This window comes from Streptomyces hygroscopicus subsp. hygroscopicus (genome assembly GCF_030269125.1).
Lineage (GTDB): Bacteria > Actinomycetota > Actinomycetes > Streptomycetales > Streptomycetaceae > Streptomyces > Streptomyces hygroscopicus_C.
The window spans coordinates 401,751-459,260 of the sequence record NZ_BSSM01000004.1 but is presented as its reverse complement, the minus strand read 5'-3'; the positions used below and the strand labels follow the sequence as shown (position 1 = coordinate 459,260).

General features: G+C 71.5%; 44 protein-coding genes and 4 pseudogenes (2 of these 48 running past the window's edge). 21 read left to right on the top strand and 27 right to left on the bottom strand.

All coding sequences use genetic code 11. The annotated features are described in order from the left end of the window. The 3 genes in view from dmpG to QSK45_RS12825 are tightly spaced (each overlapping or abutting the next) and all read right to left on the bottom strand, a layout consistent with a single transcriptional unit that may run on beyond the window. On the bottom strand, positions 1–301 hold the 5' portion of the coding sequence (gene dmpG, locus QSK45_RS12835) for a 4-hydroxy-2-oxovalerate aldolase (RefSeq protein ID WP_285556239.1). It extends 713 nt beyond the left edge of the window; the window shows 301 of its 1,014 coding nt (coding positions 1–301); it begins with the start codon at positions 299–301; the stop codon falls past the left edge of the window. Continuing rightward, positions 298–1,260, bottom strand: a complete 963-nt coding sequence (locus QSK45_RS12830; RefSeq protein ID WP_285556238.1) for an acetaldehyde dehydrogenase (acetylating) — start codon at positions 1,258–1,260, stop codon at positions 298–300. The genes dmpG and QSK45_RS12830 overlap by 4 nt, the downstream gene beginning before the upstream one ends. Further along, entirely contained in the window at positions 1,257–2,081 is an 825-nt protein-coding gene (locus QSK45_RS12825) for a 2-keto-4-pentenoate hydratase (RefSeq protein WP_285556236.1), read from the bottom strand. The genes QSK45_RS12830 and QSK45_RS12825 overlap by 4 nt, the downstream gene beginning before the upstream one ends. Positions 2,082–2,152: 71 nt before the next feature. Between QSK45_RS12825 and QSK45_RS12820 the strand changes: the two genes are divergently transcribed. The 4 genes and pseudogenes from QSK45_RS12820 to QSK45_RS12805 form a co-directional block, all read left to right on the top strand. Then, a complete protein-coding gene (locus QSK45_RS12820; RefSeq protein WP_285556234.1) occupies positions 2,153–2,902 on the top strand; it encodes an IclR family transcriptional regulator in 750 nt (249 codons plus the stop codon). A gap of 127 nt (positions 2,903–3,029) precedes the next feature. Continuing rightward, on the top strand, positions 3,030–3,710 hold the full coding sequence (locus QSK45_RS12815) for an IclR family transcriptional regulator (protein WP_285556233.1): 681 nt from the start codon (positions 3,030–3,032) through the stop codon (positions 3,708–3,710). A 111-nt stretch (positions 3,711–3,821) separates the two neighbouring features. After that, positions 3,822–4,682 (top strand): alpha/beta fold hydrolase, encoded by an 861-nt coding sequence (locus QSK45_RS12810; RefSeq protein WP_285556232.1) that lies wholly within the window; start codon positions 3,822–3,824, stop codon positions 4,680–4,682. Positions 4,683–4,994: 312 nt separating this feature from the next. Next, a pseudogene (locus tag QSK45_RS12805) lies at positions 4,995–5,270 on the top strand (hypothetical protein); the annotation flags it as partial. A gap of 42 nt (positions 5,271–5,312) precedes the next feature. Here the strand turns inward: QSK45_RS12805 and QSK45_RS12800 are convergent. From QSK45_RS12800 to QSK45_RS12790, 3 genes are all read right to left on the bottom strand, one after another. Beyond that, entirely contained in the window at positions 5,313–5,765 is a 453-nt protein-coding gene (locus QSK45_RS12800) for a DUF1330 domain-containing protein (protein WP_285556230.1), read from the bottom strand. A 771-nt stretch (positions 5,766–6,536) separates the two neighbouring features. Beyond that, a complete protein-coding gene (locus QSK45_RS12795; protein WP_285556228.1) occupies positions 6,537–6,668 on the bottom strand; it encodes a hypothetical protein in 132 nt (43 codons plus the stop codon). 412 nt (positions 6,669–7,080) lie between these two features. Further along, a complete protein-coding gene (locus QSK45_RS12790; RefSeq protein WP_285556224.1) occupies positions 7,081–7,404 on the bottom strand; it encodes a putative quinol monooxygenase in 324 nt (107 codons plus the stop codon). Between the two features lie 658 nt (positions 7,405–8,062). Here QSK45_RS12790 and QSK45_RS12785 point away from each other — a divergent pair. Further along, the gene (locus QSK45_RS12785; RefSeq protein ID WP_285556223.1) at positions 8,063–8,620 is read left to right on the top strand and encodes an SMI1/KNR4 family protein; all 558 of its coding nucleotides are present in this window, start codon (positions 8,063–8,065) and stop codon (positions 8,618–8,620) included. A gap of 199 nt (positions 8,621–8,819) precedes the next feature. Here QSK45_RS12785 and QSK45_RS12780 read toward each other — a convergent pair whose 3' ends face one another. After that, positions 8,820–9,872: a protein kinase family protein gene (locus tag QSK45_RS12780; RefSeq protein WP_285556222.1), complete on the bottom strand. Its 1,053-nt coding sequence runs from the start codon at positions 9,870–9,872 to the stop codon at positions 8,820–8,822. A gap of 268 nt (positions 9,873–10,140) precedes the next feature. On the opposite strand from QSK45_RS12780, the gene QSK45_RS12775 reads away from it, so the two are divergent. From QSK45_RS12775 to QSK45_RS12765, 3 genes are read left to right on the top strand one after another with little or no spacing between them, the layout of a single operon-like run. Further along, positions 10,141–10,476 carry an ArsR/SmtB family transcription factor gene (locus QSK45_RS12775; protein WP_285556221.1) on the top strand — a complete coding sequence of 112 codons (336 nt, stop codon included), beginning with the start codon at positions 10,141–10,143 and terminating at the stop codon, positions 10,474–10,476. After that, positions 10,473–10,787, top strand: a complete 315-nt coding sequence (locus tag QSK45_RS12770; protein ID WP_285556220.1) for a hypothetical protein — start codon at positions 10,473–10,475, stop codon at positions 10,785–10,787. The genes QSK45_RS12775 and QSK45_RS12770 overlap by 4 nt, the downstream gene beginning before the upstream one ends. Before the next feature lie 18 nt (positions 10,788–10,805). Beyond that, positions 10,806–11,474 (top strand): class I SAM-dependent methyltransferase, encoded by a 669-nt coding sequence (locus tag QSK45_RS12765; protein WP_285556219.1) that lies wholly within the window; start codon positions 10,806–10,808, stop codon positions 11,472–11,474. A gap of 45 nt (positions 11,475–11,519) precedes the next feature. Here the strand turns inward: QSK45_RS12765 and QSK45_RS12760 are convergent, their stop codons facing one another. After that, complete coding sequence (locus QSK45_RS12760) at positions 11,520–11,708, bottom strand: hypothetical protein (RefSeq protein ID WP_285556217.1); 189 nt, start codon at positions 11,706–11,708, stop codon at positions 11,520–11,522. 203 nt (positions 11,709–11,911) lie between these two features. Here QSK45_RS12760 and QSK45_RS12755 point away from each other — a divergent pair, with 203 nt between their 5' ends. Beyond that, a complete protein-coding gene (locus QSK45_RS12755; protein WP_285556216.1) occupies positions 11,912–12,682 on the top strand; it encodes an SDR family NAD(P)-dependent oxidoreductase in 771 nt (256 codons plus the stop codon). Between the two features lie 363 nt (positions 12,683–13,045). On the opposite strand, the gene QSK45_RS12750 is transcribed toward QSK45_RS12755, so the two are convergent. The 7 genes from QSK45_RS12750 to QSK45_RS12720 all read right to left on the bottom strand — a co-directional run bounded on the left by QSK45_RS12750 (position 13,046) and on the right by QSK45_RS12720 (position 22,530). Then, the gene (locus QSK45_RS12750) at positions 13,046–14,212 is read right to left on the bottom strand and encodes a M20 metallopeptidase family protein (protein WP_285556214.1); all 1,167 of its coding nucleotides are present in this window, start codon (positions 14,210–14,212) and stop codon (positions 13,046–13,048) included. Then, entirely contained in the window at positions 14,209–15,357 is a 1,149-nt protein-coding gene (locus QSK45_RS12745; RefSeq protein WP_285556213.1) for an amidohydrolase family protein, read from the bottom strand. The genes QSK45_RS12750 and QSK45_RS12745 overlap by 4 nt, the downstream gene beginning before the upstream one ends. Further along, positions 15,347–16,642 carry a glutamine synthetase family protein gene (locus QSK45_RS12740; RefSeq protein WP_285556211.1) on the bottom strand — a complete coding sequence of 432 codons (1,296 nt, stop codon included), beginning with the start codon at positions 16,640–16,642 and terminating at the stop codon, positions 15,347–15,349. Before QSK45_RS12740 ends, QSK45_RS12745 begins: the two co-directional genes overlap by 11 nt. A 70-nt stretch (positions 16,643–16,712) precedes the next feature. Next, positions 16,713–18,164, bottom strand: a complete 1,452-nt coding sequence (locus QSK45_RS12735; RefSeq protein ID WP_285556209.1) for an APC family permease — start codon at positions 18,162–18,164, stop codon at positions 16,713–16,715. Positions 18,165–18,274: 110 nt separating this feature from the next. Continuing rightward, positions 18,275–19,189: a MurR/RpiR family transcriptional regulator gene (locus tag QSK45_RS12730; RefSeq protein WP_285556208.1), complete on the bottom strand. Its 915-nt coding sequence runs from the start codon at positions 19,187–19,189 to the stop codon at positions 18,275–18,277. Positions 19,190–20,105: 916 nt separating this feature from the next. Continuing rightward, positions 20,106–20,537 (bottom strand): DUF8189 domain-containing protein, encoded by a 432-nt coding sequence (locus tag QSK45_RS12725; protein ID WP_285556207.1) that lies wholly within the window; start codon positions 20,535–20,537, stop codon positions 20,106–20,108. 358 nt (positions 20,538–20,895) lie between these two features. Then, entirely contained in the window at positions 20,896–22,530 is a 1,635-nt protein-coding gene (locus QSK45_RS12720) for a hypothetical protein (protein WP_285556205.1), read from the bottom strand. Between the two features lie 424 nt (positions 22,531–22,954). On the opposite strand from QSK45_RS12720, the gene QSK45_RS12715 reads away from it, so the two are divergent. From QSK45_RS12715 to QSK45_RS12695, 4 genes are all read left to right on the top strand, one after another. Beyond that, positions 22,955–23,842: a universal stress protein gene (locus tag QSK45_RS12715; protein ID WP_285556204.1), complete on the top strand. Its 888-nt coding sequence runs from the start codon at positions 22,955–22,957 to the stop codon at positions 23,840–23,842. Between the two features lie 680 nt (positions 23,843–24,522). Next, on the top strand, positions 24,523–25,371 hold the full coding sequence (locus QSK45_RS12710; protein WP_285556203.1) for a DMT family transporter: 849 nt from the start codon (positions 24,523–24,525) through the stop codon (positions 25,369–25,371). A 701-nt stretch (positions 25,372–26,072) separates the two neighbouring features. Continuing rightward, positions 26,073–29,507 carry a phosphocholine-specific phospholipase C gene (locus QSK45_RS38480; RefSeq protein WP_490993553.1) on the top strand — a complete coding sequence of 1,145 codons (3,435 nt, stop codon included), beginning with the start codon at positions 26,073–26,075 and terminating at the stop codon, positions 29,505–29,507. Positions 29,508–29,876: 369 nt separating this feature from the next. Continuing rightward, entirely contained in the window at positions 29,877–30,062 is a 186-nt protein-coding gene (locus QSK45_RS12695; protein ID WP_285556202.1) for a hypothetical protein, read from the top strand. Positions 30,063–30,134: 72 nt separating this feature from the next. Here QSK45_RS12695 and QSK45_RS12690 read toward each other — a convergent pair whose 3' ends face one another. Further along, positions 30,135–30,950, bottom strand: a complete 816-nt coding sequence (locus tag QSK45_RS12690; RefSeq protein ID WP_285556201.1) for a helix-turn-helix transcriptional regulator — start codon at positions 30,948–30,950, stop codon at positions 30,135–30,137. Between the two features lie 74 nt (positions 30,951–31,024). On the opposite strand from QSK45_RS12690, the gene QSK45_RS12685 reads away from it, so the two are divergent. Then, a complete protein-coding gene (locus tag QSK45_RS12685; RefSeq protein ID WP_285556199.1) occupies positions 31,025–31,738 on the top strand; it encodes an SDR family oxidoreductase in 714 nt (237 codons plus the stop codon). A gap of 7 nt (positions 31,739–31,745) precedes the next feature. Here QSK45_RS12685 and QSK45_RS12680 read toward each other — a convergent pair. The 5 genes and pseudogenes from QSK45_RS12680 to QSK45_RS38475 form a co-directional block, all read right to left on the bottom strand. Then, positions 31,746–32,397 (bottom strand): annotated as a pseudogene (locus QSK45_RS12680) (IS5/IS1182 family transposase); the annotation flags it as partial. Positions 32,398–32,448: 51 nt separating this feature from the next. Beyond that, the gene (locus tag QSK45_RS12675; RefSeq protein ID WP_285556197.1) at positions 32,449–35,601 is read right to left on the bottom strand and encodes an FAD-binding and (Fe-S)-binding domain-containing protein; all 3,153 of its coding nucleotides are present in this window, start codon (positions 35,599–35,601) and stop codon (positions 32,449–32,451) included. Between the two features lie 29 nt (positions 35,602–35,630). Next, positions 35,631–36,785 carry an enolase C-terminal domain-like protein gene (locus tag QSK45_RS12670; protein WP_285556195.1) on the bottom strand — a complete coding sequence of 385 codons (1,155 nt, stop codon included), beginning with the start codon at positions 36,783–36,785 and terminating at the stop codon, positions 35,631–35,633. Beyond that, positions 36,782–38,581, bottom strand: a complete 1,800-nt coding sequence (locus QSK45_RS12665; RefSeq protein WP_285556193.1) for a thiamine pyrophosphate-requiring protein — start codon at positions 38,579–38,581, stop codon at positions 36,782–36,784. The genes QSK45_RS12670 and QSK45_RS12665 overlap by 4 nt, the downstream gene beginning before the upstream one ends. 421 nt (positions 38,582–39,002) lie before the next feature. Then, positions 39,003–39,677, bottom strand: a pseudogene (locus QSK45_RS38475) (sigma-70 family RNA polymerase sigma factor); the annotation flags it as partial. Between the two features lie 315 nt (positions 39,678–39,992). Here QSK45_RS38475 and QSK45_RS12655 point away from each other — a divergent pair. After that, positions 39,993–41,774 (top strand): glycoside hydrolase family 15 protein, encoded by a 1,782-nt coding sequence (locus QSK45_RS12655; protein ID WP_285556189.1) that lies wholly within the window; start codon positions 39,993–39,995, stop codon positions 41,772–41,774. A gap of 666 nt (positions 41,775–42,440) precedes the next feature. On the opposite strand, the gene QSK45_RS12650 is transcribed toward QSK45_RS12655, so the two are convergent. From QSK45_RS12650 to QSK45_RS12640, 3 genes are all read right to left on the bottom strand, one after another. Then, a complete protein-coding gene (locus QSK45_RS12650; protein ID WP_285556187.1) occupies positions 42,441–44,243 on the bottom strand; it encodes a thiamine pyrophosphate-requiring protein in 1,803 nt (600 codons plus the stop codon). Positions 44,244–44,379: 136 nt separating this feature from the next. Further along, complete coding sequence (locus tag QSK45_RS12645; protein ID WP_285556185.1) at positions 44,380–45,180, bottom strand: aminoglycoside phosphotransferase family protein; 801 nt, start codon at positions 45,178–45,180, stop codon at positions 44,380–44,382. A gap of 129 nt (positions 45,181–45,309) precedes the next feature. Continuing rightward, a complete protein-coding gene (locus tag QSK45_RS12640) occupies positions 45,310–46,104 on the bottom strand; it encodes a uracil-DNA glycosylase (RefSeq protein ID WP_285556183.1) in 795 nt (264 codons plus the stop codon). Between the two features lie 183 nt (positions 46,105–46,287). Between QSK45_RS12640 and QSK45_RS12635 the strand changes: the two genes are divergently transcribed. Both QSK45_RS12635 and QSK45_RS12630 read left to right on the top strand, forming a co-directional pair. Next, on the top strand, positions 46,288–46,650 hold the full coding sequence (locus QSK45_RS12635) for a DUF488 domain-containing protein (protein WP_285556181.1): 363 nt from the start codon (positions 46,288–46,290) through the stop codon (positions 46,648–46,650). A 247-nt stretch (positions 46,651–46,897) separates the two neighbouring features. Beyond that, positions 46,898–47,149, top strand: coding sequence for a hypothetical protein (locus QSK45_RS12630; protein ID WP_285556180.1), 252 nt, complete (start codon positions 46,898–46,900; stop codon positions 47,147–47,149). Positions 47,150–47,463: 314 nt separating this feature from the next. Here QSK45_RS12630 and QSK45_RS12625 read toward each other — a convergent pair whose 3' ends face one another. The 3 genes from QSK45_RS12625 to QSK45_RS12615 all read right to left on the bottom strand — a co-directional run bounded on the left by QSK45_RS12625 (position 47,464) and on the right by QSK45_RS12615 (position 53,428). Continuing rightward, positions 47,464–51,276 carry an amino acid adenylation domain-containing protein gene (locus QSK45_RS12625; protein ID WP_285556337.1) on the bottom strand — a complete coding sequence of 1,271 codons (3,813 nt, stop codon included), beginning with the start codon at positions 51,274–51,276 and terminating at the stop codon, positions 47,464–47,466. Between the two features lie 26 nt (positions 51,277–51,302). Further along, the gene (locus QSK45_RS12620) at positions 51,303–52,268 is read right to left on the bottom strand and encodes an EamA family transporter (protein ID WP_285556178.1); all 966 of its coding nucleotides are present in this window, start codon (positions 52,266–52,268) and stop codon (positions 51,303–51,305) included. Positions 52,269–52,393: 125 nt separating this feature from the next. Continuing rightward, positions 52,394–53,428, bottom strand: coding sequence for a PrpF domain-containing protein (locus QSK45_RS12615; protein ID WP_285556176.1), 1,035 nt, complete (start codon positions 53,426–53,428; stop codon positions 52,394–52,396). 440 nt (positions 53,429–53,868) lie between these two features. On the opposite strand from QSK45_RS12615, the pseudogene QSK45_RS12610 reads away from it, so the two are divergent. The 4 genes and pseudogenes from QSK45_RS12610 to QSK45_RS12595 all read left to right on the top strand — a co-directional run. Next, positions 53,869–54,345, top strand: a pseudogene (locus QSK45_RS12610) (DoxX family protein). Between the two features lie 481 nt (positions 54,346–54,826). After that, complete coding sequence (locus QSK45_RS12605) at positions 54,827–55,858, top strand: 3-oxoacyl-ACP synthase III family protein (RefSeq protein WP_285556175.1); 1,032 nt, start codon at positions 54,827–54,829, stop codon at positions 55,856–55,858. Then, on the top strand, positions 55,855–56,595 hold the full coding sequence (locus QSK45_RS12600; protein WP_285556173.1) for a glycosyltransferase family 2 protein: 741 nt from the start codon (positions 55,855–55,857) through the stop codon (positions 56,593–56,595). Before QSK45_RS12605 ends, QSK45_RS12600 begins: the two co-directional genes overlap by 4 nt. Next, positions 56,595–57,510, top strand: partial view of a class I adenylate-forming enzyme family protein gene (locus QSK45_RS12595; protein ID WP_285556171.1) — the 5' portion only. It continues 578 nt past the right edge of the window; 916 of the gene's 1,494 nt are visible here — the first part of the coding sequence; it begins with the start codon at positions 56,595–56,597; its stop codon lies off the right edge, out of view. The genes QSK45_RS12600 and QSK45_RS12595 overlap by 1 nt, the downstream gene beginning before the upstream one ends.

Genomic DNA, 57,510 nt, shown 5'->3' with positions numbered 1-57,510 from the left:
GGTCGTAGGCGTGCCGGAGTTCGTGGAGGGTGCCGACGCCGGGCAGCAGGAGGGTGGTCAGGCGGGCCCGGTTCAAGGCGGAGGCGGCGGCCTCGATCCATTCCCAGTCGGTGTGGGAGCCGGGGCCGTAGTTGAGGGAGCCGCCGGCGAGTCCGTCACCGTGGGCGACCTCGATGGCATCGACGCCGGCGTCCTCGAGGGCGACGACGATACGGATGACGTCGTCGGGGGCGATGCGGTGCCGGACGGCGTGCATACCGTCGCGCAGGGTGACGTCCTGGACGAAGACCGGGGTGCTCACTTGGCGGCCTCCTTGGCAGCGGCGATCTCCTCGGCCATCCGCACCGCGGCCGAGGTCATGATGTCGAGGTTCCCCGCATACGCCGGGAGGTACATGCCCGCGCCCTCGACCTCGAGGAACACCGACACCTGGTGGGTGGGGCGGGCGGCGGAGCCGTCGGCCAGCAGGGTGGCGACGGGCTGGCCGGCCGGGATCTCACTGATCTGGACGTCCTGGACCAGCTGGTAGCCGGGCACGTAGGCGGCGACCTCCGCGGCCATCGCGCGGACGGACTCGGTGATCCGCGCCTTGGCACGCTCGCCGTCCTCGCCGCCGGGCAGGGTCGCGAGCGCGAAGACCGTGTCGCGCATCATCAGCGGCGGCTCGGCAGGATTCAGGATGATGATCGCCTTGCCCCGCTCGGCGCCGCCGACCCGCACGATCGCCGCGGAGGTGGTCTCGGTGAACTCGTCGATGTTGGCACGGGTGCCGGGGCCGGCCGACCGGGAAGCGATCGAGGCGACGATCTCGGCGTAGGCGACCGGAACGACACGGCTGATCGCGGCGACGACGGGGATCGTGGCCTGGCCGCCGCAGGTGACCATGTTGACGTTGGGGGCGTCGAGGTGCTCCCCCAGGTTGACCGCCGGCACGACGTAGGGGCCGATCGCGGCCGGCGTCAGGTCGATCACACGGATGCCGAGCGGGCGCAGCGCCGCGTCGTTGCGGTGGTGGGCGCCGGCCGAGGTGGCGTCGAAGACGATGCCGATCTCGTCGATCTGCGGTGACCTCAGCAGTCCGTCGACGCCTTCGGCGGTGGTCTCGAAGCCGAGACGCCGGGCACGGGCGAGGCCGTCCGAGGCGGGGTCGATGCCGGCCATGACCGCCATCTCGAGGTGCTCCGCACCCCTCATGATCTTGATCATCAGATCGGTGCCGATATTGCCCGATCCGATGATGGCGACCTTGGTCCTGCTCATCGTGCTCCCTTGGCGGAGAAGGTGACCGACACCGTGCCGAGACCGGTGACGGTGGCGTGTACGGCGGCGCCGGGCGTCACAGGACGCATCGGGCCCAGAGCGCCGGAAAGGACGACCTGCCCGGCGCGCAGCGGATCGCCGAGATCACGGGCCGTGCGGGCGAGCCAGGCGACAGCGGCGACGGGATCGCCCAGACAGGCGGCGCCGGTACCGGTGGAAACGGTCTCGCCGTCCACGGTCATGGTCATCCCGGCGGTCACGGGGTCGAAACCGGCGAGCGGCACACGGCGGCCGCCCAGGACGTAGGCGCCGGCCGAGGCGTTGTCGGCGACGGTGTCGGCGAAGCTGATGTCCCAGCCGGCGACACGGCTGCCGCAGATCTCGATCGCGGCGACGGCATGACCGATGGCGTCCCGTACCTGGGCGTCGTCGAGCGGACCCTCGGCGAGATCGGCACCGAGAACGAAAGCGATCTCCGCCTCCACCCGCGGCTGCAGCACGGCGCCGGCCGGGACGCACGCACCATCGGGGTAGGCCATGTCGTCGAAGAGGACACCGAAGTCGGGCCGGTCCACGCCGAGCTGCCGCTGCACAGCGGTGGAAGTCAGGCCGATCTTGCGGCCGACGACCCGGGCACCGGCAGCGATCCGCTCGGCCGTCAGACACCGCTGCACGGCATAAGCCATGCCGACGTCGTCCCGGCCGATCAGATCGCGCACAGGCGCGGCAGGGGTACCGGTGGCGGCGGCTTCACGCAGGCGGGCCGCCGCGGCAAGGACAAGACCGGCGCCGGCGCCGGAGGTGGGCTGGTTGGGGGGCATGGACTCCAATCTGGCCCCGATCCACGGCGCACTCCACGGCGGCGTTCCACTCAGCGGTACGCTCTTTCCTCATGGAAGACCGCGACACCGTCCTGGGCAAGGCACTGATGATCCTGCGGGCGTTCGGTCCGGCCGACTCGGTGCTGCCGCTGGCAGAACTGGTACGGCGAACCGGTCTGGCCAAGGGCAGCGTCCACCGCGTCGCCGCGGACCTGGCACGCCACCGGCTGCTCGACAAAGGCGAACACGGCTACCGGCTTTCCGGCGGCCTGTTCGAGCTGGGTCTGCGGGCCTCCGCCGAGCGGACACTGGTGGAACTGGCCACACCGTTCCTGCAGGACCTCTACGAACGCACCCACGAAACGGTGCACCTGGGCATACGCGAGGGCCACGAAGTCGTCTACCTCGCCAAGATCGGCGGACACCGGCAGGCCAGAACCCCCTCCCGCACCGGCGGACGGATGCCGGTCCACTGCACCGCGATCGGCAAAGTCCTCCTCGCCCACGCCACCCGGGAAGAACGGACCGCGGTCCTGGCCGGCCCCCTGGAACGGCGCACCCCCCACACAGTCATCGCCCCGGGCATGCTACGCCGGCAACTGTCACGCGCACTGGAAACGGGAATAGCGTACGAACGGGAAGAATCCACACCCGGCCTGCTCTGCATAGCAGCACCCATCCTGGGAAACAACGGACAGACCGCCACGGCCGCACTCAGCGTGACCGGCCCCACAGGACGATTCAAACCCGAAACACACGCGAACACAGTACGCGCCACCGCAGCAGCACTGACCTCCACACTGACACACCGCCACCACTGAACCCACACACCGACCCCCGCACCCGGCCAGGACAAGTCCCGTACTGACACACCGCCACCACTGAGACCGCACACCGATCCCCGTACCGGGCCAGGACAAGTCCCGCGACCGATCTAGGCTTCCTGTCATGGTGGATCCCTCTCGCGCTCCCGGCACCCAGACGCTGGCCCGTGGTCTGCGCGCCCTGCAACTGGTCAGTACGGCGGCTGACGGTCTCAGCGTCCAGGAGGTCGCCGGCGCGCTGGACGTCCACCGGTCGATCGCCTCGCGGCTGCTGTCGACGCTCGCGGACTTCCACCTCGTCACGCGCGGCGGTGACGGCCGCTACCGCACGGGCACCGGGCTGGCCGCGCTCGCCGCGGGTATCCACGCGACGCTGCGGGCGGCCGCGGATCCGGTGCTGCACGAGCTGGCCGCCGAGCTGGGTGCGACGGTGTCGCTGCTGGTGGTCGAGGGCGGCCAGGCGGTGGCCCTGTCGGTGGTGGAGCCGCCGGGCGGGGTGTACCGGCTGAGTTTCCGTACGGGCAGCCGGCATCCGCTGGGGCGGGGGTCGGCGGGGGTGGCGCTGCTCGCGGCGCAGGCGCCCTCCCCCGGTGAGGCCGCGAGCGTCACGGAGGCGCGGGAGCGCGGCTTCGCGGCGACGTTCGGCGAGGTGGAGCCGGGGGCGTACGGGGTGGCGGTGCCGCTGGTGGTGGAGGGGCTGCCGGTCGCCTGTCTCAACCTGATCACCTCGCGTGCCGAGATCGCCGGGCATGCGGCGCCGGCGCTGGTGGCGGCGGCCGAGCGGCTGCGCGCGGGACTGGCCTGAGGCGGGCGCGGGGCGGGCGGCTCTTGACTTTTGTTCCGTCGGGGGCGTTCCATGAGCGCGCTCGTGCACATAGCGATCTGCAGTGTGCATATAACGCACGGAAGGTAGGCCATGTCCCTCACCCAGGAGTCCGCGGCGCGCGACCTCACCCTCCCCTCGGGCCTGCGCATGCGGTACTACGAGGCCGGAGCGGCCGGTGCACCGCCCATCGTCCTGCTGCACGGCTCGGGCCCCGGCGCGACCGGCTGGTCGAACTTCTCCGGCAACATCGCCGAGCTCGCGGCCGCCGGATTCCACGTCCTCGCCCCCGACATGCCGGGCTGGGGCGACTCGGACGCGCAGGCGGTGCGGGACATGGACCACGACGCGGCGCTCGTGGAGTTCCTCGACGCGCTCGGTCTCGCGCAAGCCGCCCTCGTCGGCAACTCGATGGGCGCGCACACCGCGATCCGCTTCGCGACGCTGCACCCCGGGCGCCTCACCCACCTGGTGACCATGGGCGCCTCGCTCGGCCGCGGCCCGGCCACCCTCTTCGGGGCGGGCGACGGCCCGAGCGAGGGGCTGAAGGTGCTCGTGCGTGCCTACCGGGACCCGAGTGTCGAGAACATGAAGGCGCTCGTCGAGATCATGACGTACGACAAGGAGCGCTTCGCGACGCCGGAGCTGGTCCGGGCCCGTTCGCAGGCCGCGCTCGCCCACCCCGACCACCTGAGGAACTACGTCGAGGGCCTCGCCGACGGCGCGCCGATCCCGGTCCGGGTCGACCGCGACAAGATCCCCGGCATCCGGGTTCCGACCCTGCTGATCCACGGCAAGGACGACCGGGTCCTGCCCTACGAGATCAGCCTGTGGCTGCTGGCGAACATCCCGGACTCGCGGCTGGTGCTGCTCAACCGCTGCGGCCACTGGGCGATGATCGAGCACGCCGCCGAGTTCAACCGCCTCGTCACCGGCTTCCTGTCGCACAACTGAACCGATCGGACCGTACTTCCATGACCACCTACGACACCGACGTCGTTGTCGTCGCGGCCGCTGCCGAACGGCCCGAACGGTCGGGTCGGAGAGACGATCACAGCACAGCGACCGTGAAAGTCCCGTCCGGCGCCCTGGCGGTGTCGGGGGCCCGGGTGTCGCGCCCCGCCCGGGGCATTGCGTGGCCCAGGCCGAGGCGACAAAGGTGATCGGCGGGATGTCCCGCAGCACCCCGGCCGACCCTGTCCTGTCCTGTCTCGTCTTGTCCTGTCCTGCTGGACCGAGACGACGAACGAAGCGGAAGCGACGGCCATGGCGCAGACAGCGGTGACTGTATTGGCGTCCATCCCGAAGTCCCTCCTCCTGGAGAGGACTTGTTCCCACCCGGCGCGGCTACTCAGCCTGGCGTGCCCGGGACTGAGCCCACGCCAATTCGCCCGGCCGCCCACCACGTTGCGACGGGAGGGCGCGGACCCGGTCCGCAAGGACCGGCCGTGGAGCCTGTCGTTGGAGGACCGGGTCCTGCTGGTAGTCGCGTACTTGCGGAGAACCTCCTCCTGCGGCAGCCCCCCGCTGTTCGGCGTCTCTTGAGGGAGCACACCAGCTACGGCACACGCCGCTCGTGCCCGGTCAGCTCTTGGCGGTTCCAGGGGCGCCTGCCAGTACTCCCCGGCGCATCGCGGCCGCCGCACCTGTGGCGTCGTAGCCCGGAGGGTTGCCCTCGACCACGATCAGTTCGCCGTCGACATGGCGGCGTCGCATCTGAATGATCTCCTGGTACTCCGCCGAGTTGTACCAGCCGTGGGCACTGGTCACGTCCGGGAAGCCCAGGAGGACGGCGTAGCCGTGCCACACTCCTTCGAGGGTCTGGACCTCCTTGCCGTGGGAGAGGATGTGGCCTCCGAAGGGCGTCATCGTCGACAACAGCCGTTCCATGTATTGGGCCAAGTCCTCTTGGGGCTGTGCGGGATACGTCAGCCGGGCGATGACGTAGGCGTTCAGATCGCCTCCCACCGCGCCTGGTGAGGCCTCGCGCGGCCGTACGCCCGACGGGGTACCTGATGTGTTGTCCTGGGTCGTCATGACGTCACTTTCCGCCCATCTCTTGTATCAGTGCCAGTGCCGCTCACGCTGCGGCAGGGTGCGGGTGCGGTGGGGTCCAAGTCGGTCGGTAAAGGGGTCGGGTTCGGCCGGCGTGAGTGCCCCCCGTTCTTCGTCTGTCTCTACCTCCCAGCGGGCCAGTGCGGCGACCTCGCCGGTTCTCGCCACGGCCCACGTCGAACTGCCCAGGGCTGAGGAAGGCTCACTCGTCGCGGTTGGGAGGGAATGTCCACCTGGACGCGCGGACACGGCCCTTGATGCGGCGCGCGGTGCATTCCCCTCGGCACCAGATGGCGGTGTCTGCCGTGCTCCGGCTCGCCCGTTCCCCACGGGTCAGGCCTCGGTCGGCGGGCAACCGGGTGCCGGTGCGCCCCGTCTTGTCGTCGTCGGAGCCGACCCGCGGGTCGTTCATGCCGGTACGGACTCGTCGTCACCGGCGACCATGGAGATGACGCACCCGTCGGGCAGGTCCACCCTGACCATGGCTTCTCCCGCAGCTCGGCACACTCGCCGGGCTCGGCTATCAGGCACTGGCAGGCCATAAGCCAGGCATGATTCGCCAACATCGCACGTCCTTGGATTACGTAACCGGTCCTGGGGCAGCCGACCGTACAAATCTGCCGTGACACGCCGCTGACCAGTCACTGACGTCGTCCTGGGTTCCGGAGGCAGCCGGTGATCACCTGGGTCACCGATCTCGATGAGAAACGACGGCACTGACGTGTCCACGAGCGCAGGACGGCCGGCCGCTCGTCAGAGCGGCCGGCCGTCGAGGGGGTCACCGGAGCCGGGCTTGAACGTCGCGCCGAGGTCGTACTGCGCGATCCCGAAAGGTTGAACATCGGCATCGGCAAGGACCCGGCAGAGGAACTCTGAGGTGGACATGTCGTACCGATGCCATCCGCCGACGTCATTGGACCGAGGAGGGAGGGGGTAATCGCTCGGCCGGTCGGCATCGATCAGCCAGAAGTACTCATCGGCCCGTTCGGTGGAACCCCACTCAACCAGCCCCTTGCCGCCCGGCGCGTAGATCGCACAGGGCTCGACGGCGGAGACGTCTCCGAGCTTGCCGCAGCACCGGCGCCGGGCGCGTGGCGCCGGGGAGCATCGCCTTGGCCGACACCGCGGAGGCGCATGTCCGCAAGTTCGTCGTCGACGACCACAACGCCATCGCCACCGCTGTAGAAGCCCCTCCAGGGACCCCGTACACGGCCCCGGCATACGCGGTTCACATGACACGCGAGAACGAGGCCGCACAGCAGGCCGTCCGTGTCGGACGGCTCAGTCGGCTCGTACGTCAGTCGATGGTCAGTTCGCCCATCGCGCCCCAGCCGTCCGCTCCCGCGATGGTGGTGCTCACGATGTCGGGGGTGCGGCGCAGCAGGGGGCGCATCGCTTCGAGGCCGGCGCGGAAGTGATCGGAATTGACGTGCGCCTCGCCGGTGCCGTCTTGGAAGGCCTCGACGAGAACGTAGGTGTTGGGGTCCTCCAGGCTGCGGGACCACTCGAACCACAGGTTGCCGGCTTCGGCGCGGGTGGCCTGGGTGAAGGCTTCGACGTGCTTCGGCCACTCGTCGGCGTGCTCGGGCTTTACGGGGAACTTGACGACGATGAAGATCATCCGTCGATGATAGGTCATCCCGCCCGATTCGCTGTGAGGCAGGGCATTGCCTGAGCGACGGCTGACAGCGATCGCGGCCGCCTATCTCGCCGGTGAGGTCGACCCCGGCCAGGGAGGCGTTGACCAGCGCGGCCGCGGTGAAGGCCAGGCCAGCCGCACAAACGTCGCCGTGTCGCAGGACGGTCGCACCAGGCGTCGAACCGGTTCCAGGCCGATCCGTACGCACCCTGGACGACGCCGAACGCCTGCGGCCCGTGCTCGCCCGGCCGTCGTGGACGTGTTGTGCGTCGGCGGGCCGTCGAGCAGATCGCCGGCTCATGTTCCTCCACGGCAAGGCCGTGCCCGCGGCCGTCGCGACGGGCCTGGTGACCGCTGGAGGCGGCGTTCCCGTGCCGCACGAGCTGATCGGCTGACCGGCGCCGCGCCGGGTACACCCGCTGCTCCCGACCCCGCAGCCTCTCTCGGACGTCAGGCGGCGTGGAACTCGTGGGCGGGGCTGCCGCGTCCCTCCACCCACTCCCGGCCGTCGGCAAAGCGCGCCTGTCCCTACGGATCAGGCAGCACGAACACGCCTGCTTCTCTGGACTTCTGTAGCCCGACAGTCCGCCCGGCGGCCCTGGCCGTCGGCATGTCGGTGGGCTCTGACAGCATCACGCTCATGACCGACATCGATGACCTCGTACAACGCGTTGCCCTCCGGGCCGCATCGGACGGTGAGGACCTTCCCGCGCCTGTCGGCGATGCCCAGATCGCGGAGGCCGAGGAGCAACTGGGCTTCGCCCTGCATCCCCTGCTCGCGCGCCTGTATCGCGAGGTCGCCGACGGCGGCTTCGGCCCTGACTACCGACTGCTGCCGCTGCTTGGTCCAGGCTCCAGCGTCGCCGGCGAGTACCTGACGCGACGTGAGGCGTCCGTTGGAGTGGAGCACCCGGAGTGGCCCGAAGGCGTCGTACCCATCCTGACATGGGGCTGTGGTATGTACGCAGGCGTCGATTGTCTCAGCGAGGACGGTCAGGTCCTGCTCTTCGAGCCGAACCCGTACAGCGGCGGATCGTGGGATCAGTGCTGGTTCCTCGACTCCGCCGGCCTCGCAACGTGGCTGGAGACATGGCTCTCGGGGACCGGCTGGTTCGAGGAGGACGCCGTCGACGGGGGCGACCTGGCCGAGCCTCAGCCATGGGACCAGGCCGCAATCCGACTGTCCTCCGGAGGATAGCGGAACACCGACGCCGAGGCGGGGCGCGGCGACGCCCGTGACCGCTTCTTCTCGTCCGTGACCGCTTCGTCTCGTTGAAGTCCACCTGCCTGACTGCGGCGCCTCCTCGGTCCCTGCCACGCCACCCATCCCGAGGCATCCTGACGACGGCGTCCACCGTAGTCCGGCCTCAGGGGGGCGCCACGACTGTAGTGGGGCATCAGGCCCGCGTGATCTCGGCGGTCGGAAATGGCGTCCGCTTGCTCTCGGTGAGCAGACGGCGGGCGAACTCGCCGAAGATCACGGCAGTTCGGGAATGCCGGTCCATGATCGCGGCGATCTCGCGTGGGACGCCGTCGGGCAGGTGGCCGGCGATCCACTCGCGCAGGAACGTCTCGTGTTCCATACCACCGCGCAGCCCATCGGGCAGATGGTGGCGGAGCAGATGACTTGTGGCATGGCAGAGGTCGTACGAGAGGTGATCGGAGAGGAACTCGGCCTCCGTCGCTGACAGTTCGAAGCCGGAGCTCAAGGCAAGTCCAAAGTCCGCGAAGTACAGCAGCCGACCGTCGGTCAGGACATTGGCGAAGTGGGCGTCGAAGTGGACGAGTCCGTGCGAGCTCATGAAGGCGGTCCCCCGCGAAAGGGCCTCCTCCACCCACGGGTACGGCGACCCCTCCCCGCTCTCCGGCGCGGCGGACCGGTAGTCGTGCAGCCAGTCGGCGAGTGTCTGCGGGACGTGCTCCAGGAAGAGAACCAGGCTGGCCGAAGACCGGCCGATGGCCTCCAGACGTTCACGCACGGCTGATGAGCCCTCCCAGTGCGCGACCGCCCCGTCGACGCCCCCGAAGTCATCGGCGAACCCTTCGGGCGGGGAGTCGGGCAGGACGCGCCAGTGGTACATCAGCGGAAAGCCGTCGTACTCGTTCCCGAGGACCCAGTTGGTGGTCATGACGTGCACCGCCAGCTCCCGCCAGGCCCCGAACCCCGCTGAGCCCACCCCGTAGTGATAGAACATCGGAAGTCCGAAGAGGTTCGCGGTCGACCGCACGTTCTCCGGTCGCAACTCGGTCTCCGTCAGGGGAACCCTCTTGACGAACACCCGCGTGCCATCGATGTCCAGCTCCGCCGACCTGCCGCCGATGCCGGAACCGAACGGGGCCGCGGCGGCCACGACCTCGCTGAGCCGACGGTCGCTCAGAAGGGACAGGCGCGTGCCGACGGTCCCATACGTGGCGAGCCGCGCGGCATATCGCGGGTCCGGATGGTGCATCAACGACTCCTCGGCGCCCCGAACCAGGGCCTCGGTGATCTCGCGGGACGTGATCGACCCTATCCGCCAGGGCCGCAAAAGGAGCAGGTGCCCGAAGCCGCCCGGCGCGACAACGCGTCAAGGACCGGCACATCGACTTCCCGGGCCGCTGCCCCACGCCCCCGCGCATGCGCGGGGGCGTGGGGTGCTCCAGTCGCCGCCGAGCCCCCCAGCAGGGAATATCTAGACAGCTAGATATATTGATCCGGTGCGGGAGGAGGCGCAGAACATGACGACGGCAGGGACCACGACCAGCACTGGTGAACCGATGCCGACCGGAGAGGCACAGGTGCTCGCCACGCTGCTGCAGACGCTGGGCGACCCGACGCGGCTGCGCATCCTGACCGCGCTGGACATGGCGTGCGTGCCGGTGAGCGCGATCGTCGAGGCGACCGGCGTGCGCCAGCCCACCGTCTCCCACCACCTGCGGATCCTGCGGGATCGCGGCCTGGTGCGCGGCGAGCGGCGCGGCGGCTATGTGTTCTACTGCCTGGCCAGGGACGGGCTGCGGGCGGCGCTGGACGGACTGCGGCCGCTGGCATGGCCCTCGGACGACGCGCGATGACCTGCGCAGCGGTCGAGGTGTTCCGCCGGACGGGATGGGGCCGGTGCGCCGGGGTGCGGTGCTGGCCGGCCGGCCTCCGTCTGCCCTTCGTCGTCCACGAGGTGGTCGACGATCCGGTGGCCGCGCAGCGCCCGGCCGGCCTCGGCGTCGCCACCCTGCCCGTCGTGCCCACCGCCGCCCATGTCGCCCGCCGAGCCGAGGGGAGGGATCCCGGTGACGGAGCCGCGTTACCGGCACCGGTGCCGATCTTCCCGCCAGTGGTGCTCGCCGCCGCGCACCACCCCGGCCCACCCCCGCCCCCTCCCCCATAGCCCATACCGGAGGCCCCCATGACGACCGGAGATGACCTGCGCGACGCGCAGCGCGCCCACTGGCAGGCTGCTTTTCAGGCAAACCCCGAGATGTACGGCACCGAGCCGAGCGAGCCTGGCGCTTACGCCGCAGACCTGTTCGGCCACGCCCACGTCCGCGACGTGCTCGAACTCGGCGCCGGACAGGGCCGCGACACCCACGCGTTCCTGCGCGCCGGGATGGCCGTGACCGCCCTGGACTACTCGTCGAACGCGCTCGCCGACCTGGAGAAGGAAGCCGAGGTGGCCGGGACCGCCTCGCGGCTGACCACACTGGCCCACGACGTGCGCGAGCCGATTCCGCTGCCCGACGCCAGCGTCGACGCCGTCTACAGCCACATGCTGTTCAACATGGCGCTGACGACCTTGGAACTCGAAGCCCTCACCGCCGAGGTTCACCGCGTCCTGCGCCCCGGCGGACTGCACGTCTACACCGTGCGGCACACCGGCGACGCCCACTACGGCGCAGGCGTCAGCCATGGCGACGACATGTTCGAAAACGGCGGGTTCATCGTCCACTTCGTCGACCAGGCACTCGTCGACCGTCTGGCGACTGGTTTCACCGCGCTCGACCAGGCCACCTTCGAAGAAGGCGGCCTGCCTCGGCGCCTGTGGCGCATCACGCTGCGCCGCGACGAAACGGAGTAAGCCGCCTGACGCGGGCTGTTCCTGCGCATGTCGCCATCCGCGGACCTACCGGCGGTCGCCGCCAGGCAACCAGCCGACTGGTGCCCTGGTGACGGCCGCCGGGTGCAGCGGCAGGTGCCCATCCGATGCCTCGTACGGGGAGCGGTCCACCGGGTCCTCGCCCAGCGAGCCGGGGTCGTACTCGAAGTACACCTTGCCATCGGCCCCTCGGCCCCGGAATGACGATTTCGGCATCACTGCGTCGTATGAGGTACGAAATCAGTGGCGATCTGGCCGTCGTAACACCGATATCACCAATCTGGTCTTGTCCAAGCAGTGGTGTGCAGTGCACAGTTGGGCCCGGTGATCGGCGCGTTCAGGCCCGATCCGGCCGCGGAGAAGAAGCATGCGCTCGGGAAGGCAGCGGTGAACAGGGACGGCACAGAGAGGTTGCGGCCATGACGCGCTTTTACGATCGAGTGGCGATCGTCACGGGCGCCGGCGCCCCGGACGGCATCGGCATGGCTGTCGCCCGTGCGCTGGTGGCAGAGGGCTGCCGGGTGGTGCTGGGCGCGACGTCCGAACGCGTACACCGGCGTGCGGCGGAGATCGGCGAGGCCGCCGTCGGTGTGGTGGCCGACCTGACCGTCGAGGAGGGTGCGGACGCCCTGGTCCAGGCCGCGCTGCGACGATGGGGCCGGCTGGACGTTCTGGTGAACAATGCCGGCATGACATCGGTGAGCTCGGGGTGGGACGCCGAGGAGGATGTGGCCGCTCTGTCGCTGGCCGAATGGAACGCGGCGCTGGCCCGTAACCTCACTACCGCCTTCCTGATGTCCCGAGCGGTCGTTCCGGCGATGCGGACGGCCGGTTACGGCCGGATCGTCTCCGTCGGCTCCACCACCGGCACGGTCAATGCCATGCCGGGACAGGCCACTTACACCGCGGCGAAGGCGGGGCTGGTGGGACTGTCCCAGGCGCTCGCTCTGGAGGTGATCGGGGACGGCATCACCGTGAACGTCGTGGCGCCCGGCTATGTGGCGACCGGCTCCCAGTTGCCGTTCGAAGGGGAGGCCGCCGCAGCAGGCCCCATCGGGCGCAGCGGGACGCCGGAGGAGATCGCCGCCTGCGTGTCGTTCCTGGCACACGAATCCGCTTCGTTCGTCACCGGATCGGTCCTCGTGGCTGACGGCGGCCACAATCTCCCGGAGACCTGGCCCCGGGCCTGAGAGGCGGGCTCGGGGCCCGAGACGCCCGGTGAAGACCGCCGGAGACGTCGCATCGCCCGAGAAGACGGCCCGTCGCGCGGTTGGTCGTCGAGCATGGCCGACCCGCGTCCGTCGTCGAGGACGGCGCCCGGAGGGCACTGCCTCCGCACCCGAGGGCGGTGCCACGAGCGACGGTGCGTCCGATGGCGGTTCCTGATCCCCGGGCGAGCGCGGCCCCCTGGCCGGGATCGACGCCTACGCCCACCGCGGCACCACCCTCACCGCCAGGGGTACCGCCGAGGCCGCCGTCCACCCCGACGGCCGGCCTGGCGGCCCGACCGATGCCCGCCGACGCGCCGGCACCACAACCGCGGTGCCGGTTCGTCAGACCGGCAGTGCGGCGGCGAGGTAGCCCGCGAGCAGGGCCTCGGCCACGTCGCGGACCCGGTCGTCGGAAGGCAGGAAGGACGAGGAATGCAGCCGGGCCGCACCCCCGTGCGTGCCGACGAACAGCATCAACGACGGGAAACGCTCCGAGAAGTACGAGAAGTCGTCGGAGCCGGCCGACCTCAGGGAGTGCGACACCTCGAGACCGGCCTGGCGCAGCAGCGGAGCGGCCGCTGCCGCCAGCGCCACGTCGTTGTCCAGGGCAGGCTCCCCGTGCACGATCTCCACCTCGGCCTCGCAGCCCTGCGAACGCGCCACCAGGGAGGCGACCTCCGCCATCCGCGCGTGGATGGTCTCCCGGTCGGCGGTGCGCATCGCGCGCACGGTGCCGCGAGCCGTCGCGGTTCCGGGGACGACGTTGGCGGCCTCGCCGGCGCTGAGCACCGTGACGCTCAGCACGACGGAGGTCATGGGATCGATCGCCCGGCTGACCAGACTCTGCAGTGCCACGACCACGTGCGCCAGTGCGAGCACGGGGTCGCTGGTGAGGTGCGGGTACGCCGCATGTCCACCCGATCCCCGCACGGTGACCGTGAACTCGTCCGAGGAGGCGTTCACGACACCAGGCGTGCAGGAAACCTCCCCGGCCGGCAGCAGGGGTTGCACATGGGCGCCGACGACGGCCCGGCACTGCTCCCGCTCCAGGACGCCTTCCTCGATGATCTCCCTGGCACCGGAGGGGTAGGTCTCCTCGCGTGGTTGCAGCACCACGAGCAGTGGTCTCGGTCCGCCGACCCGGTCGACGGCGCGAGCCAGGGCGACGACGGCGGCCAGGTGTACGTCGTGCCCGCAGGCGTGCATGAGACCAGGCCGGCGGGAACTCCAGGAAACGCCGGTCTCCTCGGGGACCGCCAGGGCGTCCATCTCGCCGCGGACGGCGACGGCCGGACCCGGTCCCCCGACGCGGACCACCGCACCGGTGTCGGCGGTCTTGGTCACGCCGTGCGGCGTGGGCAGGGCGGCCAGGACCGCGTCCCGGGTCTCAGCCTCGTCCCCGGAGGGGCACGGGTGGGCGTGCAGCCGGTGGCGCAGCTCGACGGCGGCCGGGATCTGCCTTTCCAGTTCGGCCCGCAGCAGCGCGGCCGAGTCGGTGGGGGAACTCATTCTCCACCAGCCAGACCGTAGACCCGCCGGGCATTGTCCCGTCCGATCATGCGGGCGATCCGCACCGCGTCGTCCACGCTCCAGTCGCCGTCCGCCACCCAGCCGGACAGCGCCCGCGACATGCCCCGCCGCCACAGCAAGGCGCCAAGATGATGCAGCTCCGGGGGTCCCCAGGCGTCGGAGGAGAAGAGGATCTTGGCGAAGGGAGCGAGTTCCAGCGACTCGGCGACCACGGCGTCGGAGCGGGCGCCGGTGTAGTTGACGCCGAGACCCACGTCGAAATAGACGTGGGGGAAGACCTGGGCGAGGTAACCGGCATTGCGCTGGAACGGATAGCAGTGCAACAGCAGCAGGTCCACGCCATGGGGTTCGACGTTCTTGATGAACCGGGTGAGCAGCAGCGGATCGCAACGGTGCAACTCGACGTCCGGATCCCCGTACCCGGCGTGCAGCTGAATCGGCAGGTCGCGGTCGACGCCGGCCCACAGGGCGAAGCGCAGCAGCACCGGGTCGGACACCCGGTACGAGTTCTCGCTCCTCGACCTGGCCAGCCATGCGCCGGCCGCTCTCGTCACCTCCTGGTCGGTGGGCCGCTCCGGGTCGAAGTCGAAGCCGTACCGGTAGGCGACGATGCTCTTCAGCCCGACCGCGTGGGCGGTCCGCTCGGCCAGCGCTTCACGGAACCGCGTCGGCAGGTCGGCGGCGGAGACCCCGGTCCGGGCCACGTCCTCCAGGACGGTCTCCAGCCTCACCACCTCGTCCACGGGCCGGCCGGACGCAGCGGCCATCCCCTGCACATCGAGGATCTCGTCGCCCTTGTAACCGGTCTCGAGCAGATAGTGCCCGATGCCGCCGGCGGCCAGCAGCCGGCGCGTGACCTCCACGACACCGAGGTCCTGCCGGGCCGCCATGTAGTCCTCGGGCGAGGCGTGCGGCCTCAGGCCCAGGACCGGTGCGCACCAGCGGCGTACGGCGAGGCCGACCTGTGAGTCGAACTGGGTCATCCACGGTGGGATGGGGCGGTCGGACTCGGTGAGCATCTGCTCCAGGGAGTTCCGGTCGACCTCATGGTGCAGAGCGCCGTGAACGTGGTGGTCCACCAGTTCGATGCCGTCGATCGCGGCGGACAGGGTGTCAGTAGACATCGGAGACCTTCCGGGTGCGGGCCGCGTCGTCGAGGCCCTCCAGCAGTGCGAGTTCGTGCCGCTTGACGGAGAGTTGCGTGGCCGGCAACCGCGGGTCGAACCAGGATCGGACGACCTCGTCCTCCTCCAGGGCGGCGAGCGCCTCCTGAAGGGAGCCAGGAAGCGCCGGGACGTTGCTGAGGTCCGTCTCCTCGGCGTCCTCGGGCCACACCGTCGGCTCCCCGTAGTCGCGGGTCAGGCCCTCCAGTCCGGCCCGGACCAAGGCGCCCAGCGCCAGCCACGGGTTGGCGGTGGCATCCGCGGCGCGGTACTCCAGGTTGAACTGCGTGGCCGGATCCGCGCCGGCGATCCTCGTGGTCGGGCAGATCCGCAGCAGCGCCTCGCGGTTGCGTTCGGCGAGAAAGACACCGCCGGCGCTCCATCGGTGGGGGGCGAGCCTCAGGAAGGACACCGGGCTGGGAGCCGTCCACGCGGTGAGGGCCGCCGCGTGCCGCAGGATTCCGGCGGCGAACCGGGCGCCGCACTCGGACAGGGCCCCGGGCCGCCCGGGGTCATGGAGGACCGGGCGTCCGTCGGCGTCCCTCAGGCTCAGATGGATGTGAACGCCGTTGCCGGCCCCCTCGGGGTCGGTCATCGGAGCGAACGTGGCCCTCAGCCCGCGACGGCGTGCCAGGTCACGCACGAGTTCGCGGAGGAGTACGGCTCGGTCGGCGGCCACGAGGGCGTCGCTGGGCCGCAGGGTGATCTCGAACTGGCCGTCGCCGAACTCCGGCAGCCAGGTCTCCGGTTCCAGCCCGGCCTGATCGAGAAGGTGGACCAGGTCCGAACCGAACGGCTCCGCATCGCGCAGTCGCTGCAATGAGAACGGGGGACCAGAAGGCAGGCCCTCCAGGGTGAACTCGTGCTCCACCGAGGCGGTGACCACGAGTCCGGTGCGCTCACGCAGCTCACGCAGTGCGTCGCGCAGGAAGGTACGCGGACAGCACGGCCAGGGCTCGCCGTCCGGCGTCGTCTGGTCGGCGAGGTAGAGACGGAGGCCGGGGCGGCCCTCGTCGGCGGGGATGTCCACCCGGGTCGCCGCGTCCGGGATCAGCCGCAGATCGCCCACGGAGCCGAAGACGTTGTCGGGGGCGATCGGACCGAACGACGTGATGGCAAGGTCGGCAGGGACCCATCCCGTTCCGGTCCGCAGCGCGGACGGCTCGTCCGGGGAGGGCACCGCCCGGCCTCTGACCTGGCCGGCCAGGTCACAGGTGGCGACGAAGACGAGGGCACTGCTGTCCACTGGGTTCTCCTGGACTGTGGAAGGGGCGGTACGAGATGCCGTGAGGCGGGCGACGCACGTGCCGTGGGAACTAAGAGGCGGCCGCTGCGACATCGGGAACCGGGTCGGCGGTGGCCTGCGTCTCCTTGACGAGACGATCACCGATCCGCCGGGTGAGCGCCGGGGCGAGCAGCACGACAAGGCCGCCGGCCAGACACCAGGCCCCCGCTATCCAGGGGAAGTACGTGTAGGGCGCGGTCTGGCCGGTGGACTGCTTGAAGAAGACGAAGGCCAGGTAGCAGATGCCCGTGAGCGGGAGTACCAGCTCCCATCGGCGTATGCGGCCGCCGCCGGACAGGATGAAGGCGATGACCCCGCCGCCTGCGACGGCGTACACCACGAGCACGCAGAGCACTCCGAGGGTGGCGTACCAGTAGTAGATGTCGAAGGCGGCGGTGCCGACGGCGAACATCACGGTGCACAGCACCGCGGACACCGCCCCGGTGAAACGCAGCGCGGTGGTCGGAGCACCGGTGCGCGGATGGGTGTGTGCGAGGGCCTTCGGCCCGAAGCCGTCCCTGGCCAGGGCGTACACCATGCGCGCGGCCCCGGCGGAGGACGACAGCGCGGAGGCGAACGCCGACGCGACCGCGGTGAAGGCCACGACGAGACCGAACCAGGTTCCGATGTACTGCCCCGACAGCGTGGACAGGGCGGACTCGGACCGACCGAACGCGGTGACACCCTGCTTGTCCGTGCCGAAACCGACGGTCTGGGCGTACATGACGAGTACGTACAGGAACCCGGTGAGTATCACGCTTCCGGCCAATGCTCTCGGGATGTTGCGCCGGGGGTTGTCCGTCTCCTCTCCGAGTGAGGCGCATGCCTCGAAGCCGGCCCAGGACAGGAAGGCGAAGACGGTGGCGGCCATGATCGTGCCGAAACCGGCGCCGTGCGGCGAGAAGGCCGACAGGTCGAGGGTCTGGTGCCGGGGCGCCGTTCCGGTGGCGGTGCGCCCCAGGATGACGAGGGTGAGCAGCAGCATCGCGAGGATGCCGACGCCCTCCACGACAAGCAGTGTGCGTGCGGTCAGCCGGGTGTCGCGTGAGTTGAGGGCGGTCACACCGAAGGCGGCGACCAGTGCGGTGACGACCCACGGGCCGGTCGAGTGCAGACCGAGCGACCGCAGGAAAGCGTGCAGGAAGACGCTGGTGGCCGCGAGGGTGCAGGTGAGGAACGAAATATAGGTCCCCAGCAGGGCGAATCCACCGAAGAACCCCGCCCGCAGTCCGATCGTGATTCCGGCGAGCGCGTACACCGAGCCGGCGTGGTTGAAGTAGCGGGTGAGCCGCCAGAAGCCGTAGCCGACCAGCGCGACCCCGAGCAGGCCGAGCAGGAAGACGAGCGGCACGGCGGGCCCCACTGCGCTGGCGACCCCGGCTCCGTTGAGGCCCATGGCGAGAGTGGGGCCCATCATGCCGACGGAAAGGGCGACGGCCTCCCACAGACGTAGTTTGCGCGGGGTGCGGTGGTGATCTGCCACGAGGCGCTCCGAAGGGGACTGGGCTGCTGTGTGCATCCCGGACCCCGGTATGAAATAACCGTTCCATCATCCGCGTCAACGCCTGGGAAAGACGAAACAAGCATTTCACATCAGTCGGTGGTCAGGCCCTCCGCCGCTTCGTCGGCCTCTCGCATCCGGCGGTCGGCCGCCGGGCCCAGCCGAGCGTGGACCGCGGCGACCAGCGCCTCGACCAACGCCGTGTGAGCCACGATGCTGTCCCAGGAGCCGGGGGCCTCGACCCGCGCTGTGAGCACCACGTCCGCGAACTCGGCGATCGGCGACAGCCAGGGGTCGGTGAACAAGACGATCCGGGCCCCGCGCTCATGGGCGAGCCTGGCCAGCTCCACGGTGTCGCGCTGATAGCGCCGCAGGTCGAACACCACGCACACATACTGCGGCCCCACGTCCACCAGGAATCCGGCATCGCGGTGCGGCGGCTGGGCGTACATGTCGACGCCGGGACGCATCAGCCGGAGGTGGAGGATGAAGTACTGCACCAGCGTGTGGGTGAACCGGCCGCCGAAACCGGTGATCCTGAGGGTGGGATCGCCCAGCAGAGCAGCGGCCTGCTCGAAGTCCTTCTCGGGCAGGGCCGCGAACGTCTGGTGCAGCGCGACGCGGCCCACCTCGGCGGCCGCCTCGGACAGTTCACCGGTGTGGGACGCGTCGGTTATCACCGGCGCCAAGGTCAGCGGTGACGCCCGGCGGGCCTGTACCTCGTCCCGCAAGGCCTGCTGGAACTCCCCGTACCCGCTGAACCCCAGCCTGCTCACGAAGCGCACCACCGTCGGCGCGCTCACCCCTGCCCGTGCCGCCAGGCCGTGCGTCGACTCCAGCCCGGCCGCAGGATAACGGGCCATCAGCGCCCGTGCGATCTTTCGCTCGGCCGGGGACAGGACGCGCTGGGCGCTGCGCAGCCGATCGGCAACGGTCTCCCCGGCCCCTTTTCCGTGCTCGTGCCCCGTGGTGGAAACCTTGCCGTCAGCATCTCGTCGCCCGCTCATGCAGTCCTTCTCCCCTGTGGACACCTGTCGTCACCGATCGTTCCACAGCGGGACGGCACCCGGCCCGGCGCCGCTGCACCGTCCGGCGGCGTGGCATCGTCGCGTCGCGTACCGCAGCCGGCCCCGGCACCCTCCGCCGGGACATGCCACGCCAGTGGGGACGGCCGCGCCACGGACCCGTCACGCCCGCCGACAGGCCGAGACTCCCGCGGCAGCAGGTGCTTCATGCCTGACCTGCGAATACGTCACAGGGGGTGGGAACGAGAACGGCCTCTGAGGGGCGGTTCGCGTACACAGGAGTGCCGTCCGCCTCCCCGGTCGGGGCCAGTCCCAGGGAGGCCAAGGCCGCGGGCCGACCGCGATCGGGTTCGGGCCGATCTCGCGCACCTGCGTGCAGCGCATGCTCCTGGCCTGCCGCGAGCAGGGCTGTGGGGCCTGGTCGACTCCCGCACCACCCGCCGTCCCGGCCCCGGCGGGCGCGCCGATGAACGTGCTCGCCCGGCCCCGCCGACCACCCCCACCGCCCCGCCGGCACTGCGACACCAAGGCCGTGGATGCGGTCCCGCTGCCGGCGGAGAGGGCCGTCCCCGTACCCGGGCCGCCCCACCTGCCATACGCCCAACTCCCAGCGCCGCGGCGGCTGCTGACCCTTGGACGAACGACTCGGGGGCGCGGCGGCCCGGCCAGTGGTGGTGCCCGAGACGATCGTCGTGGACCGGGGCGAGGTCTGTCCGTCCGCGGCGTTCACCCCGCCTGCGAGACCCTCGGCATCGGCGTCCAGCCCACTCCGCCCCACCGCCCCGCAACCGAAGGCATCGTGGAGCGCGCCTTCGGCACCGTCAACGCGCCGCTGTGCCGGCACCTGCCCGGTCACCGGGCGCAGGGCGCCAGGACTTCGGACACAGGCAACGTGCCGTCACGGGCAGTAGGGGCCGTTGGGGTCGACGGTGCAGCTGACCTGCCAGTTGGTCCACTGGCCGTTGTCCCAGCGCATACGGAACCAGTAGTTGCCGTCCTTACCGATGGCCGCGATGGCGAAGTGCGTGAGGCTGCCGCCCAGATATTCGACTTTGACCTGGCTCTGGACCCAGCCCTCCATGGACAGCCAGCCGTTCCAGGACCCGTCGGTGTGGCTCCAGTTCGTCCACACGGCGTGGTCGGTGCCGACGACGAACTCCTGCTTCGTCCCGTCGGCGAAACGCGTCACCGTCACGCCGTACTCGCAGATGTACTGGTGGCCCTTGTCCTTGCAGGTGGACAGCGCCTGGGCCGGCGCGGCCGCGGCACCCACCCCCGCGAAGGCCGCCAGGGCGGTGACGGTCGTGACGACGCTCTTGAGTGTGCGCATCCGCTTGCTCCTTTGCCGCGTGATCCCATCGGTGAGGAGAGAGGACCGGCCTCCTCACCGCCTCGGCAAGCTGATCACGGACACGGAGGGGCAGACCATGCAGAAACACCGGCAGAAGTACGTACTCGTTCCCTCGGCGCCCCCAGTCGGCGGGTCCCGAACAGGACGGAAAGCGAGGCGCACAACGTCGAAGGGCCACTGCGGTGGCGGCGGGCAGGCCGCCTTCGAGCGCCTCTCCCGCCACCCTCACCCTCGACCCCACCGACCCGCGGGCAGCCGCCGGTCTCCGGCCGAAGCCCCATGTCCTGCCGGGGTGTTGCGGATCGACGGCAGCCTCAGCAGGCGGAATCTCGGCGGGCTACTTCGCCGACTGGGTGAACGTGAGGATCCTCGGTGTCAGGAGCTTGGTGGAGTCGGGTCCGCGTTCCGTTCCCGGCTTGACGTAGTCACGCAGCGAGGCCATGAACATGCCGTGCAGAGCGGGGTCGCCCTCCGCGGCGCTGCTCGCGCGTGACGGCAGCATGCCGGTGGTGATCTCGGTGCAGTTCCTCGCCCGGTCGGGCAGGCCCCGCAGCACCGAACAGTCCCGGCTGAAATAGTGCACGAAGAACTTGTCGCTGTGCGCGACCGTTTTCGCGTAGCCCTCCGCGGAACCCTTGAGACCGACGTCCAGGACGTTCGCCACGCCGGCCATCAGCGAGGCGTCGTTGACGGACAGGGCGGTGTACGTGGCGTTGCCGGTCTCGGTGGCGAGGGTGTCGACCACCGCGTAGACCTGCCCGGAGTCGAGCGGCAGCGGCCGGGAGAGGAAGTAGGCCGCGTCCTGCTGGTCGCCCAGGCAGTTCATATTGATCTTGCGGCAGTACGGTCCGGTCCACCCGAAGTCACGTACCAGGTCGGGGAGCAGGGTGGATGCCGACAGGCGCTGCCCGCAGTCGCGGGTGTGCAGGTGTGCCGCGGTGCTGACACGGTCGCATACCGCCGCGACCAGGTTGCGCATGTCATCCGCGAGGTGCGCCTCGTTGTTCGCGGTTCGCTTCGCGAAGGTCAGTGACGCGTAGCGCTGGACGGGGCCCAGGGAGGCGGGGGCACGTACGCGCATCACCGTCAGTGGAGGATCACTCCGCCAGTTGTCCGCGGCCCGCTGCTGGTCCGAGTCGGGGACGGCGTACCGGAGCGTGGTGAGGAAGTCGATGGCGTTCTTGCCCATGCCGAGCGGGCCGATCGGGCCGAGGTCGTCGCGGGCGGGGATCCGCTCGGTGAAGATGTCCTTGTCGGGAACGCCTTGCGCTCGCAGGGCCCGGCGTACGGCGCGGTCGGTGGTGGCGCTGGGGGTGATGACGAAGTACCGGTTCTTGTCGAAGGAGTAACCGGACTGCCGTTCCATGACGACGTTGTTGACGATGTCTCCGAGCGCGGACGCGCTCTGGGTCCGCTCCGACCGCGGGTCGTCGGGTGGGATGGTGTCGAAGAGGTACTGCAGGGGCACGGGCAGATCGGGCTTCTGCTCCCACTTGCGGTGGTCACTGGTCTTCCAGTGACCGTGCTGGCTGAATTCCCACGTCTGCAGCCCCATGTAGCGACCAGGCGGGGGCATCTTGCCGTACATCACCACCGCGTCCCGCGGATCGAGTCGGTAGGTGGAGGTGTAGCCGGGCCGCAGGGAGCCGAAGGCGTTCACCATGGCGGGATCCACGTACTCGTCCGGCCAGGTCTTGACGACGGGCGTCACGTACGGGGCCGCGGGGTTGTTCGCGTAGCAGTTCCTCATCCGCGGGTACGTGAAGTCCTTGCAGTCCTGCTGGGTGTACAGCCTCGCGTATCCGGGATTGACCTGGAACCCGCTCTTTCGCAGGTCGGCGACCAGCCCGGTGGTGACCGCGTCACGGGACGCGCCCTCCCCCGCACCGGGCCGGTACTGGCCACACCCGGTCGTGGCGAGCAGCATCCCGCACATCAGCGAATACCAGACCCTCGGCGCGACGTGGCCCATGATCATCCCTTCTGGCAGTTCGATGCCTCGGGTGCTGCCGCAGCCAGGTTCGTACCATCATCGGCATCCTCGATCACGGTCGCTCGCTGCACCAAGAGTGTCACCGTGGGTGTTCGTCCGACGCAAACACAGCGGGCGATCGGGCGAGGGCCGGCGTGCGGCACAGTCCTCGATCGCGCGCTCCGTGAACAGGGCTTGCACGCCATGCCGTCGCCCGCACACCCCGTACCCGTTCCCCGTGCGCAGGACCGTCGCCGGATCCTGGGAGACAGTGGGATGTGAGGAGGGCTCTGCCGATGATGAGTACCAAGCCCCGGGCCGTGCGGCCTCGGTGTCTCCTTTCCGACGGGCTCAGGGGCCCCGCACGGGCCGACCGTCGCCGATGTCCGGCGCGCGCGACGCGCCGGTGGCCGAGGACCTGGCCATGAGTCCGCCCGTCGTGGTCGGGGTCGACGGATCGCCGTCGAGCCTGGAGGCCGTGGCGGTAGCGGCGCGTGAGGCGCGGCTTCGCGGGTGCGGGTTGAAGGTGGTGCACGCGTTCTTCTGGCCCGCCGTGCACGCGCCGCTCGGTCCCTGGTCGGCGGCGACGGCCGAGGAGGCGTTGCGGGAGGTGGCCGCACGTGTGGTGACCGAGGCGGTGGAGCACGCCCGTTCTGTGGCCCCTGGCGTCGAGGTCGGTGACTCGGTGGTGGCGGGTGGGCCGCTGACGGTCCTGGAGGCCCAGTCGCGCACGGCGGCGCTGGTGGTGGTCGGCAGTCGGGGGCTGGGAGGCTTCGCGGGGGTGATGCTGGGGTCGACTGCGGTCCATCTGGCCGCACACGGGCGCTGCCCGGTTCTGGTGGTGCGTGACCGTGCCGACGGCACGGGCCCGGTCCTGCTCGGCGTCGACGGCTCACCGGCCGCTGACGCCGCCGTGGAGTTCGCGTTCGCGGAGGCCGCCCTGCGCGGCACCGGCGTCGAGGCCCTGCACGCGTGGACGCCGTGGAGCGTGCCGGTTCCCCCGTCACCCGATCCGTCGGAGCCCTACGCACTGGCTCCGGGCATGCTGGCTGACGGCGAAAGGCGCCTGCTGGCGGAAGCGGTCGCCGGCCGGCGGGAGCGGTACCCGGATGTCCCGGTCGTGGAAACGGTGGTGAGGGGTGGCGCCCGCGAGGCGCTGATCGGGGCGAGTGCGAAAGCCGGAGTGCTTGTCGTCGGGGCGCGGGGGCGCGGCGGGTTCACCGGCCTGCTCCTCGGCTCGGTCAGTCAGGCGGTTCTGCACCACGCGCACTGTCCGGTCACGGTCGTCCGGGGTTCCGGGGACCGGCGATGAGACTGCCAGGGCGCCTGGACAGACCTCCGGCGGTACGGCGAACGCGCACCACGCGCCGGCGGCCCGTGAGGGAGCACCGCTGCGGGCCGCCGGCGCCGAGGTCGGCCGAGCCCGCCGGAGACGGCGCCGCGGCTTGAGCGGTTCGGGCCGATGCGCTTCCCCTGGCGGCCGGTGGTGGCCTGCTGTGGCGGGTTCCGCGTCAGTTCCGCCATCCGCTGATCCACGTCCTGCCGGCCGCGGGTGCCGTCACGGGCGGTGCCGGCGGTCCATCCCGCCCCCGGCGCACTGCCGCCCTCGCCCTGCGCCTCCCGCTCGTCCCGGTGCCGCTCGTCGCGGGCTCCGCTCCGGCCGGCTGTTCACCCGGGAACGCTGCACGGGCGCGAGCCTGCCCGAGCCACGCACGGCAGCGGTGAACCTGGTCGCGTCACCGTCGCGGCTTCCTGCCTGTCAGGCGGCTCCCCGCGCCACTCCGCACGGCACCTCGGCACGGTCACCAACCGGGGGCCACCGGCGGCGTCTTCGCCCATGCAGCCGGACAACCCGCCCTCGTCTCCCTCCCGGCCATGAACCGCCTGCTCCACACCACACCGATCACCGGCCCGGCACGGTTGCGGGACGCTCGCCCGCATGTCCGCTCCCGCTGGTGTGCGGCTTCGTCGGTCGGCGAGCATCCTGTGATCATGGCCATCGCCGTTGCCGTACCGGCCGCACTCCTGGCGGCCTGCTGTTTCGCCGTGGCGGCCGTACTGCAGCAGGAGGCCGCCGCGACCGTACCCGAGAAGGAGTCCCTTCGACCGGAGCTGATCCGGACTCTGGCCCGCCGGCCGCGGTGGCTGGCCGGCATCGCCCTGTCGGCCTTCTCCTTCGTCGTCCAGGGCGCGGCACTCGCCTTCGGCCCCCTGGTGCTGGTACTGCCGTTGGCCTCGACGGATCTCCTCTTCGCCCTGCCGCTGATCGCCCGGCGCCGCCGCAGGACTCTCACCCGGAGGGACGTGACGGGCGCGGTGTGCACCGCCGGCGGCGTGGCCGCCTTCCTCGCCGTGCTGCCCTACTCCGCGGGCGAAGGCCGGCCCGGCTTGGGGGACTGGCTGCCGCTCGTGGCGGTCGTCGCGGCTTGTATCACCGTGCTCGTGCCCGTCGGGCTCCGGGCCTCCGGCCGGGTGCGCGCGGGTGTGTACGCGGCCGCCGCCGGGCTGCTGTTCGCCCTGCTGGACGCGCTGACGAAGAGCGCGGCAGGCCTCTTCCGGGACCGGGGCCCGGCCGCACTGGGCCACTGGGAGCCGTACGCGCTGATCCTCGTCGGCGGAGCGGGTCTGCTCCTGGCACAGAGCTCCTTCCAGGCAGGATCGCTGGCGATCAGCCTTCCCCTCATCGACACCATCGAGCCGATCAGCGCCGTCCTGATCGGAGCCGCCGTCTTCCACGAACGCCTGGCCACGTCCGGGTACCTCGCCGTCCAGATCCTCGGCGCTGCCCTGGCCGTGACCGGCATCGTCATCCTGGACAAGTCACCGCTGGTGCGCGCGTGAACCTTGCCGCACCAGTGGGCGAGGCACCGTACCGACGCGCGTTCCGAGTCATCCGGCCCGCCCCGGACGCTCGTCCGCGAAACCCGAGGCGGACGACCGACCCACCACCCGACCGCCCGAGAAACGCGGTTGTCCCCATCCGGTCCCTTCGGCGCCGTCGGAGGGATCCCACGACACGACCCTCCTCGCGCGGTCACTCGACGCGACGGCCGCCCGGCCGACGAGCCGTACGGCCCGATGCGCCGCGCGGCATGTCGGGTGATCCGGGAGGGGGCCGGCGGGCAGGCGGCAACGGCCGTTCGACAAGGAGGCGCTGCGACGGCGAGAAGGTCGTGGGCGAGGCCGGTCTCGCCGGTGGTGCCCGCGCCGGGGGGCGGGGTGATCCGGACGGATGACGGATGGTGGGCGGACAGGGCGGTGCGCGTGTGGATCGCGTTGCCGGCACGGTCGATGAACACGGTACGGGGTGTCGGGGTGGCGGGCGGTGGGGTCAGGGGAGGCGGCCGGCCCGGCCGAGGGGTCTCCCCCTGGTCCCCGGGAGGCGCCGCTCCCCCGCGACCGCGTGACCGCCGTCCTGCGTGCCGTTCACCGAGCCCGACCGTGTGACCAGTACGAACACCGGATTCCTTCGCGTGAACAGTGGGCGAAGCCCTGTCGCAAGGGGTTCTTGATCGCCGGGTCGGAGCCATAGCCTCCGGATCATGTCCGACACCTCCCGCCGCAGGATCCTCGGCGCTCTCGCCGGTGGCGCCGCGCTGTCCCTCCTGCCCCCCTCGCTCCTCAGAGCCATGGCCGCGCCGATGCCGCGCGGCGGCATGAACGCGATCGAGCACGTCATCGTGCTGATGCAAGAGAATCGCTCCTTCGACAACTACTTCGGCACCCTCAAGGGTGTGCGCGGCTTCGGCGACCGCACCCCCCTGCGCCTGCCCGACGGCGCCGACGTCTTCAGGCAGCCGCGGCCCGGCGGCGACGTCCTTCCCTTCTCGGCCCGGCAGGCGGCGGTCGACGCCGGCCGCCCGGAGAGCGACATCCAGTACCTGGGCTCGCTCCCGCACGGCTTTCCGGACGGCACCCAGGCATGGGCGAACGGCTGGTGGAACGACTGGATCGCCGCCAAGGGCCAGAGCACCATGGCCTTCTACGACCGGCGGGACATACCCCTGCAGTACGAACTGGCCGACCGGTTCACCATCTGCGATTCCTACTTCTGCTCCATATACGGCTCCACCAACCCCAACCGCAACTACCTGTGGACCGGCACCACGGGCTTCGAGCCGGACGGCGTGAACAGAGCGGTCACCAACGCCGCCTACTCCTACACCCACGCCGGATACGACTGGACCACCTACCCCGAGCGCCTGGAGGCGGCCGGGATCTCGTGGCAGATCTACCAGGAGTGGGACAACTTCACCGACAACGCGGTCGAGTACTTCCGGCCGTGGAAGCAGATCGGCCGGAAGATCCTGTCCAAGGTCAGCGGGCAGTACTCCACCACCGAGCAGTTCTACGACAGCCTCTGGAGCAGGTCCTCCGCGCAGCGGCAGGAGGCCCTCGCACAGTTCCAGCAGGGTGTAGACGCCCTGACCGAGGCCGAACGCCGGCTCTTCCTGCGCGGCGCCTACCGCTCCGAGCCGGACACCCTCATCCCCCGGCTGACGGCGGACATCAAGAACGGAACGCTGCCCGCGGTGAGTTGGGTGGTACCCACCGCGGCGCTCTCCGAGCACCCCGGCTCCTCCACCCCGGTCGGCAGCGCCAACCTCGTCTACGACCTGCTCGACGCCCTCGCGAGCGACCCCGAGACCTGGTCGAAGACGGTGCTGTTCATCAACTTCGACGAGAACGACGGCTACTTCGACCACGTGCCCGGCCCGGTCGCGCCCAAGCCCGACTCCGGCAACAGCGACGACTGGTTCAACGGCCGCCCGGTAGGCCCCGGCCCGCGCGTGCCGATGACGGTCGTCTCGCCGTGGACGGTGGGCGGCTTCGTCTCCTCCGAGGCGTTCGACCACACCTCCGTGATCCGTTTCCTGGAGCAGTGGACCGGGGTCCGGGAGCCCAACATCAGCGCCTGGCGCCGCAGCGTCTTCGGCGACCTGACCTCCGTCTTCGACTTCCACCGCACCCACCCGCAGCCCGAGGTGGAGCAGCCCGGCCCGGTACCGGCCCCGGTCGGCCGCTGGAACCCCGTTCCGCCGAAGGAGCAGACGCGCCCGGAGCAGGAGGCGGGCATCCGTCCCACCCGCCCCCTGCCGTACCGCCTGTCGCTGCGTGCCGACGCCGCCGACGGCCAGGTCCGGCTGCGGCTCGGCAACACCGGCACCGCGGCGGCCACGGTCACGGCGTACCCCGGCGACGGTGGCGAGCCGCGGACCTGGACGGTCACCGCGGGCGCGAGCACCGTGGACACGGTCGCCCACGGGTCCGACGGTTACGACCTCCAGGTGCGCGGCCCCGGCTGGTCGACGTGGGAACTGCGCGGCGCCGGCCCCGGTGCGGAGGCGTACCTGGTCGAGCAGGCCGGACAGGGACAGGTCATGGTCCACTGCGCCAATCCCTCCTCGACGACCCGGACGCTCCTCGTCGGCGAGTCGGTCTACCCGCGCGACGCCGGCGACCACGTACGGACCGTCACCCTCGCGCCCGGACAGAAGCAGATCGTGCCGGTCCGCCTCTCCCGCCACGGCTGGTACGACATCGTCGTGGTCGACAAGCGCGACCCGGGCTTCCTGCGCCGTACGACCGGCCGCCTGGCCGACGGCAGGCAGGGCGTCACCGACCCCGCCACCGGCGTACTCCCGGCGCTGGCCGCTTCGATCACCCTGCCCGAGCCGCTGCCGGCCGTGGACACCTCGCTCGCCCAGGGCAGCCCGGCCGAGGTCGTCGTCACCCTGACGAACCGGAGCGCGACCGCGCTGGACCACCTCGCAGCCACCCTGCTCGCCCCCTCCGGCTGGACGGTCGAGCGGTCCGGGCCCGCGCCGCGGTCACTGGCCGCCGGGAAATCCGCCGACGTCCGCTTCACGGTCACGCCGGCCGCCGATGCCACCGTCGGGAGCCTGATCGTGGCCGCGCACGCCGACGGCGACGGTCTGCTGAAGATCGCCGACGCGCGCGTGCGGACCAAGGTCGCCGCCGCGATGAGCGTGGCCCTGACGGCTCCTTCGGCCTCGCCGAAGACCGATGGCACGGTGCTGTCCCCCGGCGAACCGCTCACCGTGACCGCGACCGTCACCAACGCGGGCAGCGCCCCGCTCACCGGAACGGCGGGCACGCTCGCCCTGCCGGACGGCTGGACCGCCACCCCGTCGGCCCCCGCGCCGGCCACGGTTCCCGCCCGCTCCTCCGTCGCGCTCACGTGGGACGTCGTCGCGCCCGTGTCGGCCGCCCGTACGTCCGCCACGGTCAAGGCCACCGTCACCGCGAGCCTGAGCGGGCGGACCAAGGAGCAGACGGCGTCCCTGACCGCCGAGGTCGGCCCCGTGATGACCGGTTACCTGCTCGCCGAGGACTTCGAGTCCGTCGCCCCGTCCCTGGCACCGGCCGTCGACCTCAGCCGTCCCGGCCTGCTGGGCTGGACGCGGACCACGCCCGAGGGGTGGACGGTCACCAACGCGCCGACGATGCCACAGGGCACCAGGGAACTGCAGGGCTGGACCTTCCTCTCCAAGCAGTTCTGGTTCCCGGCAGGTCAGGACCGGCCCGGCTTCGGCCGGAGCCTCGGGATCGTCGCGGTCGCCGACGCAGACGACTGGGACGACACGGGCAACCCGGCGAGCCGCGGACGGTTCGACTCGACGCTGACCACTCCCGCGGTCGCCATCCCGCCGGGCACCTCGACCCTCCACCTGGGCTTCGACTCCCACTACCGTCAGGAGAGCCCGCAGGAGGCCGAGGTCACGGTCGAGTTCGACTCCGGAGAGGTGACCCGCGTGCTGCACTACTCCAGCGCGGCCTCGGGGAACACCAACAACGGCCAGGACCAGCAGAACCAGCTGGTCGACCTCTCCTTCCCGGTCCCGTCGGGAGCGGCGTCGGTCAAGGTGAACTTCCGGCTGTACAACGCGGGGAACAACTGGTTCTGGGCGATCGACAACGTCCGCCTCGGCACCGGTCCGGTCAACGACGCGTGAGCCACGCGCCCGCGCGGGGAGCCGACCGGCCCCGCGCGGGCCCGCCGCGGGCGAAGGTCCGGCAGGACCTGGGCAGGACCTCGGCGGGGCGTCAGACGATCCGAGACCTTGGGAACGGTCGCTGACCGAGGAGCCGTCCGACCGGCCGACCGCCGCCGAACTCGCCGGCGCGGGACAACTCGCCGCACGGAGAACAGCCGCTCTGCCCGGCGCGACCTGGCAGCCCCCGCAGGGGCCGGCCGACGGCCGAGTAGTGGGGTGTACTGCCGCTGGAGGACCGGCGAGGCTCAACTCCGGCTCAAGTCGCTGGAATTCCCTCTGCCGCTGATGCATCCTCCTCGAACAGGACCAGGTACACCAGGGGGAACCATGAAGGCCTTGCTCGGCCGAGTCGTGACGCGCGTTCGGGACGTCGTTTCCGGACGCCAGGACGTCAAGGAGTACGGCGACCCCGAGGCCCATCGCCACGGGCCCCACAACCGCGACGCCAACCTCGCCCACCACTACGTCCCGGCACCGTCGCCGGCTCCCACGAACTTCCCCACCGGCATGTAGAGAAGAGTGCCCCGGCGGTCACGTGGCTGCGACGTCCGTGACCGCCGGGGAGAGCCGCGCCGTGCTTCTGTCTCAGGCCGTCTGCCCGGCCAGCCTGTGCAGGGCCCGTGCGGTGGGCGACCCCGGGTCGGCCGTGATCAGGACGACTTCCTGGTCGTCCTCGGGTACGAGCAGGACGTCGCAGTTCAACCGCAGTGCGCCGGTCTCGGGATGGTGGAGGGTCTTGGTGCGGTGCCCGGGAGCGTGGATGGGACGTGTGGCCCAGATCCGCCGGAACTCCTCGCTGCCGGCGTGCAGTTCAGTCAGCAGGGCGGTCAACCGCGGGTCGTGCGGGTAGCGGTCGGCGGCCCGGCGCAGCCGCGCCACCACGATGTACCCGAACTCCTCGGTGCCGGAACTCTCGTGCGTCCGTCCTTGGCCCAGGAAGCGGCGCCGGGCCAGATTCGCCGCCCCGTCCGCGAGGTCGCCGCCGAGCAGTGCCTGGGCCAGGGGGTTGCAGGCGATGACGCCGTAGGCCGCGTCGGTGACGATGGCGCCGGTCTCCGGCAGCCGCTCCAGCATCCGGGCCACGTGCGGGCGTACCCGCCGCACGACGCTGGTGCCGGGCGGCGCGCTCGATCCCGCCAGGCGGAACAGGTGGCTGCGCTCGGCCGGGGTGAGCCGCAGTGCCTGGGCCAGGGCGTCCAGGATCCGGGCCGATGGCCTCGGTCCCCGGGCCTGCTCCAGACGTGTGTAGTAGTCGACCGACATATGGGCGAGTTCGGCCACCTCTTCGCGGCGCAGGCCCGGTGTACGGCGAGCGGTGCCCGTCGCCGTCAGGCCGGCCTCGGACGGACGCAGGGCCGCCCGGCGGTCCCGCAGGTAGTGAGCCAGTTCCTGCCGTGCCACGCCGCCTCGCCTCCCCACTGCCTGGTACAGGCTGTCCCTGGCAGGGCGCCCACGACCAGGGAACCGTAGTCGCCATGAACGATCGCACAGCTCTGGTCACCGGTGCCAACAAGGGCATCGGCAAGCACATCGCCCGCCTGCTCGCCGCCGAGGGTCTCACCGTGTACGTGGGCGCCCGCGACGCCGGTCGGGGGCAGCGGGCCGTAGAGGAGATCGGCGCCGGCGCCCGCCCGCTGGTCCTCGACGTGACGGATCCCGACGGCATCGCAAGGGCCGCGGCCCAGGTGGACCGCCTGGACGTGCTGGTGAACAACGCCGGGGTCTCACTCTCCCCCGCCCCGCCGGCCGAATCCGACGCCGAGGAGTTCCGGCGCACCTACGAGACCAACGTGTTCGGGGTGGTGGAGGTGACCAATGCCTTCCTGCCCGCCCTGCGCCGGTCGCCGCACCCGCGCATCGTCAACGTCTCCAGCGGTACGGCATCGCTGGCCTGGAGCACGAACCCCAACCCCCAGTTCACCCCGGGAAGCGGTGGCGCCGCCGCCTACCGGTCCTCCAAGGCCGCCCTCAACGCCCTCACCGTTTTCTACGCCCAGACGCTGGCCGAGGAGGGCTTCAAGGTGAACGCGCTCGCCCCTGGCCTGCGGGCCACCGATCTCACCCCCGGGGCCGCCGCCGGCGGCGACCCGGCCGAGGCCGCCCGGGGCGCCCTGCGCCTGGCCCTGCTGCCGGACGACGGCCCGACCGGTGGCTTCTTCTCCTGGGACGCAACGCCCGTGCCCTGGTGATCAGTGAGGGGCGTCGCCTGGGGCGCTCGTCCCGGCGGTGGGTGCTCCAGGCTCGGCGGATCAGGTCGCGGACGGTGGTGATCGTGTCCGCGAGGCCGAAGAGGGGGCTGACGACGGTCGCGCGGCGCTCGTAGCAGCGGGCAAGGCCGGGAAAGGCGTTCTGTCAGGCGTGCGTGCGCCGATCACGCCATGGCCGCTCGCCCGGATCGGCGCCTTCTCCTCCTGGTGGGGGACGCGGCCGTGCGGGTCGCGGGCGGCGGGTTCGGCGCGGGTCCTGTCCGAGTCGTAGCCGGCGCCCGGCGACCTCGCCGCCGACGGGGGCCCGGGTGACGGAGCCGTCGACGGCGACCTGGTCCAGCACAAGCCCGACGATCCGGTCGCAGGACTCCGGCGCGATCCGCTGGAGCCGGGCGAAGACGCCGAGCCCGATCCACGCGTCGCGGCGATCGGGGACGGTGGCCGCTCCGGCTGCTCCTGCCTGGCGACCGCCAGGCAGGAGCAGCCGAACCGCGGGAAATGCGGCGGTTTCTCGGACGCGATCCGGTCGCCGATCGGCGGCGGTGGCACCTCCAGCGGGTGGCACATACCGACCGTAGGGCGCTCGGGCAGCAGCGCCGGTCCCAGCGCGGGTCAGCCGGCCATGGCGGAAGCATGGGCACAGCGTTGACGCATCGCCTTGATCTTGCTGGCGCCGGTGCAGCGCCCTCGCCTCAGCGCCGTACGCGGTGGGCGACCGCCGCGGTCACCGCCGCACCGGCCACGGCCACGGCCGCGGTCGTGAGGATCCGATCGCGCGAAGGGGGCTCGGGCCGGGCCGCGGCGCTCCTTTCCGGGATTCGGGTCACCGCCTGCCTGCCCTTGTCGCGGGCGAGTTTCATCACCTCGGCGACGTGCAGGGCCTGCCGTCCGGTGCGGGCGTCCTCGATCTGGGTCCGGCAGGAGAAGCCGTCGGCCACCACCAGGCGGTCCTCGGCCGCGTCGCGTACCGCGGGCAGGAGTGCCTGTTCACCGCAGGCCATGGAGATCTCGTACTTGCCGGCCTCGAAACCCCAGGAGCCCGCGAGACCGCAGCAGCCGCCCTGGAGGTTCCGCACCTTGAGGCCCATCTTCTCCAGGAGCTCCTGCTCCGGGCTCATGCCGCCGGTCGCACGGTGGTGGCAGTGGCCCCAGAGCAGCGCCGTGCCGTCGAGCCGGGGCGGTTCGATGCCGAAGGCCCGGAAGAACTCCGGGAAGTGGTGGGCGTTCTTGGTCAGGCGTTTGGCGTCGTCGTCGTGCGGGAGCAGTTTGGTCAGCTCGTCCTTGAAGACGGCGAGGCAGCTCGGTTCCATGCCGACGATGGGGGTGCCGGCGCGCAGATGGGGGCGCAGGACGTCGAGGACGCGGTGGAGGTAGCGCTCCGCGGCGTCCAGGAAGCCGTAGTCGTACAGCGGCCGGCCGCAGCAGATGTGCTGCTCCGGCATGATCACCCGCCAGCCCGCGGCCTCGATCGCCTCCACGCAGGCCACCCCGACGTTGGTGTGGAAGTGGTTGTTGAAGGTGTCGGGGAACAGCACGACCGGGCGGCCGTCGGGGTTGGCCGTGCCGCCCCGGCGGGAGAACCACTCCTGCAGGGTCATGGGCGCGAAGCGGGGCAGCGGACGGCGATGGTCGATGCCCGCCACGAGCTTGGCGAGGCGCGCGATTCCGGGCGTATGGGTGACGAGGTTGGCCACCGTGGGAACGCGGGAGGCGATCCTGGCCGCCTGGTCGATGAAGCCGAAGGCGTAGGCGTAGCGGGGGCGCCGGCGGTCCGGCGACTTGAAGTGGTGGTAGAGGAACTCCGCCTTGTAGGTCGGCATGTCGACGTTGACGGGGCAGTCGTTGGTGCAGCCCTTGCAGGCGAGGCACAGGTCAAGGGCCTCGTACACCTCCTTGGACCGCCAGCCGTCGGTGATCACTTCCCCCTTCAGCATCTCGTAGAGCAGGCGGGCCCGGCCGCGGGTGGTGTGCTTCTCCTCGCGGGTGACCTGGTAGCTCGGGCACATCGTCGTCTCGGCCCGCGGGACGCGGCACTTGCCGATCCCGACGCAGCGAAGGGTGGCGTGGGCGAAGTCGCCGCCGTCCTCCTCGTAGGCGAACTTCAACGGATGGCGCGGCGGGTTGTAGTCGGTGCCGAGCTTGAGGTTCTCGTCCAGGCGGTAGGCGTCGACGACCTTGCCCGGGTTCATCTTCCACTGCGGGTCCCAGATCGCCTTGAAGTCGCGCATGGCCTGCACGAGTTCGGGTCCGAACTGCTTCTCCAGCAGTTCGGCGCGCTGCTGTCCGTCGCCGTGTTCCCCGGAGACCGAGCCGCCCAGGGACACGCACAGGTCGGCGGCGTCCTCCAGGAACGCGCGGTAAGTGGCGATGCCTTCGGCGGTCCGCAGGTCGAAGCTGAGCCGGCAGTGGATGCAGCCCTGGCCGAAGTGGCCGTACATGGCGCCGGTGATGCCGTGCCGGTCCATCACCTCGCGCAGGCCGCGGACGTACTCGCCGAGCCGGTCCGGGGGCACGGCGGAGTCCTCCCAGCCGGGCCAGTGGTCCTTGCCGTCGGGCGGGAAGGCGGTCGAGCCGAGGCCGCTCTCCCGGATCGCCCAGAGGTGCTCGCTGGTGCCGCCCTCCTGCTTGCTCTCGGCGATCCGGATCCGGTCCCGTTCGTATCCCTTGGCGCCGGTGAGCCAGTCGGCGAAGGCGTGCGCCGTCGTGACGGACTCCTCGGCCGTGTCCGCGCCGAACTGCACCACGAGCCATGCTCCGCCGCCGGGGTGGGGCAGCTCCTTGATGTCCTCCACGTTCATGTTCTGCAGTTGCTGGTCGCGGATGAGTTCGTCGTCCAGCGCCTCCAGACCGATGGGCCGGAAGCGCTCGACGATCTCCTCGCAGTGCTCGGCGGCGTCGGCGAGGTCGCCGTACTCCACGACGACGGTGGTGCGTTGCGGCAGGGCCGGGGTGAGCATGAGGACCGCCCGCAGGACGGTGGCACAGGTGCTCTCGGTGCCGACCAGGGCGCGGGCGACGTTGAAGCCGCGCTCGGGCAGGAGTTCGTCCAGGTTGTAGCCGGAGACTCGGCGCGGCACCTGCCCGGCCGGGCGGAATCCGGCCCGGATGGCGTCGGCGTACTTGTCGCGCAGGTCCCGCAGGGCCGCGTAGATCTCGCCCTTGCGGCCGCCCGCGGCGATGATCGAGTCGAGCTGCTCCTCCTCGTTCACCCCCACCCAGAAGCGGGCGCCGTCGTACGTGACGATCTCCAGGGCGTGCACGTTGTCGCTGGTGCGCGGGCCGGGCCCGTACAGCTGCGACTGCACCGAGTGGATGCCGCAGGAGTTGTTGCCGATGTTGCCGCCGATCAGACAACGGGAGTGCGTGGAGGGGTCGGGCCCGAAGACCAGGCCGTACTTGCCCGTGTGCCGGTTCAACTCCTCGTTGATCACGCCCGGTTCGCAGGTGACCAGCCGACGACCGGCATCGATCTTCCCGATCCGGTCGAGGTACTTGGAGTGGTCGATCACCACGGCCTCGTTCACGGTCTCCCCGGACAGGCTCGTCCCGCCGCCCCGGTTGAGGATCGGGGCGCCGAACCCGTGGCACACCCTGTGCACGGCGACCACGTCGTCCAGGGTGCGCGGGACGACGACGCCGATTGGCACCTGGCGGAAGTTGGAGGCGTCCTGGGCGTACAGGCCCAACGAGGCGGCGTCGAAGCGCACCTCACCCTCTACGGCCCTGTGCAGCGCCCGCTCCAGCCCGCCGATGTCGAGCGTCTCGCGGGCCCGTGGGGCCCCGGGGATCCGCGGGTGGGTCTTGGCCGGGATCTCGCGGGTCGTCCGGCGGGGTGGCTTCGCCATCGGTGTCAACTCTCCTTCGGCCGGCGTGGTCAGGCAGTCGGTGTTCCGTAGACGCGGTAGCGCTCGGCGTCGGGCCACTTGACCTCCAGGCCGAGACCGGGCCGTGAGGTGTCCGGGCGCAGGACCCCGCCGTCGGGTGACAGCGTGCCGTCGAACAGCAGCTGCTCGAACCGCACGTGGTCGTGGAAGTACTCCAGGTGCCGCAGCCGGCGCACGGCGCAGAACGCGTGGGCCGAGACGGCCGGCGCGCAGTGGGCGGACAGGTCCAGGTGATGGGCCGCCGCGAGGCCGCCCGCCTCCAGGACACCGGTGATGCCTCCGCAGCGGGTGACATCGGCCTGGAGGCAGTCCACGGCGGGGCCTTCGACAAGGTTGACGAAGTCCCGCGTGGTGTAGGCGTACTCACCGGCCGCGATCTCCAGCCGGGCGGGTCCCCGCTCGCACAGCAGGCGCAGCCCCTCCAGGTCCGCGGAGCCGACCGGCTCCTCGAACCACCGCACGTCCCAGTCCTCGTGGAACCGACGGGCCCAGTACAGTGCCTGTTTGCGGCCCAGCGCCCCGTTGGCGTCGGTGAAGATCTCCGGCTCGTCACCGACGGCCTTGCGGACTGCCGTCAGGCGTCGCGGGTCGCCCTGGGGGTCCCGGGAGGTCTTCAGCTTGACGCGCGGGATGCCCTGCTCCACCCAGCCGGTGAGCTGGTCGATGAGGCGGTCCAGGGAGTAGTTCGTGAAGCCGCCGCTGCCGTACACCGGCACCCGGTCGTGGTACGCCGGAAGCAGTCGGACCAGCGGCAGGCCGAGGAGCCGGGCCTTGAGGTCCCACAGCGCCACGTCCACCGCGGAGACCGCCATGGCACCGACGCCGGGGCGACCGGCGTTGCGGATCCGCCGCCCCATCAGCTCCCACAGGGCCGACGGTGCCGCGACGGACTGTCCGGTGATCAGCGGCGCGAGTTCGGAATCGACGAACGAGGCGACGGAAACGTCCCCGTAGGTGTAGCCGAGGCCGCTGCGATCGCCGGCGTGCACCTGGACGAGGACCATGGTGGTGGAGTCCCACTCCAGGGTGCCGTCCTGTTCCTTGCCGTCCGGACCGTCGGTCGGCACCTCGAAGGCGTGCACGTCCACCGCGTCGATCCGGCATGCCACCGGATCCGGTCCGGCACCGGTCTCCACGCCGCTCATGAACGCCGTCCCGGCAGGTGCTCGGCGACCTCGGTCAGCTTCTGCCGTACGCCCTTGGCGGCGATGCCCACCCGCTCCGGGTCGCGGACGGCCGCCTTGGCCGCCTTCTTGCCCTGGGCGAGCATGATGTGCGGCGGGATGGGCGCGATCTCCTGGTCGACCTTGAACTCCAGCACCACCGGTACGTCCGAGGCCAGTGCCTCGTCCCACGCCTTGCCGACCTTCTTCGGCTTGTCGCAGTAGATGCCCTTCAGGCCCAGCATCTGCGCGTACTTGGCGTAGGGCACGTCGGGGATCTCCTGCGAAGCGGGGTACTTGGGGTCGCCGGCCATCGCGCGCTGCTCCCACGTGACCTGGTTGAGGTCCTGGTTGTTGAACACGCAGAAGACGAACGGTGCCGGGCCGGAGAGCCGGTCCAGGTACCGCTTCACCGTGATCATCTCGGCCATGCCGTTCATCTGGAACGCCCCGTCACCGACGAACGCGATCACCGGCCGGTCCGGGTAGGCGAAGCGTGCCGCGATCGCGTACGGCGTCCCCGGTCCCATCGTCGCCAACGTCCCCGACAGCGACGCCCGCATCCCCTTGCGCAGCTTCAGGTGCCGCGCCCACCAGTTCGTGCCCGAACCCGAGTCCGCCGTGAGGACGCACTCGTCCGGAAGCCGGGACGACAGCTCGGCGGCGACCGCCTGCGGATTGACGGTGCCGCCGAAGTGCTGGCCGGCCCTCTTCGCACAGATCGCGTTCCATTCGCGGACGTCCTTCTCGATCCGCTCGCGCCAACTGCGGTCCTCCTTGCGTTCGAGCAAGGGCAACAGCGCCTTGAGGGTCTCTCTGGAGTCGCCGACGAGATGGGCGTCCATGGGGTAGCGGATGCCGATCATCCGGCCGTCGATGTCGATCTCGACACCACGCGCCTGCCCTTCGTCCGGCAGCCACTCGGAGTAGGGGAAGCTCGTGCCCACCATGAGCAGGGTGTCGCAGTGCTGGATCATGTCGTCGCTGGCCTTGCTGCCCAGCAGGCCGATCGGGCCCGTCACGAACGGCAGGTCGTCCGGCAGCACCTCGCGGCCCAGCAGCGCCTTGGCCACGCCGGCGCCCAGCAGCTCGGCCGTCTCGACGAGCTCGCCCTCCGCATGCGCCGCACCCTGGCCGACGATCATGGCGACCTTCGTCCCGGCGTTGAGGACGTCCGCCGCCTTGCGCAGCTCGTCCGGGTCGGGCAGCAGCCGCGGGCGGCTCCAGCCGACGCTGGAGAACACCGACCCGTGCGTCTTCGGCGGCGAGGGCTGGGCGTCCTCCTCCTGCACATCGCTCGGAATGATGATCGTCGCGACGCCGCGGGTGGTCAGAGCGGTCTTGAAGGCCCGGTCGATGACATGCCGGGCCTGCCCGGGATGCGTGATCATCTGGCAGAACTCGGAGACATCCGCGAAGAGCTGCGCGAGGGGGATCTCCTGCTGGTAGTGCGCGCCGAGGGAAAGCCGCTTCTGCTGACCGACCACGGCGACCACCGGCTGGTGGTCCAGCTTCGCGTCGTACAACCCGTTCAGCAGGTGTACGGCACCGGGGCCCGAGGTCGCCGCGCAGCAGCCCACCTCGCCGGTGAACTTCGCGTGCGCGCACGCCATGAACGCGGCCATCTCCTCGTGCCGCGTCTGGATGAACTCCGGCTCCCCTTTCGCTCGGTCGAAGGCGCCGAGCAGCCCGTTGATCCCGTCCCCGGGATAGCCGTAGACCCGCTCGATCCCCCACTCCCGCAGGCGTTGCAGTACGTAGTCGGCCACCAGCGTCATGTCGTGCTCCCTCGGATGCGCACCTGTGCCATCGGCATGAGGTGACCTGCGGCGGCATCGCGTAAACGATCGGCGGCACGGCTCCCCTGTCCGGTCGACGCGGTGCTCGTCCGGGTGGCTCTGCCGCGCGCCGCCCGACAGAGGCACGGCGTCCGAGGCGGACAGTCCCCCCGGAGCCCGTTGCGCGGCGCCGTGGGGCCGCGCTCCGCCGCCTCCGGACCCCGCCGTGTTCGGGGGCGGGATCCTTGCCCCGAAAGCGGGACTGGCCGCGACCGGCCCGCGCGGGATCGCGCCCGGCACCCTCCACCGCCGCCTCCATGCCGGCTCGGCCCCCGGCGAGGTGTGAGGGATCGAGGTGCCCGAGCATCTCCCGCAGCTGGACCAGGCATCGGGTGAGCAGCCGCGACACATGCATCTGGGAGATGCCCACCGCGGCCGCGATCTGCTGTTGTGTCCGGTCGTGGAAGAAGCGCAGGACCAGGATGCGACGCTCCCGCTCCGGGAACCGCCTCAACGCGTCGGCGAGCTCCAGTCGCTCGGCGACGGTCTCGATCCGCGCGTCCCGGTCGCCGAAGACCTCTCCGACCGCGGGCTGGGCCCCTGGCGCGTCGAGCGAGCGGGGCCGTACGGCGTCCTCGGAGCGCATGGCCTCGGCCACCGCCTCCTCGGACAGACCGCAGGCGCGGGCGATCTCCCCGAGCGTGGGCGGGCGGCCGCCACCTGTCTGTTCGAGCTCCCGCCGCACGCGCCGCACCTGGCGCCTGACCTCCTGCACGGCCCGGGGCAGTCGCACGAGTCCGGTCCGGTCCCTGAAATGGCGTTTCAGCTCGCCGGTGATCGTCGGCACCGCGTACGACAGAAACGCGTGTCCGTGGCCGGGGTCGTAGCCGTCGACCGCCTTGACCAGACCCACGCAGGCCACCTGGAAGAGGTCGTCCTGCTCCTCGACGCCGGTGTTGCGGTACTTGGCGGCGATCCGGCGGGCCACGGGGATCAGGGCGCGGATGGCCCGCTCCCTTGCCTCGTCCCGCTCACGCCCCGGAAGGTGCCTGCTGATCCGCCCGACGATCTCGTCGATTCGCCGGGAGGTGAGCATCCCGTCGGTCTCGTGCTTCCCCGGCGGGCGGAGGGTGGTCGGGGGGTTCATGTGAGCCTCTGCGCTGGAGGGGCTTACTGGCTGCACCATGGGTTTCCCGATTCCTCCGGCGTAGGCAGAGATCACCCGCTCGGCGACGACTTCGGGTGGACACACGATCGGAACGGGTGATTCCTGTTTCATGTGGCGGGTCGAGGTCATTCACCCGGTCGCCCGAGGAGACAGCCCGGCACCGGCCACCTCGGCACCCGGCACCGACTGACCGCCCGACGCGCGCCTCGTTTCCCGGCGAGGCAGCCGGGAAACCCCGGTGCCATGGATGACAGAGCCGGCAAACGGGCAGAGCCGGCGGACGGCGTCTGCCCGCCGTGGGTGCTGCGGGAGTACGGGGTCCTCGCCGACGGCGAACGCGGCGCCGTGGTGGATCCGGAGGGGCGGATCGTCTGGCTGTGCGCCCCACGCTGGCACAGCGACGCCGTGTTCTCCGCCCTGATCGGAGGCGGCGGATACTTCGGCGTCGAACCGGTGGACCGGTGGCACGTGTGGGGTGGCTACTACGAGGACGGCACGCTCGTCCGGGTCAGTCGCTGGGTGACCGCCGACGCCGTGATCGAGTGCCGCGACGCTCTGGCGATGCCGGCCCCGGTGGACCGGCTCGTGCTGCTGCGCCGGATGCGCGTCGAACACGGTGAGGCACGGCTGCGGCTGGCCCTCGACCTGCGGCCCGGCTTCGCCGCGGGCCGGGTCCGCGACCCGCGCCTGGTGGACGGCGTGTGGACCGGGGACGCCGACGGTCTGAGGCTGCGGCTCGTCGGCGCCCACGAAGCCGCGTGGCACCCCGGGTCCGTGCTGCGCGGGGAGTTCCGCCTGGGCGAGGGCGAGCGGCACGACGTCGTCCTGGAGCTGTCGGAGCGGGAGCACACCGAACGCCTGGAGCCGGATCAGCTGTGGGAGGAGACGGAGGACGCCTGGCGGCGGACGGTGCCCGACTGCTCCGGGCTGGCCGCGCCGCGCGACGCCCGGCACGCCTATGCCGTCCTTCGCGGCCTGACGAGTTCGTCCGGCGGCATGGTCGCCGCCGCCACCACCTCCCTGCCGGAACGCGCGAACACCGGCCGGAACTACGACTACCGCTTCGCCTGGATCCGCGACCAGAGCTACGCGGGCCTCGCGGTCGCCGCCCACGGCCCGCACGAGCTGCTGGACTCCGCGGTGCGCTTCACCGCCGAACGCATCCTGGCCGACGGCGAGGGCTTGCACCCCGCGTACGACGTCGGCGGCGGACGGGTCCCGCAGGAGCGCGGCCTGCCCTTCCCCGGCTATCCGGGAGGCAACGACCGGGTCGGTAACCATGCGGCCCGGCAGTTCCAGCTCGACGCGTTCGGGGAGGCGCTCCAGCTGTTCGCCGCCGCGGCGCACCACGACCGGCTCACCCGCGACGCCGAGCGGGCGGTCGCCGTCGCGGTCGACGCGGTGGAACGCAACTGGAGGCGCCCCGACGCGGGGCTGTGGGAGCTGGAGGACCGGTGGTGGACCCAGTCCCGGCTGAGTGTCGTCTGCGGTCTGCGCCGGGTGGCCGGGGCGTTCAAGGGACGGACCGGGCAGACCAGCGCCGACCTCGCCGAGGCCGTCCTCGCGGAGACCCGGCGCCGTTGTCTGCGCTCCGACGGCCGCTGGCGCCGAGCCGCCGACGACGATGGGCCGGAGGCCGCGCTGCTGACGCCGCTCGGCCGCGGCTGCCCGTCCGCCGACGACCCGAGCAGCGCGGTCACCCGCCGTTTCGTCGAGGAAGAGCTGGCCGAGGACGGCTACCTCTACCGCTTCCGTCGCCCGGGTGTGCCCCTGGGCGAGGCCGAGGGGGCGTTCCTGTTCTGCGGGTTCACCATGGCGCTGGCCACCGACCGCCTCGGCGACCGGGCCGGCGCGCTGCGCTGGTTCGAACGGACCCGGGCCGCCTGCGGGCCGTCCGGCCTGTTCGCGGAGGAGTACGACGTACGTCAGCGCCAACTGCGCGGCAATCTGCCCCAGGCGTTCGTCCACGCCCTTCTGCTGGAGTGCGCCGTGCGCCTCAACGACGCGTCGACCCTGCCCCGCTGAGCCGGGGCCGCGGGCGCCGTGCCCGCGGCGGCACCGCGCGTGAGCGGGGTCGAGGGGTTCGTCCGTCTGCCCGGAAGCCGCAGCCGGGCTCGCCGGACACCGGTCGAGCGGGCCCGCGGCGAACCGCTGCCCGAGCGGGGTGGCGGCCGTGTCGAGTCGCGACGTGCCCGCGCCCCGGGCAGACGTGCGGACGTGCCGTGGTCGCCCGCACGGCGCCGCCGTCGTGCACCGGCTCGCGGCGCGGGGAGTCGGTGAGAACCCGGATCGCGGCCTCGGCCCCGCGGAAGACCGCCGGCGACGGCACGCCGCGGCAGGCCAGGACCGAACCGCCCCGCACGCTCGTCCCGGTCGCGGGGCGGCTGCTCCTCGGGGCGGATGTCCGCGGCGGGGGAACACCGTGGCGAACGCGGCCTTCACCCGTAGGTCGATCGGCCCGAGCTGTTCCTCCGTCTGCTGCGCGCCGCCGACGGCGTAGGGCGGTGCCTGTCCGCCGGCCGTGCGGACGTCGTGCACGGCCTGTTCCAGGCCCTCCTGCCGGCGGGCGGGGCAGGGCTACGGCGGCACCGCGCACCTCCCGCGCAGGCGGCGGCGCGGCCGACCCGGCGCTCGCACCGGTGGCGAGCACCGCCTGACGGTCCCGCACGCCGCCGCTCTGCCGCGGGCCGCTCACTTCTCCCCTCGGCCGGGAAGGTGCTCGGCGTACTCGGTGATCTTCTGCCGTACGCCCTTGGCGGTGATGCCCGCCTTCTCCGGATCGTGCAGCGCCGCCATGGCCGCCTTCTTGCCCTGGGCCTTCACGACGCGCGGCGGGATCGGTGCGATCTCGTTGTCGACCTTGAACTCCAGCACCACCGGTACGTCCGAGGCCAGCGCGTCGTCCCACGCCTTGCCGACCTCGTCCGGGTCGTCGCAGAAGATGCCCTTCAGGCCGAGCAGCTGCGCGTAGGCCGCGTACGGCACGTCGGGGATCTCCTGCGAAGCGGGGTACTTGGGGTCGCCGGCCATCGCGCGCTGCTCCCACGTGACCTGGTTGAGGTCCTGGTTGTTGAACACGCAGAAAATGAACGGCGCCGGGCCGGAGAGCCGGTCCAGGTACCGCTTCACCGTGATCATCTCGTTCATGCCGTTCATCTGGAACGCCCCGTCACCGACGAACGCGATCACCGGCCGGTCCGGGTAGGCGAAGCGTGCCGCGATCGCGTACGGCGTCCCCGGGCCCATCGTCGCCAACGTCCCCGACAGCGACGCCCGCATCCCCTGGCGGAGCTTGAGGTGCCGCGCCCACCAGTTCGTGCCCGAACCCGAGTCCGCCGTGAGGACGCACTCGTCGGGAAGCCGGGACGACAGCTCGGCGGCCACGGCCTGGGGGTTGATCGTGTCCTCGAAGTGCCGGCCGGCCCAGCGGTCGCACAGGTCGTTCCATTCGCGGACGTCCTTCTCGATCCGCTCGCGCCACCCGCGGTCCTCCTTGCGCCGCAGGAGGGGGATGAGCGCGCGGAGCGTCTCCTTGGAGTCGCCGACGAGATGGGCGTCCATGGGGTAGCGGATGCCGATCATCCGGCCGTCGATGTCGATCTCGACACCACGCGCCTGCCCTTCGTCCGGCAGCCACTCGGAGTAGGGGAAGCTCGTGCCCACCATGAGCAGGGTGTCGCAGTGCTGGATCATGTCGTCGCTGGCCTTGCTGCCCAGCAGGCCGATCGGGCCCGTCACGAACGGCAGGTCGTCCGGCAGCACCTCGCGGCCCAGCAGCGCCTTGGCGACACCGGCGCCCAGCAGCTCCGCGACCTCGACGACCTCTTGCTGGGCCTTGGCCGCGCCCTGCCCCACCAGCATCGCGACCTTGGAGCCCTCGTTGAGGACATCGGCGGCCTTCCGCAGCTCGTCGGGGTCGGGGAGAACGCGGGGCCGGCTCCAGCCGACGCTGGAGAAGACCGAACCGTGCGTCTTCGGCGGCGACGGCTGGGCGGCCTCCTCCTGCACATCGCTCGGAATGATGATCGTCGCGACGCCGCGGGTGGTCAGAGCGGTCTTGAAGGCCCGGTCGATGACATGCCGGGCCTGCCCCGGGTGCACGATCATCTGGCAGAACTCGGAGACGTCCGCGAAGAGACGCTCCAGATCCACTTCCTGCTGGTAGTGGGTGCCGAGGGAGAGCCGTTTCTGCTGGCCGACCACGGCGACCACGGGCTGGTGGTCCAGCTTGGCGTCGTACAACCCGTTGAGCAGATGGATGGCGCCGGGCCCCGAGGTGGCCGTGCAGCAGCCCGCCTCGCCGGTGAACTTGGCGTGCGCGCACGCCATGAACGCGGCCATCTCCTCGTGCCGCGTCTGGATGAATTCCGGGGTGCCCTGGGCGCGGTCGAAGGCGCCGAGCAGCCCGTTGATGCCGTCTCCGGGGTAGCCGTACACCCGTCGGACGCCCCATTCGGTGAGGCGTTGCAGAACGTAGTCGGCGACTTGGGTCATGGGGGCTCCTGAGCCGGGTTCGCGGTAGGTCGGCCCTGGGGGTTGCCTCGACGCCTCGGACGCAAACCACCCGCGCCGGTGACCCCGCCCGCGGAGCGGCCCGGGAACCGGACCCGCGGCTCGGCGAAACGTCCGGTCAGCTCAGCAGGGCAGCCGTGAACGTCCCGCGGTGGTCCACCAGCCATGTCCGCGTACGGTCCCAGCGTTCCCATCCACCACGCTCGGCCAGCGCCCGGAGATGGACGGGGTCGCCATCGGTCACGCGGTGGGTGACGAAGGCCCGGCAGACCTCCGTCGCCCGCTCGATGACACCGGGCAACTCGGCGCGGTCCCCGGCCGAGAGGCCATAGCTGTCGGCAAGGACCCGCAGCCGTGCGGGCGCGTCCAGCCCGAAGGGGTAGAGAGCGGCCGCGGATCGGGGATCGAGCATGGGCACCCAGTAGCGGGCGGTCATGGCGATGTCCCAGAGGGGACGGCCCGGGGCCGCCAGGTCGAAATCGATCAGGGCAGCGGCACGGCCGTCGCGGAAGACGACGTTGTCCGGGCACACGTCGTTGTGGCACAGCATCGTTCCCCCCTCCGGGTCGGCCAGGTCCCGGGGCCACTCGGCATCAGTGTCGAACGCGACGGCCGCGCTGGTCTCGTGCAGGCGCCGCAGCAGGCTCCCCACCGACTCAAGGGCAGTCTGCGTCATCGCCCAGTCCGGGAACGGCGGCAGAGCCACGTCGCCGGGGATGAAGGTCAGCTGCTCGCGGCCATCCGCGGTGAGTCCGACAGGGGCCGGTGCCGCGTCGAAGCCGTGCTCCTCCAGCGCAAGGAGGTAGGCGTGCAGGGCGCCCGCGTTGTGCGGTGCCGGGCGCTCCACCAACGCGCCCCGGCGGAAGACCGCCCCCGCGTTCGCCATCCCGCCGACCAGCGCCTCGTCTTCAGCCGTCATCAGGATCACGCTATCGCCGGATCGACCCCGCGCGGGGCGGGCCGCGCACTCGGCGCAGAAGAGCGCCCACGGCTCACGCGCCAGTGGCCTCCGGTCCAGCCCCGATCACGAGCCGCGACGGTGTCGTCTTCACGCGCCCGGCCCGCCATGGTGCGGCGAAGTCAGGAGCCCGCCGGCCTCGGCACCGCGGCGCAGCACGTCGCGGAGCATGGCGGGGGTGAGGGTGCGGGTGGACATGTTGCGTCGGCTGGGGTGGTAGCCGCCGACCAGGCGCAGCGGCCGTCCGTCGCCGGCGGGGGCGAGCAGAACCTCGGTTCCGTGTCCGAAGACCGGGCGCGGGCGAGGCAGACGCCATCCCGCTTCCGCGAGAACCGGCGGCAGCGCCTGCCAGGCGAACGCGCCGAGCACCACGATCGCCCGCAGGGTGGGCCTCAGCAGTTGCAGCTCGCGGGCGAGCCACGGCCGGCAGGTGTCCCGTTCACCGGTGGTGGGCCGGTTGTCCGGCGGGGCGCAGTGCACCGGCACCGTGATCCGCACTCCGTACAGCTCCAGCCCGTCGCCGCGGTGGGTGGCGGTCGGCCGGGAGGCCAGCCCGACGTCGTGCAAGGCGGCGTACAGCGCGTCGCCGGAAGGGTCACCGGTGAAGATGCGCCCCGTGCGGTTCCCGCCGTGCGCGGCCGGCGCCAGACCCACGATCGCCAGCGGTGCGTCCGACGGGCCGAATCCGGGCACCGGACGCGCCCAGTACTCCCACTCCCGAAACGCCCTGCGCTTGACCCGCGCGGCCTCCTCCCGCCAGGCCACCAGGCGCGGGCAGGCCCGGCAGGTCGTGATCATCTCGTCGAGTCGGCGCAGCGAGCCTCCTCGCGGAGCGGCGCGAGCGGGGAAATCGGGCTTCTGCGTCGTCTGGCGGCTGCCGCGCATGTTCGGCCTCCTCCTCTTCATGATCGCACCCGAGCGGGGCCGGGCGCTCACGGCGGATGTTCGACCGGCTCGCGGGGGTTCGCCGATAGACTGGGCACGGCAAGACACATCCGTACGCAGTGCGGTACGAGCCGTCCACCGGCTCCGGGCCGGGGCGGCCGATCTGGTTCGGAAGGTGCCGTCATGGTCAAGCAGATCACCTACCGGCGAGTCTACGAAGAGACCTCTCCTGCCGACGGCAGGCGTGTCCTGGTCGACCGTGTCTGGCCGCGGGGCATGCGCAAGGAGGAAGCGCACCTGGACGAGTGGCTGCGCGACGTCGCTCCGTCCAGCGATCTGCGCAAGTGGTACGCCCACGAACCCAGCCGTTTCACCGAGTTCCGCCGCCGCTATCTGTCCGAACTGCGCGACGCGGGACACCGGCAGGCCGCGGAGCGTCTGCGGGACATCGCCGCGCACGACAGGCTGACGCTGCTGACCGCCACCCGGGATGTGGACCACAGCCAGGCCGCCGTCTTGGCCGAGTGGCTGGCCAAGAAGCACTGACCGGCGCGTCGACGCCCAGGACGGCACGGCTGCGGACTTCGGTCGTGGGTGGCGGGCACGGGGGTGCGCGCTTCGCGCCGCGCCATGCCGGGAGGTGGCCTCGATCGACCATGCGCATCAGCTTCGACGCCGTGGATGTGAGCGGCGGTGTGTCCGAGCCGCTCGGACCCGGTGGGAGCCACGGCCAGGGGCGAGGCCCGCGTGGTCGAAGCGGGAGCTGTCGCCGGGCAGAGTGATCATGGCCACGGTGCTGAGTGGAAGCGCCGCCTCGGCGCCGTCCCCCACGGGTGGCCAGGACGCCGCATACGGCGCCGGCGAGGGCGGCGACCAGGCCGACGACGAGCGGCGGCGGTCTCCCGGCGTCGAGGGAGCCGTCGTCCAACGCCTCGGCTCACTCTCCGAACCGTTGGACGACGCCGCGGCGGCCTCGCTCCAGCCCACGCCGGGAAAAGGGACGGCGACGAACCGTGCGCCGGGGCCGGACCGGGCATCGGCCTGACGGCGGGCGACGCGTTCCATGGCCGTCGCCGCCAGTGGACCGCGCTCCTCTGATACCGCGCCGCGGAGTCCGGCCGCTCCCTCGGTCTGCCGACGGGATCGGCCGGACTCCCGCACGCAACGCCTCCGCGGCGCGTCACACCGGTCGGTGGGTGATCCGACGTTCGACTCCCTGCGACGCAGCCCCAGCGAGCGCGGCTGAACGGGTCGTGGAGCACCTCGGCGCCCGGCGCCCCGGCGAGACACGCGCTGTCCGAAGGGAGCCGGATGCCCGCCGCCGCGGGTGGCGAGGACGCGCGGTGGCGGGTCCGGCTCCTACCGGCGGCCGCCCAGCCGGGTGGCGATCGCCGCGGCCAGTTCCGCGACGCCCTGTTGCTTCAGGACGCTGTAGTGGTCACCCGTCAGTTCGACGACCGTCGCAGGAGTGGTGGAGTAGTCGGAGTGGGCCTCGATGAACGAGTAGTCGTCGCCGGCGGCCTTGAAGACGGTCACCGGGGCGTTCAGACGGCGTTCCGTGAGCTCGCGGAAGGTGTACTCGAATTCGTAGGTCTCCGCCACGATACGGGTGATGCGACGGATCAACTGCTGGTCGAGCTCGGGCAGTCGGTCGTGGACGAAGCCCACGAAGCTGTCCTCGTCCCGCGTGGCCGCGAGGCAGGCGTCCACATCCGGACCGCCGACCGTGCCGGTGAAGACCGAGTACAGGATCGCGACGTACACGGGGTTGCGGTAGGTCGCCTCGCGGCCGAAGCGCTCCGCGCCCTCGCCACGGACTTCGGGGTTGCCGGGGCAGATCAGCAGGAGGTGGTCGACCTGGCGGCCGGACTGCTCCAGCTGCCAGGCGGCCTCGAAGGCGACGCGGGCGCCGAAGGAGTAGCCCCAGAGGCTGTACGGGCCCTCGGGCTGGGTGCGCAGGATCTCGGCCACGTCGGCGGCGGCCATCTCGCGGATCGTCGGGTACGGCGTCTCATCGGTGTTGATGCCGTGCGCCTGGATGCCGAAGAAGGGCCGTCCGTCGCCGGCCTCGCGGGCCAGCAGGCGCAGGTTCATCGGGTAGCCGCCGAGGCCGGGCCAGCAGAACAGCGGGCGGCCGGTGCCCCGCGTGTGCAGCGGGACGAGTCGTGAGGAGGGTGCGGCGCCGTCGTCCTCGATGCGGGCGGCGAGGTCGGCGAGCTTCGGGTGTTCGAAGACGACCTGAAGCGGCAGGCGCAGGCCGAACTCGCGGTTGACCCGGTTGACGAGCGCGACCGCGATCAGCGAGTTGCCGCCGCAGGCGAAGAAGTCGTCCTCGACGGACACCTCGTCGTACTTCAGTGCCTTCGCCCAGGCCTCGGTCAGCCATCGCTCCGCCGCAGTGGTGGGGGCGACGTAGGGCCTGCCGGTGTCCGCGGACCGCACCTGCTCGGCGGCGGCCAGGGCCTTGACGTCGACCTTTCCGTTGGCGGTGAGCGGCAGCCGGTCGAGCACCAGGACGCGGTTCGGGATCATGTAGTCCGGCAGCCGTTCGGACAGGTCGTCCCGGATCAACTCGGCCGGGCCCTTCATGTGCACGGTGTCCTCGTTCATCCCCTCGCTGCCGATCTGCTCCTGGCTGACCTTGCCACCGAGGAAGAAGTACGACGGGCCGGTGGGTATCGCGCAGGAGGAGAGGATGTCGTCCACGCGCGTCGCGGCGGGCAGCGGATGGCCGGTCTTGGAACTGTAACCGGACGACATGAAGCCCAGGGCGAGCGCGTTGCGCTGGAGGTGGTGCAGCCTCGTGCCCAGGGTGATGTACTCCAGCCACTCGTCGGCCGCGCGGCTGACGGCGGTGATGCCGAAGCTCGACCGCTCGTACACCTGCTGGTTGATGGCGATCACGTGTTTGGGCAGGACGAGGGCGTCCGAGATGCGTTCGAGGTCGTCGCCGGTCCACCGGTACTGGCCGGCCGGCAGTCCGAGGACGCGGCCCGGGTGGGCCTGCACGTAGATCTCGGTGGGGTCGTGCGGGGGCCGGCCGTCGTTGCGGTCGATGGTGAAGGTGCCCAGGTAGTAGTCCTCGGCGGCGACGTCCAGTCGGTCCATGACAGCGGGCCGGTGAGCGGCCGGGCGGATCATGAGGCCGTACTCGGGCAGGATCTCCTCGAAGACGCCGAGCATGTGCCCGGTCTCGAACTCCAGCACCTCGCGGATGTTGTTCTTGTAGACAGGCTCGATGGCCCGTTTCTTGCCGATGAAGTGCACCCGCAGCGTCGCTTCGGCGTCCTTCGGGGCGTCGGCGATCCGGACCAGGGTGTGGTCGGCGGGGTGGTGGTAGTACACACCGGCGTCCAGGCCGTCCAGGCCGCTGGTCTCCAGGTAGAGCTGCGTGGCGTACAGGGCGCCGGGTGAGGCGTAGGAGTACTTAGGCAGCAGCCGTTCCTCGCTGTGGAACTGGCCGAACCAACGCAGAAGTCGGCCGAGTTCGTCGAGAGTGAGGTCCGCGAGGTCGCGGGAGTGAGCGTCCGCCGGTCGCGCGGCCAGCAGGGCGACGATGTCGTCGCGGGCGACCTGGCCGCCGTCGAAGAAACGATACGTCTTGCGGGCGAACGTCTCGCGTCGCTGCCGAGCGGTCTCCTGCCGGCCGGGCAGGGGCACGACCCGCCTGCCGACGAGTTCGTGCGCGTCGCGGAGGCCGGGGTTCGACAGCTGTGCCCGCACCTGGAGCTTGCTGGCCTTGGACTGGTGGTGCGCGCCGGCGTTGCCCTGGTCCATCAGGGCCGCTTCCCTGGGGTTCAGCTCGACACAGGCCAGCAGGTTGGTGGAGCCGGTGCGCGGGTCCTCGGCGGTGATCGCGGCGGCGCGGCGCACCCAGGTGTGCTCCTCGATGGCCAGGGCGATCTCGTCCAGTTCGACGCGGTAGCCGCGCAGCTTGATCTGGTTGTCGGCGCGGCCGACGAACTGGATCGTGCCGTCGGGGTTCCAGTACGCGAGGTCGCCGGTCCGGTACAGCCGTTCGGTCGGCACGAACGGGGAGGGGACGAACCGCTCCTTCGTCTGCTCGGGGCGGCCCAGGTAGCCGCGGGCCAGCTGGACGCCGCCGATGTAGAGCTCACCCGTCTCCCCGATGTCCACCGGCGCCCGGTTCTCGTCGAGGATGTAGCAGGGGGTGTTGTCGACCGGCACCCCGATGGACACCGATCCGGCGCCCTCGGGCAGCGTCTCGACGTCGACCAGGTGGGCGGTGGCGTTGATGGTGCACTCGGTCGGACCGTACAGGTTGACCAGGGACACCCAGGGGACCTCGTCGAGAAGGGTACGGGCCAGCTGTCGGGACAGCGCCTCGCCGCCGGAGAACACGCGGCGCAGCGTGGTGCACGAGGTGAACCGCTCGGTGTCCAGCAGCGCCTGCAGCAGTGTGGGCACGCACTGCAACGTGGTCACCTCGTGGCGGACGATCGCGTCGATCAGCGCCTCGGGGTCGCGGTAACCGCCGGGCCCGGCCATCACCACATGGGCTCCGACGGCCGGAGCGAGGATCTCCCACTGCGCGGCGTCGAAACTCGCCGGTGTCTTCTGGAGCACGGTGGTGCTCGCGGAGAGGTGCCCGCACATCTGCATCCACCGCATCTGGGAGAGGATGGAGCGGTGCTCGATCAGTACACCCTTGGGCCGGCCGGTACTGCCGGAGGTGTAGATGACGTAGGCGAGATCGCCAGGTGCCGGCGCCGACGGTCTGGCGGGCGGAAACGGGTCGGTGTCGGCGAGCGTGACGATGCGGGTGTCCCGGGGGGCCAGCGACCGCAGGCGGGCGGCGAGATGCTCCTGGGTGACGATGACGCGGGTACCGCTGTCCTCGATCATGTAGCGCAGCCGCTCCTCGGGGTACTCCGGGGACAGCGGCAGGTAGGCGGCGCCCGCGAAGAGGATGCCCCAGGCGCCGGTGATCAGGTCGAGGGACGGTTCGGTGTACAGGCCGACGCAGTGGTCGCGGACCGCGCCGAGCGCGTTCAGCCGGCCGGCCAGCCGGGCGGCGGCGGCTTCCAACTCCCGGTAGGTGATGGTGTCGGTGCCGCTGGTGACCGCCGTGCCATCGGGCCGCGCCGCGGCCTGCTCCCGCAACAGACCGGGCAGGCTTCCGCCCGGGCGTAGGCCGTGGACGCGGGTCATGGAACGTGCGGTGGGCTGTGCTGTGGTCACGGTTTCCCCTTGCCTGCGAGTGCGTGGTGGTGAGTCGACTCCGGTGACGAGCCGCCGGCCTGCTTCCCGGCGCGTCGCGGCTGCGAGATCTGGACCAGCGCGACGGCGGTGATCACCGCTGCGGCGCCGGTGAGTTGGAGCGGTGACAGTCCCTGGCCGAGGACGAGATAGCCGAGCACCGTCGCGGCGAGCGGACTGGCGAAGCCCAGGATCGACACGGCGAGTGCCGGCAGCCGGCCGATGCCGCGGAACCAGACCGCGTAGGCGAGCAGTGCCCCGATCACACTCAGGTAGGCGAAGCCCCCGAGGTTGGCGGCGGTGACGTGGGGGGGCACACCTTCGGCGGCCAGCGTGACGGGGGCGAGCAGCAGGCCGCCGGCCGTGAGCTGCCAGCCGGTGAACGTCAGCACACCCACGCCCTCGGGCCGCCCCCAGCGTTTGGTGAGCACGATGCCCGCGGCCATGCTGACGGCGGCGGCCAGGCCGGCGGCGATGCCGACCAGGTCGACGCCGGACTGCGGAGTGAGGGCGAGCAGTGCCACGCCTGCCACGCCGAGCAGACAGGCGGTCAGCTGCGCCGGGCGGATGGGCTCCTTCAGCAGCGCGGCGCCGAGGAGCAGTACGACCGTGGGCTGGACGGCGACGACCAGTGCCGCCACTCCACCGGGCAGGTGGTAGGCGGCCACGAACAACAGGTAGAAGAAAACGCCTATGTTCAGTGCCCCCAGCGCCCCGGCCCGCCACCACCACGCGCCGCGCGGCAGCTTGCGGCCGATCGCGAGCAGCACCAGCCCTGCGGGCAGCGCCCGCAGGGTGGAGGCCAGTAGTGGTCTGCCGGGCGGCAGCAGTTCCGTCGTGACCAGGTAGGTGCTCCCCCACACCGCCGGGGCCAGCGCCGTGAGCAAGGTGTCGAAGGTCCGTGTCAGTCCGGAGGCCGGTAAGGACGCGCGGGCAGAAGGCATGGGTGAACCGCCTGTACGTTCGGGGAAAGGGGTGCTTCGTCGGCCTGCCGGGCGGGCGTCGCCCGCCCGGCGGGAGGGCCGGCCGTGTCGGTGGATTCGGCGAAGTCGGGGCAGCCGCGGGCGGCTCAGTGGAGCGCGGAGCGCGGGACCGCGTCCTCCTGCCTGAGCATCAGGTCGCGGAGGGGCTCGACGAAGACCGGGCCGTCGTACCGGACGGTCCCGCGCCGCACGCCGACGCGGGTGAGGGTGTCGTCCGGGGTGGTGCCGGTCACCGCGGCTCGTACGACCGTGGTGCCGAACGGGTTGTCGACGACCAGCTCGTCCACCCGGCTCCAGCCCCGCTCGGCCAGCCGCTGCGGGACCGTGCCCTCGATCACGGCTGCCGCGGCGACGGTGACGGCATCGGCCGGCGGCAGCGGACCGGACCCGACCTGCGCCGGAAGTGTCAGCATCGCCAGGCGCCGGTACTCGTACTGGCCGACCGCGGAGACTCTTGGGAACACGCCGTTCTCCGGCAAGCCGAAGCGGCGAGCGCCGGCGCGGCGGATGTCGGTGAGCCGCCCGCGCACGGAGGCGTCCGCTGCGAACAGGGCCGCCTCGTCCCGCAGACCGAGGTCGGCGGCGTCGACGAAGACATGGGGATTGCCCGCGGACACCAAGGAGACCGTCATGCCGTCGAGTTCGTCGCGCGGCGTTCCCGTGGGCAAGAGGTCGCCCAGCCGCCGAGGAGGCTGATAGCCGAACTCCACGGAGAACGTCAGACTGCGGCTCGCCGCACTGACCTCACACGCGACGCGGTCACCGGTGTTCAGGACGTTGACGCGCAACCGAGAGTCGGTACTGAAGGGCGAGAGCCAGGCGAGGCGATGTGCCACGGCGACGGAGGACAGAATCGAGTGCCCGCAGCTGCCCCGTAGTTCGAAACGCGGCGGTGGGCCAGGGAGGTACTGCGCGAACTGGTAGTCCAGGTCGAAAGAGGGGTCCGCGGACGGCTCGATCATGGCGATCGTCGTGACGTCGGCGTCGTGCCGACCGGCGAGCCAGTCACGTGCCAGCAACAGCGTGCTGGTGAGTTCCCGCTCGTCGACAGGCAGTTCCCTGCGGTCCAGCACCAGTGTCCGGTCGCTCTTTCCCGCCGCGTAGCACAGGTGCCCTATCATCCCGTCCCTCCGTAGCTGGGGTCTGCCATGGCCCTCCGACAGTGCCGTCGGCATCGGAAACCTGCCAGTGGCGGTTGCCCGAGTGGGGCCTTGTGCAGCTTGGACGGGGCGGTTGCGGCGTACAACAACCCGTTGGTTAACGGGCGGGGAACCACGGGTTCGCCCAGGTCAGGCGAGGGTCGGTGATCGTTGTCACAGCCCGGCCGGCCCGCCGGCGAGAGGACGGAACGCCCTCGTGGACCCCTCTGACCTGGCCTGCTTCCAGCGTTGGCCGACTGTTCTCCGGAGCGAAATCCCCGGGCACGGCGCGTCCATGTAACGTTCCGCACCGCCGCGCGGGCCGCTGCTCCCCACAGCCGCGCAGTGCCGTCGCTCCTCCCCCAACCCGGCGTCCCGCTACGGCACTTCCCCATTTCCCTGTCTCTTGAAGGACTGAGCTCATGTACCGCACTGTCCCGTCCCCGTCCCCGGCTGCCAAGGCTGCCGGTCCCGTGCAATCACTGGTGCGCGTCGTCGTCGGGTTCCTCTTCGCCTGCCACGGCGCCGCGTCGCTGTTCGGAGTGCTGGGCGGAGCCGTCGGAACGCACGGCGGGACGGTTCCGTCCGGTGCCTGGCCCGGATAGTGGGCGGCCGTGATCCAGTTGGTCGGCGGCCTTCTGGTGGCACTCGGCCTGTTCACCCGGTCGGCGGCGCTGATCTGCTCCGGATCGATGGCGTACGCCTACTTCACCGTTCACCAGCCGACCGGGCTGCTGCCGATCGAGAACAGCGGTGAGCCGTCCGCCCTGTACGCCTGGACGTTCCTGCTGCTCGCCGTCTTCGGCCCGGGTCCGTGGGCGCTCGAACGACTCCTGCCGACCGCGAGGCGGCAGCCGGGGCACCCGGCCCTCGCGGACCAGGTCACGGCGAACGTGTAGCGGGCCGACCCGTTGCCGTGCGTCGGCGACTACGGCGGCGCACGGCGACCGGCGCCGACTCGGCTCGGCGCCCTCTGACCACTGGCGAGTTCACGGGGTCGAGCGTTCGCAAGACCCCTGCCGCCGGCAGACCAGGATCCGCTGGTGTCGTACTCGCCGAACCTCGCCCACCCCCGTGGAGTCACGCGGGCCGGGCAGGACTTGGCGGACACGGCGAACGTCAGCCGCTCGGCGCCGCTGAGGACGGTGTCGGTCGAGCGTCGGTCGGGCCGTGGATGCCTCGCCGCGTCACCACCGTCACCGGCCTGCTCACGGTGACGCGCACCGGGCCTGCCGAAGACCCCGCGCGGGAACGACCCGACGTCGTGCTGCCGGACGGCGCACTGCACAGCCGGCACGACGCTCGAAGCAGCCGATCACCTATTCCGGATGAGTACGAGCACTCAGGCGGGCCGTCCTGACGCGCCCTAGCGTGCAGCCCATGCACATAGACCACGCTGCTCCCGAGCCGCCGCGCCGCCGGGCGGGCATCACCGCGGTGGCCTCCTTCCTGCCGGGACGCGAAGTGACCTCGCGGCAGATGCAGGAGCGCATCACCGCGGCCTCCGGGCTGTCCCTGCCGACGCGCGTCCTCGAACGGGTCACCGGCATCGCGTCGCGTCGGGTGGCCGCGGAGGGCGAGTACGCCTCGACGCTCGCGGTGGGGGCGGCGCGGGCGGCTCTTCACCGGGCCGGACTCGCCCCGCAGGACATGGACCTGCTGGTGTTCGCCTCCGCCACGCGGGACGTGGTCGAGCCCGCGACCGCGCACATCGTCCAGGCCGAACTCGGTTCCCGGGCACACGCTCTGGACGTCACCAACGCGTGCAACAGCTTCGTCAACGGCATCGACGCGGCGCGGGCGATGATTCTCGCCGGCCGCGCCCGCCGGGCTCTGGTCGTCACCGGGGAGACACCGAGTCGCGCGGTCCGGCACACACCCGTCGGCCTCGACCAGTTCCGGGACGGCTTCGCCGGGTACACCTTCGGCGACGCGGGGGCCGCGGTCGTACTGGAAGCGGTGGACCGGGGCGGCATCGTGGACGTCGACACCGAGACCCACTCCGAGCACTGGTCGGTCGGGGGCATCTTCGGCGGCGGTTCGCGCCACCCGCGCGGGGACGAACACACGTACTTCCACGGTGACGGAAGCGAGCTGCGCGAGGTGTTCGAGAAGGTCGGCACGTCGGTGCTCGACCGGATGCGGCAGCGCACCGGGCTGGCGTGGGACGACTTCCGGCACATCCTGGTGCACCAGGTCACCATGCCGTACCTGGAGCGGTTCGTGGAGCTCACCGGTGTGCCCCGGGACCGGCTCGTCGTCACGGTCCCCGAACTCGGCAACATGGCAAGCGCCACGCTCGGCGTCCAGCTCGACCGCGTCCACGAGGGCCTGCGGACCGGTGACCGGGTCCTGTTCGTGGGCCTGGGCGGCGGCGTGAGCATCATGACCATGGTCTGGGAGAAGGCATGAGATCCCTGTGGGTGGTGGTGCCCGCGCACCAGGAGGCCACCCGGATCGGCGCCACGCTGAACGCGCTCGCGGCCCAGCGCGACCGTGACTTCACCCTCGTCGTCGTGGACAACGCCTCCAGCGACGAGACCGCCGAGGTCGCCCGCGACTTCGCCCGCGTGGCTCCTTTCCCCGTCCATGTCCTCAGCGAACCGGAGAAGGGCGTGGGCTGCGCGGTCGACACCGGCTTCCGGTACGCAATCGGGCACGGTGCGACGCTGCTGGCCCGCACCGACGCCGACTGCCTGCCGCACCCGGGCTGGACGGCCGGCGCCCGCGACGCCCTGCGGCGCGGCGCGGGCCTGGCCTGCGGACGCATCGAAGCGCGCCGCGACGAGCAAGGACCGCTCGGGCGGGCCGCTTTCCGCGCCCTGGTCCGCGTCGCCGCCCTCTTCGGCCGGATGCGCCCCGCCCACCGCCGCCGCCACGGCTACCTCGCCCCCTACCGGATGCACGCCGGCAACAACATGGCCGTCACCGCCGCGCTGTACGAGGCCGTCGGCGGGATGCCGCGTCGCCCGTCCCCCACCGACCGGCTCTTCCTGAACCGGGTGCGCCGCCACACCACCGCCATCGTCCACGCCCGCGACATGGTCGTGGAGAACTCCACCCGCCGGCTGCGCGCCTACGGCCTCGTCGGCACCGCCCGCTGGTACCTCGACAAGGGCCCCGGCCGCCACGGGGAGGACCCCCGCTGATGCTCGACATCCTCGCCCACACCCTGCGCCGCCACCCCGACCGGCCCGCCGTCCTCGGCACCACCCACACGGGGACCGTACGCACCAAGGCCACCTTCGGGGATCTGGCCGACCTCACCGACCGCTACGCCGGCGCCCTGCACGCGCGGGGCGTGGGACGCGGCGGCACCGTCGGCGTCGCCGTCCGGTCCGGGCCCCGCGCTCTCGCGGTGATGCTCGCCCTGCACCGGCTCGGGGCGCGCGCCGCGGTGCTCGACCCCGGCGCCGGACCGGACGTACTGCGCGCCCGGCTCGCCCTGGCCCGCCCCGGTCTGGTCCTCGCCGACGCCACCGCCCAGGCCGTCGCCGGCTGGGCCCGGCCGCTGGCCCGCCGGGCCCGTCTGGCCCTGCCGGACCTCGCGGAACTGGGACCGGTGGCCACGGTCGGGCCCCGGATGCCCGGCTGCGCGCCCGCACTTCGAACCGACGGACGCGCGGCGCGGCCCCCGCGCCCGGTGGACGGCGACGGCGACGCGGTCGTCGTGTTCACCTCGGGCACCACCTCGCGCCCCCGTGCCGTGGTGCACACCCGGTCCTCGATCGCGGCCGGCATGGAGACGGTGGCCGAACTGGTCCGGCCGGAGGCCGGGCGTCCCGTTCTCGGCGGAACCTTCTTCGTCCTCGTCCCCTCCCTCGCGAGCGGGGCGCCGGTCGCGCTGCCCGCCCGTTCCTCGCGTGTCCTGGTGCGGCAGCTGCGCCGACTCGCCCCGCAGGCCACCTATCTGACGCCTCCTCAGCTGCGGCGGCTGCTGGCGGAGGGCAGCCGGTTCAACGGTCGCGTGTGGACGGGATCGGCGCCGGCGACCGCCGAGCTGCTGACCCGCGTCAAGCGGGCCGGCGCCGACGAGGCATGGGGCGTCTACGCGTTGACGGAGC

Coding starts and splice junctions, on each gene's coding strand:
- QSK45_RS12830 (WP_285556238.1), bottom strand. CDS start 1,260: ATGAGCAGGACCAAGGTCGCCATCATCGGATCGGGCAATATCGGCACC.
- QSK45_RS12825 (WP_285556236.1), bottom strand. CDS start 2,081: ATGCCCCCCAACCAGCCCACCTCCGGCGCCGGCGCCGGTCTTGTCCTT.
- QSK45_RS12820 (WP_285556234.1), top strand. CDS start 2,153: ATGGAAGACCGCGACACCGTCCTGGGCAAGGCACTGATGATCCTGCGG.
- QSK45_RS12815 (WP_285556233.1), top strand. CDS start 3,030: ATGGTGGATCCCTCTCGCGCTCCCGGCACCCAGACGCTGGCCCGTGGT.
- QSK45_RS12810 (WP_285556232.1), top strand. CDS start 3,822: ATGTCCCTCACCCAGGAGTCCGCGGCGCGCGACCTCACCCTCCCCTCG.
- QSK45_RS12800 (WP_285556230.1), bottom strand. CDS start 5,765: ATGACGACCCAGGACAACACATCAGGTACCCCGTCGGGCGTACGGCCG.
- QSK45_RS12795 (WP_285556228.1), bottom strand. CDS start 6,668: ATGTCCACCTCAGAGTTCCTCTGCCGGGTCCTTGCCGATGCCGATGTT.
- QSK45_RS12790 (WP_285556224.1), bottom strand. CDS start 7,404: ATGATCTTCATCGTCGTCAAGTTCCCCGTAAAGCCCGAGCACGCCGAC.
- QSK45_RS12785 (WP_285556223.1), top strand. CDS start 8,063: ATGACCGACATCGATGACCTCGTACAACGCGTTGCCCTCCGGGCCGCA.
- QSK45_RS12780 (WP_285556222.1), bottom strand. CDS start 9,872: ATGCACCATCCGGACCCGCGATATGCCGCGCGGCTCGCCACGTATGGG.
- QSK45_RS12775 (WP_285556221.1), top strand. CDS start 10,141: ATGACGACGGCAGGGACCACGACCAGCACTGGTGAACCGATGCCGACC.
- QSK45_RS12770 (WP_285556220.1), top strand. CDS start 10,473: ATGACCTGCGCAGCGGTCGAGGTGTTCCGCCGGACGGGATGGGGCCGG.
- QSK45_RS12765 (WP_285556219.1), top strand. CDS start 10,806: ATGACGACCGGAGATGACCTGCGCGACGCGCAGCGCGCCCACTGGCAG.
- QSK45_RS12760 (WP_285556217.1), bottom strand. CDS start 11,708: ATGCCGAAATCGTCATTCCGGGGCCGAGGGGCCGATGGCAAGGTGTAC.
- QSK45_RS12755 (WP_285556216.1), top strand. CDS start 11,912: ATGACGCGCTTTTACGATCGAGTGGCGATCGTCACGGGCGCCGGCGCC.
- QSK45_RS12750 (WP_285556214.1), bottom strand. CDS start 14,212: ATGAGTTCCCCCACCGACTCGGCCGCGCTGCTGCGGGCCGAACTGGAA.
- QSK45_RS12745 (WP_285556213.1), bottom strand. CDS start 15,357: ATGTCTACTGACACCCTGTCCGCCGCGATCGACGGCATCGAACTGGTG.
- QSK45_RS12730 (WP_285556208.1), bottom strand. CDS start 19,189: ATGAGCGGGCGACGAGATGCTGACGGCAAGGTTTCCACCACGGGGCAC.
- QSK45_RS12725 (WP_285556207.1), bottom strand. CDS start 20,537: ATGCGCACACTCAAGAGCGTCGTCACGACCGTCACCGCCCTGGCGGCC.
- QSK45_RS12720 (WP_285556205.1), bottom strand. CDS start 22,530: ATGGGCCACGTCGCGCCGAGGGTCTGGTATTCGCTGATGTGCGGGATG.
- QSK45_RS12715 (WP_285556204.1), top strand. CDS start 22,955: ATGAGTCCGCCCGTCGTGGTCGGGGTCGACGGATCGCCGTCGAGCCTG.
- QSK45_RS12710 (WP_285556203.1), top strand. CDS start 24,523: ATGGCCATCGCCGTTGCCGTACCGGCCGCACTCCTGGCGGCCTGCTGT.
- QSK45_RS38480 (WP_490993553.1), top strand. CDS start 26,073: ATGTCCGACACCTCCCGCCGCAGGATCCTCGGCGCTCTCGCCGGTGGC.
- QSK45_RS12695 (WP_285556202.1), top strand. CDS start 29,877: ATGAAGGCCTTGCTCGGCCGAGTCGTGACGCGCGTTCGGGACGTCGTT.
- QSK45_RS12685 (WP_285556199.1), top strand. CDS start 31,025: ATGAACGATCGCACAGCTCTGGTCACCGGTGCCAACAAGGGCATCGGC.
- QSK45_RS12675 (WP_285556197.1), bottom strand. CDS start 35,601: ATGGCGAAGCCACCCCGCCGGACGACCCGCGAGATCCCGGCCAAGACC.
- QSK45_RS12670 (WP_285556195.1), bottom strand. CDS start 36,785: ATGAGCGGCGTGGAGACCGGTGCCGGACCGGATCCGGTGGCATGCCGG.
- QSK45_RS12665 (WP_285556193.1), bottom strand. CDS start 38,581: ATGACGCTGGTGGCCGACTACGTACTGCAACGCCTGCGGGAGTGGGGG.
- QSK45_RS12655 (WP_285556189.1), top strand. CDS start 39,993: ATGGATGACAGAGCCGGCAAACGGGCAGAGCCGGCGGACGGCGTCTGC.
- QSK45_RS12650 (WP_285556187.1), bottom strand. CDS start 44,243: ATGACCCAAGTCGCCGACTACGTTCTGCAACGCCTCACCGAATGGGGC.
- QSK45_RS12645 (WP_285556185.1), bottom strand. CDS start 45,180: ATGACGGCTGAAGACGAGGCGCTGGTCGGCGGGATGGCGAACGCGGGG.
- QSK45_RS12640 (WP_285556183.1), bottom strand. CDS start 46,104: ATGCGCGGCAGCCGCCAGACGACGCAGAAGCCCGATTTCCCCGCTCGC.
- QSK45_RS12635 (WP_285556181.1), top strand. CDS start 46,288: ATGGTCAAGCAGATCACCTACCGGCGAGTCTACGAAGAGACCTCTCCT.
- QSK45_RS12625 (WP_285556337.1), bottom strand. CDS start 51,276: ATGACCCGCGTCCACGGCCTACGCCCGGGCGGAAGCCTGCCCGGTCTG.
- QSK45_RS12620 (WP_285556178.1), bottom strand. CDS start 52,268: ATGCCTTCTGCCCGCGCGTCCTTACCGGCCTCCGGACTGACACGGACC.
- QSK45_RS12615 (WP_285556176.1), bottom strand. CDS start 53,428: ATGATAGGGCACCTGTGCTACGCGGCGGGAAAGAGCGACCGGACACTG.
- QSK45_RS12605 (WP_285556175.1), top strand. CDS start 54,827: ATGCACATAGACCACGCTGCTCCCGAGCCGCCGCGCCGCCGGGCGGGC.
- QSK45_RS12600 (WP_285556173.1), top strand. CDS start 55,855: ATGAGATCCCTGTGGGTGGTGGTGCCCGCGCACCAGGAGGCCACCCGG.